The following is a 41,747-nucleotide window of genomic DNA, read 5'->3' as shown; positions in this document are numbered from 1 at the left end:
GGCACGCACCACTGGCCGGTCGACGAGGCCGGTCGCGTGCGCCCGCGCTGGCCGGCGCGTGGCGACACCGTCGCGCTGCGCCCGTACCTGTCGGTCGTGCAGGCCGCACGCGGCGTGCTGCGCGACGACGCGCTGCGCGAGCAGGTGCAGGGCCGCGCCATCGTGATCGGCGCGAGCGCGGTGCTGAGCGACCGCGTGCAGACGCCGCTCGGCCCGCGCTGGGGGCCGGCCGCGCTCGCGCAGGTGCAGTCGGCGCTGGCCACCGGCGCGCTGTTCGCGCCGCCGCGGCCGCAACTCGATGCGCTGTGGTGGTTGCTCGCGCTGCTGCCCGGCCTGGTCGCGCTGCGGCGCGGCATGCTGCACTCGCATGCCGACCTGGGCTGGAGCGCCGCCACGCTGCTCGCGCTGCTGATGCTCGATGCGGCCGGCGTGCTGTGGCGCTCGCAGCTGTCGAACCTGCTGCCGGTGCTGGTGGTGCCGGTCGGCTTCGCCGCGCTGTCGCACTGGCAGGGCCGGCGCGTGCTGCGCGCCGAGCGGCTGCAGCTGGAGCGCGAGCGCGCCGGTGCCGAGGCGGCGAGCCGCATGAAGAGCGAGTTCCTCGCGCACATGAGCCACGAGATCCGCACGCCGATGAACGCGCTGCTCGGCTCGGCCGAGCTGCTCGCGCAGACCAAGCTCGATGAGCGCCAGGGCCGCCATGTCGCGCTGTTCCAGTCGGCCGGCGCGAGCCTGATGGAGATCCTGAACGACCTGCTCGACCTGTCGAAGATCGAGGCCGGGCTGCTCGAGCTGCACCACCAGCCGTTCTCGCTGGTCGAGCTGGTCGCGAGCCAGACGGTGCTGTTCGAGGCCCGCGCGTCGCAGAAGGGGCTGCGGCTGCTGACGCAGTTCGACCCCGAGCTGCCGGCGGTCGTCAACGGCGACGCGCCGCGCCTCGCGCAGGTGCTGCGCAACCTGCTGGGCAACGCCGTCAAGTTCACGCACCGCGGCAGCGTGACGCTCGCAGTGCACCGGGTGGCGGATGCGCCGGGGGTTCTGCGCTTCGACGTGCGCGACAGTGGCATCGGCATCCCGGCCGACCGGCAGCGCACGATCTTCGAGGCCTTCACGCAGGCCGACAGCGGTGTCGCGCGGGCCTATGGCGGCACTGGGCTGGGCCTGACCATCAGCAGCCGGCTGGTGGCGCTGATGGGCGGGCGCATCGGCGTCGACAGCCGCGAGGGCGAGGGCTCGTGCTTCCACGTCGAGCTGTCGCTGCCCGTCAGCACCGAGGCGCCGGTGACGTTGTGGGCACCCAGCACGCCCGAGCCGGCCGGCATGATGCAGACCTCGCTGCGCATCCTGCTGGCCGACGACAACCCGCAGAACGTGTTGCTGGTGCAGGCCTACCTCGAAGGCGAGGGCCACCGGCTGGACGTGGTGCACGACGGCGCGGCGGCGGTCGAGCGCTTTGCGGCGCAGCCCTATGACCTGGTGCTGATGGACGTGCAGATGCCCGGCATGGACGGCTACCAGGCGACGGCCGCGCTGCGTGCGCTGGAGCGGCGGCGCGGCAGCGCGCCGGTGCCGGTGGTGGCACTGACCGCGAACGCGCTGCCCGACGACGAGCGGCGCAGCCTGCAGGCGGGCTGCCACGCGCACCTGACCAAGCCGTTCTCGCGCGCGCAGCTGCGCCGCGTGATCGCCCGGCTGACCGGCTCGGCGGAGCAGCTCGTGCCGACCGCCCGCCCCGAGATCGCGGCCTTCGCCGACGCGCCGCCGCCGTTGCCGGCGCTGGCCGCCCTGCCCGGCTTCGACCTCGCGACGGCGCTCGCGCGCATGGAAGGCCAGACCGCCCTCTACCTGCGCGTGCTGCAGGCAGCGCGTGATGCGCTCGCGGCGTGGAACGGCCGCTTCGCCACGGCGCAGGCGGCCGGCGACGCGGGGCAGGTGCTGCGGTTGGCGCATGACCTGAAGTCGACGGCAGCGACCCTGGGTGCCGTGCCGTTGGCGACGGCCGCGGCGCAGATGGAAGGCTTGCTGCGCCAGAACGCGCCGGTGCCGCCGGAGGTGCTCGTCGAGATCAAGTCGCAGATGGAGCTGCTGCTGTCGGTGCTGACCGAGCTGTGAAGCACCTCGTTTGCTGAACAGCAAATTCATCGCTTTTGCATAAGTCATGCGTTTTGTGCTGATCTGACGGCGCAGCGCCGACATTCGGCGACACACGCACCCACAAGTACTTTACGAAGGCCCGCACAGCGAGCCGCCATGCGGGTTGGCGCGTGCCGGGGTGGAGATGGAGACGGTTGCTGACACCGATCCGTCATATCGGCTCCCTAGAGTCCGCCGCGCTCACCCACCACCCGGACCCTGCCATGCGAAGCATCATCACCGCACCAGCCTTCTCGACGTCCCGCACCGCCTCGTTGACCCTGCTCGCCGCCGCCGTGCTCGCGGCCTGCGGTGGCAGCGACAGCTCGTCGCCCGCCCCGGCACCTGCGCCCACGCCGACCGTCAGCGGCGTCGTCACCGCGACCAACTTCATCGCCGGCAGCGCCACCGACCCGACCGTCAAGGCCGCGTACTACCAGGGCGCCAAGGTCTGCGTCGACGCCAACGCGAACGGCCTCTGCGAGGCGAGCGAGAACCCGGTCACCACCGATGCCAACGGCAAGTTCACGATCCAGATGGCCACCCAGGCCGCGCTGATCGCCGACATCGGCACCGACGCCGTCAACACCGCGAGCGGCGCCCAGGTCGCCAGCCGCGACGTGCTGCGCGCCTCGCTCGACCAGGTCGTCGAGCAGGCCGGCGGCACGATCGTGATCAGCCCGCTGTCGTCCGAAGTGCTCCGCACGATGGAGGCCAACGGCAGCACCTACGCCGCCGAGAAGCAGAACCTGGCCGACCGCATCGGCGTGACCGCGGCCCACCTGCTGGCCGATGTCAACACCCTCAGTGGCAACAACAGCGGCACCGAGCAGGCCGCGATGCTCGCCGAAGCCAAGGTGCTGGACAACCGCTTCACCTTCGCGATCACCAAGCTCGACCGCGGCGACCTGTACCCCGATGCGCTGGCCGTCGCCGGCGGCGACCCGCGACTGACCGGCGCCGCGAACGTGACGCAGGCCACCGCGCCGACCGCGGCCGACACGCGCGCCAAGATCACCTTCGCGCAGGCCGAGCAGGCCGCGTTCAACCTCGAAGGCATCCCGCGCTACGACAACGTGTTCGTCGTGATGCTCGAGAACAAGGCCACCTCGTCGATCGCCGGCTCGGCCTTCGCACCCAAGATCAACGCGCTGCTGAAGGCCGGCAACCAGCTGACCTCGTACTACGCGACCGGCAACCCCAGCGAGCCGAACTACACCGCGCTCGGCGGCGCCGACGACTTCGGCATCACCGACGACAGCCAGTGGAACTGCGATGCCACCGGCGACAACGCCGTCAAGGACCTGCCGCTGCCGGACAAGACCCAGACCGGCCTGCAGAACTCGCCGTTCGCCGCCACCTGCACGCAGACTGTCGGCGTCAACCACAACATCACCGCGCCGAACCTGTTCAACGCGCTGAGCGCGGCCGGCCTGACCTGGCGCACCTACAACGAGTCGATGAACCCGGGCCAGGACTACCGCACCGACAGCGTGGCCGATGCCGCGGTGGTCGCCGCCGACCACGTGTACGCGCCGGGCACGCTGGCCGGCAACACCGCGCAGATCGGCACCACCAACCTGAGCCTGCCGATGCCGGCCGGCCTGTACAAGACCAAGCACCACCCGGGCATGGCCTACCAGAACGTGCGCAGCGCGCCGGAGTGGAAGTACAGCAACCGCACGATGGGCGGCGGCCAGTGGGATGCAGTGCTGAAGAGCGGCAGCGCCTACGCCGTGCCCGCGAACTACGACGCGGACCAGCTCGGCACCGACCTCGCGAGCGGCAACGTCGGCGCGCTGAACTTCCTGGTGCCCGACCAGTGCGACGACATGCACGGCATCACCGTCAAGGGCGACGTGGCCGGCGGCGCCGCCGGCGTCACCGCGAGCGACTGCGCCAGCGTGGCCAACAACGTGCCGGTGGCCACCGGCGGCAACATCATCGCGCGCGGCGACAACTACGTCGACGCGCTGGTCAAGCGCATCCAGGCCTCGCCGATCTGGAAGAACCCGAACCGCCGCGTGGCCATCGTGCTGATGTTCGACGAAGGCAATGCGACCAGCGGCTTCAACTCCTGCTGCGGCTGGAACGTGGCCAACAGCGCCGTGGCCAAGCCGCTGAAGCAGAACGCCGACGGCAGCTTCTCGCCGGATGCCACGATCAACAACTACACGCGCGGCAACCGCGGCCACGGCCAGAGCATCTTCGGCATCCTGAGCAACCAGGCGTCGGCGCCGAAGGGCGTGAGCGACAGCGACGCCTACAGCCACTTCTCGCTGGTGCGCACCTTCCAGGACATGTTCCAGCTCGCCGACCCGGCGGTGGACGGCTCGTACATGAACCGCTCGAAGTACACCGAGCACTTCATCGCGGCCAACATCATGAACCTGCCCGAGTTCGCCGGCAGCGCCGACACCCACTTCGACGCGGTGCGGCCGATCAACCACGCCTTCGTCGCGCCGGCCTCCTACACGGCCAAGCAATCGGCCGACGTGACGACCGCGGCGCAGGTCGGGCCGGACAGCCAGCAGACCGGCGTCTGGTCGTTGAAGTAATCGTTGTCGCAACGCAGTACTGCTGACGGCCACGGCAAACCCGTGGTCGTCGGCCGCTCCACCATGCACACCACCCTGCTCCACCGGGCCGCGGCACTGACCGCGGCCTTCGCATTGGCCACGACGCTGGCCGCCTGCGGCGGGCGCAACGCGCCGGCCGAGGCGACGGCCGCCGCCTCTGCGCCCTCACCCTCACTCACCGCCGCCACCAGCGCGCTCAGCCTGGCCGCCCAGGTCGGCGAGAAGATGTTCATCGACACCTCGCTGTCCGGCTCCGGTCAGATGGCCTGCGCCAGCTGCCATGACCCGAAGAACGCGCACGCTCCGACCAACGACCTCGCGGTGCAGGCCGGCGGCGCCGACCTGAAGGCCCACGGCACGCGCGCCGTGCCGTCGCTGCGCTACAAGGAGGTCACGCCGCCGTACGCCGACCTGCTCGACAACCCCGACGGCATCAGCGTGCCCGGCCCGGGCGGCGGTTTCGCGTGGGACGGTCGCGCGCCGACACTCGCCGCGCAGGCGCAGATGCCGCTGCTGGCCGCCAACGAGATGGCGAATGCCGATGCGGCCGCGGTGGTCGCGAAGCTGGAGGCCGGCCCCTATGCGGAGCTGTTCCGGCAGGCCTTCGGCGCCGGCGTCTTCGACGACACCACCGCCGCGTTCACGAAGGCCGGGCTCGCACTGCAGGCCTACCAGCTGGAGGACCGCAGCTTCCACCCGTACTCCAGCAAATACGACCTGTACGCCGCCAACAAGCTCGGCGGCACGCTGACGCCGGCCGAGGTGCGCGGCTTCAAGGTCTTCGCCGATCCGAAGGTGGGCAACTGCGCCTCGTGCCACTACCAGGGTGCCGGGCTGAACGGCAGCTCGGCGCTGTTCACCGACTTCTCGTACGAGGCGATCGGCGTGCCGCGCAACACGGCGATCCCGGAGAACGCCGACCCGGCCTACGCCGACATCGGCCTGTGCGGCCCGCTGCGCAGCGACCACCCACCGGCCGCAGGCAACACCTTCTGCGGCATGGTGAAGGCACCGACGCTGCGCAACGTGGCAACGCGCCACGCGTTCTTCCACAACGGCGTGATGCACTCGCTGGAGCAGGTGATCCGCTTCTACAACACACGCGACACCTGGCCGGAGATCTGGTACCCGACGGTCGGCGGCAAGCCCCGCGCCAAGCCCGATGCGAGCTTCCCGGGCTACGGCCTCGTCACGACGCAGTACGCTGGCGGCAAGGTGAAGAAATACGACGACCTGCCGCCGCAGTTCGTCGCCAACATCGACACCCAGATGCCGCTGGACGGCCGCCAGGCCCACAGCGCGCCGCCGATGAGCGAGCAGAACGTCGCCGACCTGATCTGCTTCCTGAACACGCTGACCGACGGCTACCAGCCGCCCGCCTCGGCCCCGACCACCGGACCCTGCACGCAATGAACACCCTCTCGCTTCGACTGCTCGCCCTGATGGGCGCCGTGCTCGCGATCGCCGGCTGCCACCCGGCCCCCGACCAGGCCACCTTCACGGCCGCGATGAACACCTACCTCGCCCGGCGCGGCGACCTGTGCCTGGGCAAGTCCGCCTGGCCGATCGACGTGACGCAGCACGAGATCGATGTCGGCGGCCGCAACGCACGGCAGATGCCGCCGCTGGAGCGGCTGGGCCTCGTCAGCGCCAGCGTCGCCGAGGTCGTGGTCGACGACGAGGGCACGAAGCACGCGATGAAGGTGCGCCGCTTCGAGCTCACCGAGGCCGGCAAGCGCTACCTGGTGCAGCGCGATGCGAAGACGCGCGATTTCTGCGCCGCGCACCTGGCGCTGGATCGCGTCGTCGGCTGGAAGCTCGACCGCGGCGAGCGCGGCCCCGACACCCATGCGCTCGTGACCTACACCTACCGCATCGCCGCCGCGCCGTGGACCGGCGACAGCGAGATCCAGCAGGTGTTCCCGGTGGTGGCCGGCATGGTGCGCGGGGCCGGCACGACCCAGCTGGAGGAGAACTTCGTGCGCACCGAGCGGGGCTGGGTCGCGGTGGACCTGTTGGGCACATGAGCAGCGCAGCCCTGCAACTGCGCTTCGCGCCAGCGCTCGGCGACTGGGTCGCGCAGCACCTGGCGCAAGGGCAGCCGCCGGCCGCGCTGGTCGACGCGATGTCCGAACGCCAGGTGGCACCGGACGCGGCCCGGGCCATCGTCGACGCGTTCGTGCGGGCGCGCGAGCGCGGCATGCCTTTGCCGATTGACACGATCGATGCGGTGGCGCCGCGTGCGCGGCTGGCCGACGGACCGGTGATCGCGGCAGGCGACCGCCGCATTCGCGTCGCGATGCGCACCGATGCGCCGGCGCTCGCGGTGCTGCAGGGCGTGCTGGACGCCGACGAGTGCGAGGCGTTGATCGCACTCGCCCGGCCGCGCCTGAAGCCGTCGACCCTGGTCGACCCGATGAGCGGGCGCGATGTGCAAAGCGGCCTTCGCGCCAGCCTGGGCATGTTCTTCCGGCCCGCCGAGACGCCGTTGATCGAGCGGCTGGACAGCAGGCTCGCGGCGCTGATGGGGCTGCCCGCGTCGCACGGCGAAGGCCTGCAGCTGCTGCACTACCCGGCCGGCACCGGCAGCGCGCCGCACTTCGACTTCCTGCAGCCGGTCAACGAGGCCAACCGCGCGTCGATCGCGCGCAGCGGCCAGCGCATCAGCACGCTGGTGTGCTACCTGAACGACGTGGCCGGCGGCGGCGAGACCGACTTTCCGCAGCGCGGCCTGCAGGTGACACCGCAGCGCGGCCACGCGGTGTACTTTGAGTACGACGGGCGGGACGAGCGCTCGCTGCATGCGAGCTGGCCGGTGCTGGCCGGCGAGAAGTGGGTGGCGACGAAGTGGATGCGCGAGCGGCCGTTCATCTCCCAATAGCGGTCAGCCCCTAGCGATCAGCCAGTGACCGGCTCGGCCTGCGGCAGCATCGCGCCGCGAAACACCTCGAAGATCAGCATCAGCGGCCCCTCGGGCGTGACGATGCGGTAGGCCCGGCTCGCCCGCGGATCCGGCAGGCCGACCACCTTCCAGAGCCCCGCTTCGAGCGCCGGTTCGCTCTCGATCGCCTGGCGCTGCACGAACAGGCGCGCCAGCAGGTGGCCGATCGGCGCGGCGCCTTCGTCGAGGCCGCGCAGGAACCAGTCCGGCACCGCATCGAGCCGCGTGTACGACAGGTTGTCCATCAGCACGCGGCCGCCGGCCACCAGGCTCGTCACGCGCTCCAGCCAGGCCGTGCCGCCCAGCTGCTCGGCCACGCTGCGCGGCACCTCGGCCGTGCGGTGCTGGTGGTGCAGCATGATCTGCACCGGCAGGCCGCACATCGCCGAGCAGGTGCGCGTGGTGGAGCCGTCCTGCGCCAGCAGCAGCCGGCGCAGCGGCTCGTGCCGTGCCGCCGGGGGGAAGATTTGCCGCTCTACACTCATGCGCCCTGTGTCCTGTGCGTGTACTGCGTGGCCGATTCGAAGTCGACGATCCTACCCCTGACGCTCTCCGGCCGGCCACAGGATCTGTGCGCCCGGCTGCTCGCCGCCGGCCCGGCCGCGCTGCTGGAAAGCAGCAAGGCCATGCCCGGGCTGTCCGGCTGGTCCTACCTGGCCGGCCCGCCGGCCGCGCTGCTGGAGACCGATGCGCACGGCACCTGGCTGCGCGATGCGCAGGGGCAGGTGCTGCAGCGGTGGGCCGATCCGTTCGATGCGCTGCGCGAGCTGCTGACCCGCACTGCAGCGCCGGCCACCGGGCGCCCCGCCGGGCTGGACTTCGCCGGCGGCTGGCTCGGCTGGCTCGGCTACGACCTCGCGCGCCACGTGGAACGGCTGCCGGTGCACGCCGCCGCCGACCCGGACCTGCCCGCGTTGCGGCTGCAGCTGTGCGACCAGGTGCTCGCCTACGAACACGCGACGCAGCGCTGGTACGACGCCCGCCTGCAGCTGCCCGGCCTGCTGCCGCCGCGCGACGAGGTGCACGCCGCCACGCTCGCCCGCGCCGCCGGGCCGATGCCCGCGGCCACGCAGTTCCGTGCCGGCGAGATGCACTCGCGCACGCCGGCCCCGCGCTACCTGCAGCAGGTGCGCGAGGTGCTCGCGCTGATCGCGCAGGGTGACATCTTCCAGGCCAACCTGTCGCACCGCCTCGAAGGCGATTTCGAGGGCGACCCGTTCGCGCTGTACCGCCGGCTGACCGCGCTGAACCCGGCGCCGTTCTCGGCCTACCTGCCGCTGCCGGACGGCGCGATCGCGAGCGTCTCGCCCGAGCGCTTCCTGCGGCTCGACGGCCGCGAGGTGAGCGCGCGCCCGATCAAGGGCACGCGCGGGCGCGGCGCCGATGCGCAGGCCGATGCGCAACAGCGTGCCGCGCTGGCCGCGAGCCCCAAGGACCGCGCCGAGAACCTGATGATCGTCGACCTGATGCGCAACGACCTGGGCCGCGTCGCGCAGGTCGGCAGCGTGCGCGTCGACGGCCTGTTCGAGATCGAGGCGCACCCGAGCGTGTTCCAGATGGTCTCGACGGTGCGCGCGCGGCTGCGCGACGGCGCCGGCACCGCCGAGCTGCTGCGCGCCTGCTGGCCGCCCGGCTCGATGACCGGCGCACCCAAGGTGCGCGCGATGGAGATCATCGAGGCGATCGAGCCGCTGCGGCGCGGGCCGTACGCCGGCGCGATCGGCTACTTCGATGCGGCCGGCGGGATGGACCTGTCGGTCGTGATCCGCACCGCGGTCGTGCACGGCCGGCGGGTGATGGTGCAGGTGGGCGGCGCCGTGGTCGCCGACTCCGACCCGCGCGAGGAACTCGACGAGACGCTGGCCAAGGGCCGGCTGCTGTTGCACGCCCTGCGCGAGGGATCGACACTCCCGCTGCAATGAACGAGGCGACCCCCTTGCTGACCGGCGTGCACCGCCGCCGCCTGCGCGAGGTCTGGCGTTCGGCCGGCTGGCCGTGCCAGGACCTGGTCGAGGTCGAGCTGCTGTTCCTCGGCCTGCTCGAGCGGGTGCGGCAGGTGTCGGGCCACGAGACGCTGCGCGTCACCGAGGCCGGCATCGCGGTGCTGGCCGAGACGCTGCAGCGCAACCGCGCGCGCCGCGATGCGCACGAGCAGTTGGTCGAGCGCGTCGCGCGCGAGATGACGCGCGCCGGCCGCCTCGCCTGGCGCGGGCTGTCGCTGCGCGCGAAGGTCGACGAGGGCTGGGTGATGGCGATGCCCGACGTGTTCTCGATCCGCCACACCACCGTCGAGGCCTACCTGGAACCGATCGTCCACGAGGTCAAGGTGCATCGCAGCGACCTGTTGTCGGACCTGCGCCGCGCCGCCAAGCGAGCGGCCTACCTGCAGCTGAGCAGCGAGTGCTGGTACGTGCTGGCCGACGGCATCGCGCAGGCCGACGAGATCCCGCCCGAGTGCGGTGTGCTGGTGGCGCGCGGCGGCGCGCTCGAGGTCGAGCGGCCCGCGCCGCGGCGGCCGATGCGCATGCCCTTCCACCTGTGGATGGCGCTCGCGCGCGCCACGCCGCTGGAGGGCTGGCGCGACGAGGACGCGCAGGCGCAGCTGGGGGCTCCGCCTTTGCCGCCGGACGCTTCGTTGCCGGGCGAATAAGGTCGGCCGGATTTCGAGGATCACCCCTCGCGGAGGCGCCCCAGGATGCGCCACACTGTGCGTCTTGCGCCCGGGAGATGCCCATGAGAACCCACCTGCCCCTCGCGATCCTGACCCTGCTGGCCGTCCTGGCCGCCTGCTCGCGGCAGGAAGCGCCACCGCCGCCCGCCACTGCCACTGCCGCGGCCCCCGCCGTCAGCGCCGCGAGCGCGCCGCACGACGCCCCCGAGAAGCCCGGCATTGCCTGGCGCCAGGCCGCGAGCGACGCCGATGTCGACGCCGCCTTCGCCGACGCGAAGACCGCGAACAAGCCGGTCTTCGTCTACTGGGGCGCCAAGTGGTGCCCGCCGTGCAACCAGGTCAAGGCCACGCTGTTCAACCGGCAGGATTTCATCGAGCGCTCGCGCGCCTTCGTGCCGGTCTACATCGACGGCGACAGCCCCGGCGCGCAGAAGCTGGGCACCCGCTTCGCGGTACGCGGCTATCCGACGATGGTGCTGTTCAACCCGGCCGGCGCCGAAGTGACCCGCCTGCCCGGCGAGGTCGATGCCGCCCAGTACACGCAGGTGCTGACGCTGGGCATCAGCGCGCAGCGGCCGGTGAAGGCGGTGCTGGCCGATGCGCGCGCCGGCAGCAAGGGCCTGTCGGCCAACGACTGGAAGCTGCTCGCGTTCTACTCGTGGGAGACCGACGAGCAGCAGGTGCTGCCGAAGGCGCAATCGGTGGCGGTGCTGCGCCAGCTCGCGCAGGGCTGCCCCGCCGACCAGCCGGAGACGGCCCAGCGGCTGCTGCTGAAAGCCTTGATGGCCGGAGATGCCGCCGAGGTGAAGGCGACACCGGCCGACCGCGAGCGCGTGCTCGCGCTGCTGGCCGATCCGGCCGCCGCCCGCGCGCAGATGGACGTGCTGACCGTCAGCGCCGCCGACCTGGTGCGCGTGCTGTCGGCCGCGAAGACGCCGCAGCGCACGCAGCTGCTGACCGCCTTCGACGGGACGCTGAAGGGGCTGCAGGCCGATGCCACGCTGTCGCGCGCCGACCGGCTGACCGCGCTGATCGCACGCGTCGACCTGGCCCGCATCGACGCCCCGAAGGACGCGACGCCGGCGATGCCCGAGGCGCTGCTGGCCGAGGTGCGCGAGCTGGCCGCGCGCTCCGACCGCGAGATCACCGACGGCTACGAGCGCCAGGCCGTGATCACGAGCGCCGCCGACATGCTGGAGATGGCCGGGCTGCTGGACGAATCGGATGCGCTGCTGAAGGCCAACCTCGCGAAGAGCCATTCGCCGTACTACCTGATGCTGGGCCTCGCCGCCAACGCGAAGAAGCGCGGCGACAAGGCCGGTGCGCTGCACTGGTACGAGGAATCGTTCGACAAGAGCGAGGGCCCGGCCACGCGCCTGCAATGGGGGGCGCGCTACCTGGCGGCGCTGGTCGACCTGTCGCCGCAGGACGATGCGCGCATCGAGCGCGCCGCGCAGCAGCTCTTCAAGGAAGCGGAGCAACCGGGCGCCTTCTACGAGCGCAGCGCCCGCTCGCTGCAACGCGCCGGCGACAAGCTGCTGGCCTGGCAGCGCACGCCCGGCCACGGCCCGGCGTTCAAGCGGCTGCAGGCGCAGCTCGACGGCGTGTGCCAGCAGCTGCCGGCCGGCGACAGCCAGCGCACCACCTGCGATGCCCTGCTGAAGCCGGCGCCGAAGAAGACGGTCTGAATCGCGCCCGGCAAGACGCTACTTCTTGCGAGATCCGAGCTGCAGCTCGTAGCGAGCGCCCTTGTCGCGATCGGCGAACTGCAGCGTATCGCCTTGCCACGCATAGTCGGCACTGAACTCGTCGAGCTGCATGCCGCCCTGCTTCAGCACGACATCGAGCTGGCTGCTGTGCAGCTTCAGCTGGTAGACGATGTCGCTGAGCTGGACACGCACGCGCTGGCCGCTGCGCCAGTCGACCTGCGCCGGGCCGCAGCTGGGCGCGGCGTCCGACAGCGCCACGCACAGCTGCGCCTCGTAGCGGCCGGGCGCCGGGGCGGCCTGCGCGCTGATTGCGAACACGGCACACAACCCAGCGGCGGCCGCGGAACCGGCTTTGCCGGGCCGCTGGCGGCGCCCCCTTGAGGGGGAGAGGGCGCCAGCCCGAGGGGGCCCGCCGAAGGTGCTTCGGGGGTGGGTCACACCAAGCCTTCCGCCTTCAGGGCGTCCTGGACGGCGGGTCTCGCGCCAACCCGGGCCACGTACGCCGTCACATTCGCCAGCCCGCCGATCTCGACACCCACGCGCGGCGCCCAGCGGCTCACGGTGTAGAGGTAGGCGTCGGCGATGCTGAAGTGCTCGCCCATCAGGTAGGCCTTGCCGCTCAGCTGCCCGTCGATCCACGCGAAGCGGCCTTGCACCTTGCTGCGCATCACCGCCTTCGCCTCTTCCGGCATCGCCGGGTTGAACAGCACGCCGAAGCCCTTGTGCAGCTCGCTGGTGATGAAGTTCAGCCACTCCTGCACGCGGTAGCGCAGCATCGTGCCGTTGGCCGGCACCAGGTTCTTCGTCGGCACCTGGTCGGCGAGGTACTGCAGGATCGCCGGGCCCTCGGTCAGCCGCTCGCCGGTGTCGAGCTCGAGCAGCGGCACATAGCCCTTCGGGCTGATCGTGTAGTAGTCGGTGCCGTCGGCGAGCTGGTGCGTCTTGGTGCTGGCCAGCACCGGCTCGAACGCGAGGCCGGCCTCGCGCAGCACGATGTGGGGCGACAGAGAGCAGGCGCCGGGGCTGTAGTAGAGCTTCATGGTGAGCCTTCGTCGGGAGTGGCGGACCCGGTATTACACAGCGGGCGGGCCACCGGCGCCATCGGGGCCGAGGAGGTGCCCGTGTCGGCTAATCTCCCGCCTTTGCACCGAAGTGCACTGGAGCCTGCATGCCGCGCCAAGTCCTTGAAGAATTCCGATTGCACCCGGCGATCCGCGAGAAGGTCGCGACGCTGAACGCGGACATCGTCCACAACGTGCAGGCGGCCGCCGCCTCGAACCCGGTGCTGGTGGTCGGCATGGCGCAGAACCCGCACTGCCGCGGCGTGCGCCGGGCGCTCGAAGCCGCCGGCGTCGCACACCACTACCTGGAGTACGGCAGCTATTTCAGCCTGTGGCGGCGCCGCGCGGCGCTGAAGATGTGGACCGGCTGGCCGACCTTCCCGATGGTGTTCGTCAAGGGCACGCTGGTCGGCGGCCAGACCGACGTGCAGCGGCTGATCGACAGCGGCGAGCTGAAGCGGCTGCTGGGCGAATGACGCGCACGCTGCTTGTTGCGGTGCTGACCGCGGCGCTGGCTGCCCTGCTCGGCGTGGCGGCTGTGCCGGCCCGCGCCGCCGACGAGGCGACGACACCGTGCCGCGTGGCCGGCCTGCGCAACGAGGTGCGCTGCGGCCAGGTGCGGCGGCCGCTCGACCCGGCGCGCCCGGCCGGGCCGCAGATCGACGTGCACTACGTCGTCGTGCCGGCGATGGCCCGCCGCAAGCTGCCCGACCCGGTGTTCCTGCTGGCCGGCGGGCCGGGCCAGAGCGCGATCACGCTGGCTGGCAGCGTGATGCCGCTGTTCCAGCGCCTGAACAACCGGCGCGACATCGTGTTCGTCGACCAGCGCGGCACCGGACGCTCGGCACCGCTCGACTGCGAGGACGAGTCGAAGCGCGAGGCCGCACTCGCCGACGAGGCCGACCCGGCGCGGCAGTTCGCCCGCATGGCCGCGTGCCGCGACCGGCTCGCCACGCGCGCGCCCCTCACCGCGCCGGCCGACCTCGGCTTCTTCACGACCACGCTCGCGATGCAGGACCTCGATGCCGTGCGCGCGCAGCTGGGCGCTCCACGCATCAACCTGCTCGGCGCGTCGTACGGCACGCGCGCCGCGCTGGAGTACCAGCGGCAGTTTCCGGACCGGCTGCGGCGCAGCGTGCTCGACGGCGTCGCGCCGGCCGACATGGTGCTGCCGGTCAGCTTCTCGACCGACGGCCAGCAGGCCTTCGACGCACTGCTCGCCGCCTGCGAGGCCGAGGCCGGGTGCACACGCGCGCACCCGACGCTGCGCGCCGACTGGAAGGCGCTGCTCGCCGGCCTGCCGCGCGAGGTCAGCGCGGCCCACCCGCTCACCGGCCGCATCGAGCGTTTCACGCTGACGCGCGAGATGGTGCTGGGCGCGGTGCGCGGCACGCTGTATGCGCCGTGGATCGCCGCCGCGCTGCCGACGGCGCTGCACGAGGCGGCGCAGGGCCGCGTCGACGGCCTGGTCGGGCTCGGCGGGCTGCTGGGGGCGCGCAAGGGCATGGGCCTCGCGATGGGCATGCATTTCAGCGTCGTCTGCGCAGAGGATGTGCCGCGGATGGCGCAGGCCACCGACCCGCCCGGCGCCGACTTCGGCCGTACGCTGGGCACGCTGTACGAGCGCGTCTGCGCCACCTGGCCGCGCGGTGCGGTGCCCGAGGCGTTCTACCGCCTGTCGGCCAGCGCGACCCCGGTGCTGCTGCTCAGCGGCGGGCTCGACCCGATCACCCCGCCGCGCCATGCGGACCGCGTCGCGCGCGCGCTGGGCGCGCAGGCGCGCTCGGTGGTGGTGCCGAATGCCGGCCACGGCGTGATGGGCGTGGGCTGCGCGCGCGACCTGATCCAGCGCTTCATCGACGCGGCCGACGATGAAGTGGCGCTCGCGCTCGACACGACCTGCCTGGTCGCGGTGCCGCGCCCGCCGGCCTTCGTCCCCTTGCAGACCGGAGCGACGCCATGATCCACATCGACCACGTCGCGAAGCGCTTCACCGCCGCGCGCGGGCGCAGCGTGCAGGCCGTCGCCGACGTGCACCTGCACGCCCCCGACGGCTGCATCACCGGCCTGCTCGGGCCGAACGGCGCCGGCAAGACGACGACGCTGCGCATGCTGGCCGGGCTGATCACGCCGGACGCCGGCCGGCTCGCCGTCGACGGCCTGGACGTCGCGACGCAGCCGCAGGCGGCGCTGGCGCGCATGGGCGTGCTGGCCGATGCGCGCGGGCTGTCGCCACGCCTCAGCGCGCGCGAGAACATCGTCTACTACGGCCGGCTGCAGGGGCTCTCGCGCGACGCGGCCCAGGCGCGCGCCGAGGCGCTGGCCGAATCGCTGGACCTGAAGGCGCTGCTGGAACGCCGCACCGACGGCTTCAGCCAGGGAGAACGCATGAAGACCGCATTGGCCCGTGCGCTGGTGCACGACCCGGCGAACATCGTGCTCGACGAGCCGACCAACGGGCTGGACGTGCTCGCGACGCGCGCACTGCGCGAGGTGCTGCGCCACCTGCGCAGCCCGGCCGGCGGCGGCAAGTGCATCGTGTTCTCGACGCACATCATGCAAGAGGTGGAACGGCTGTGCGACAGCGTCTCGGTGGTGTCGCACGGGCGCACCGTCGCCAGCGGCACGGTGGGCGAGCTGCTCGCGCAGACCGGCGAGCAGGATTTCGAGGAGGCGTTCGTGAAGCTCGCTTTCGCTGACGAGCTCGCGGCATGAGCGGCCTGTCGTTGTTGCTGATCGTGCTGCGCAAGGAACTGGCCGATGCGCTGCGCGACCGCCGCACGCTGATCGTGGTGCTGATCTCGAGCGTGCTGCTCGGGCCGCTGGTGCTGGTCGCGCTGTCGGGCCTGATCGCGACGCTGGAGGCGCAGGCCGAGAAGCGCGAGGTGGTCGTGTCGGGCATCGAGCATGCACCGGCACTGCGCAACTTCATCGAGCGGCAGAGCTACGTCGTGACGCCGGCACCGGCCGACTACGAAGCGAAGCTGCGCGCGCAGAAGCTCGGCGATCCGGTGCTCGTGGTGCCGCCCGGCTTCGAGGCCGCGCTGCTGCGTGGCGAGCAGCCGGCGCTGCAGATCGTCTCCGACACCGGCAACAAGGCGGCCGAGGCCGGTGCCGGGCGCGTGCAGCGGCTGCTCGCGGCCTATGCCCGCGAGCGCGGCGCGCTGAGCCTGGCGCTGCGCGGCGTCTCACCCCAGCTGCTGGAGCCGATGCAGGTCGAGGAGCGCGATCTCGCGAGCGCCCAGGGCCGTGCTGCCCAGCTCACCGGCATGCTGCCATTCTTCGTGATCATGGCCGTGGTCTACGGCGCGCTGAACGCCGCGCTGGACACCACGGCCGGCGAACGCGAGCGGGGATCGCTGGAGCCCTTGCTGGCCAACCCGGCGCCGCGCTGGGCGCTGGTCGGCGGCAAGTGGGGGGCGGTGTTCGCGCTCGCGATGCTGATCGCGGTGCTGTGCTGCCTGAGTTTCCTGCCGGCGCAGTGGCTGCTGCGCAGCGACACGCTGCAGGCGATGTTCCAGTTCGGCTGGGTCGAGGCGATGCTGTTCATCGCGTTGCTGCTGCCGCTGGCGGCGGCGTTGTCGGCGCTGCTGATGGCGGTGGCGATCCGCTGCAAGACCTTCAAGGAGGCCCAGGCGAACAGCACGGTGGTGGTGCTCGCGGCCTCGCTGCTGCCGCTGATGACGCTCTTCAACCAGGGTGGCGAAGCCTGGTGGCACGCCTGGGTGCCCGGCCTCGCGCAGTTCACGCTGATGACGCGCGTGCTGAAGGGCGAGGCGCTGGCGATGCAGCCGGTGGCGGTCTCGCTGGCCGTCTGCACGGTGCTGACGGTGGTGAGCGTCGTCTTCGTGGCGCGCCACCTGCGCGCCGCGGCGGTTCGATAGCATGCGGGGATGAGCACTCCACCCCTGTCCCTCGACGCGCTGCAGTGGCGCTTCTGCCGCTTCGACGAACTCACGCTGCGCGAGCTGCACGACATCTACATGACGCGCCAGCAGGTCTTCTCGGTCGAACAGAACTGCGCCTACCTCGATGTCGACGGCCATGACGAGGCGGCCTGGCACCTCGCCGCGTGGCTGCCCTCGCAGCGCCAGCCGTTCGCGTATGCCCGCTTGCTGCCGCCCGGCGCGAAGTACCTGGAGCCGTCGATCGGCCGCGTGATCACCAGCGAGGCGGCGCGCGGCCTGGGTCTGGGCCGCGAACTGGTGCGGCGCGCGATCGCGCACGCGCGCGAAGTGCTGCCGGAGCACGGGATCCGCATCTCGGCGCAGTCGCGGCTGGAGGCCTTCTATGCGGGCTTCGGGTTCGTGGTGGTCGGCGAGCGCTACCTGGAAGACGGCATCCTGCACACCGAGATGGTGCTCGCCGCCGGCTGAATCGGGGGTGCGGCCCTCAGGCCGCAGGTCAGGCCGCGCGGTCCAGCGCCCGCTGCACCTCGTTCTGCCACGGCAGCGTGTGCACGATCTCGTTGAGCCGCATCGCCACTTCCATGCCGCTCAGCTTCTCGCCGCCGGCGCCGAGCAGCTGCAGGTTGGTGATCAGGCCGAGCGGATCGGCCATCGCGACGATGCCCTGCTCGAGCTGCACCCAGTCCCACGCCACGCCGGCCGCGCCTTCGGAGAGCGGCCCGCCCCACAGCGTCTGGCCGGTGCTCGGTCCGTCATCGTCACCAGGATTCAACACGCGTGTGCCCAAATGCACGAAGTGAAGATCAGGGGTGCTGTCTGCCTGCCACTTGACGGGCGGCCAGGCGTAGATGGTCCATGCAGGCGTCATAGCGGTTGATCGTGTTGATCCCTGAGTTTTGTGATTGGCCAATAATGTGGTCAAGTCACGGTCGCGCCTAGCTGTAAACCTTGCCAGCTGTAATCTCTGTCAGCTGTAAGACCTGTCAGGGTCGCTTGAGGTAGTGAGGCCGGAGCAAACGGTTGCGAGGTGAGAGGACCATGCTGCAAGGTGGGTACATGTCGGTGCTGCAAGCTGGAACCCGCGAGGAGTTCCAGGGCGAGATCGTTCGCTTTGCACAGCAACTCGGGTTCGAGAAAGTCAGCGCCATCACGGTCATCGACCATTTCCTGGGCGACCCGGAATTCATCGCTGTCGACAATGCGCCCTCGGCGTACCGGGATTCGTTCGAGGAGGTGGGCAATGGCCGCACCGACCCGGTGATGCAGCATTGCAAGCGACAAAGCGTTCCCATCATCTGGGACCAGAAGACGTACACCTCGGTGGGCCAGGGCGAGAAGTGGGAGCAGCAAGCCCGTTTCGGCTATTCGCACGGCATCGGGCTGACGTTGCATCTGCCTGACGGCAAGCACTTCATGTTCGGTGTCGAGCGGGACCAGCCGCTGCCGACGGATCGTCAGGAGCTGACGCGCATCGTCGCCGACCTGCAACTCTTCACCGTGCACGCCTACGAGACCGCATCGCGCATTCTCATCCCCACGGCCCAGGAGCCAGGGACGTCGCCACTCACGCCACGCGAGGTCGAAACCTTGCGTTGGACGATGGATGGCAAGACCGCGTGGGAGGTCGGCAACATCCTCGGTATCAGTGAGCGAACTGCTGTACTGCATGTGAACAATGCAATGCACAAGCTCGGCTGCGTCAACAAGCATCAGGCCGTCTTGAAGGCCTTGCGCATGGGTCTGATTCGTTGAGTTTTGCACTGCCTGAACTTGGCGTGCAGCGATACCTGTAAGAGCTGACAGTTACCGCAAACGAGGGGGGCTGCTGCAATAGAGCCAGTGCACGAGTTGGCGTGCACGCAGCAAGCCAGGAGCTCCTCATGCAACAAGCAATCGCACTGATCCCCTCGACGCAATCGAACGACAAGGCTCGTTTCGAAACCGATTCGAAGATCGTTCGCAATGAGCCCGTCGTTCTCGACAGCAAGTTGCTGCGTTTGATCAGCGGCGGCACCGACCAGCCGAACAAGACTTGGTGAGATTCCTGGACGCGAGTCCAGTCGTTAGTGTGTGACCGTAGTAAAAGTTGATCGAGCAGTGGTCGGGCGCTCCAGATTCCCGGGATCACTGCAACGAACTCAGCGGAGGAAGTAGTAAATCGAAGAGGAACCCGTGAGCGGCTGTCACCGCAGCGAGGTTCCCTCGAAGAGACAGGGGTGTCCCTGATCTCGTCAATGTCAGTCGTGCCAAGCCAGGTCTGTTGCGCTTTGAATTGTCGAAGTGACAACAGGCTTGGCCCGGCCGCCTCGGTTCCGAGGCCGGCCCTTCAAACCCCCACCAGATTCCGAGACGCCGCCATCGCAGTGGTATAGACCACCACCTGGTTCCGTCCATCGCGCTTCGCGGCGTAGCACGCCATGTCGGCGGCCTTGAGCACCGCCGCCGCATTCGCGAAGCTGGCGTCGACCTGCACGAGCCCGATGCTCGCGCCGACGCCGAGGCTGTGGCCCTCCCACTCCAGCCGATGGCCGTTGATCGCGGCCCGCAGGCTGTCCGCAATGGCCAGCGCGCGCTTGACCGGACAGTGCGGCAGCAGCACCGCGAACTCATCGCCGCCGAGCCGCGCCACCGTGTCCGATGGGCGCACCCGCTCCTGCAGTTGCGAGGCGACGTCACGCAGCAGTGCGTCTCCCGCCGCATGCCCCGCCGTGTCGTTGACGGCCTTGAAGCGATCCAGGTCGATGAACAGCGCGCAGAACGGCTGCTCGCCGGCCCGCTGGGTCGCCTCGTCGAGGACCTTGTCGAATTGCACCCTGTTGGCCAGGCGCGTCATCGCGTCATGGGTGGCCGACCACGACAGGCGCGCGTTGCGTTCATGCGCCTCGGTCACGTCCTCGACGATCCAGATGATGCCGGCGCGGCGGTCGCTGCCGGGCAACAGGCTGCCGCGGATGTGCCCGCGGAACGTGCTGCCGTCGCGCCGTGCCAGCGGGCATTCCGCCTCGTAGGCACCGTCGGCGTCGAGCGCATCGAGTGACTGCTGGCTCAGCTGCTGGTGCTGCAACTCGTTCGTGAAGATCAACCGCGTGTCATGCCCGAGCAACTCGGCCTTGTCGCGTCCGAACAGCTCGCAGAAATGCCGGCTCACCAGTTCGAAGCGCCCTTCGCGCGTGAGCGCGATGCCGGCATGCGCCGCATCGAGAACCGCCTGCAACTGCCCCAGCAGCCGGTGCGTCTCGCGACCCCGCAGCATCCGCTGTTCGACGACGTGCTGGAACGCGCGCGACAGCGCACCGATCTCCCCCGCTCCGCGCGGCCAGTCGCCGCGGAGGGCGGCCTCGTCATCGAGCAGGCTCATCGCCCTCGCATGCAGTTGCGAGATGGGCCGCGTGATGAACCAGGCCAGCAAGCCCGCGAGCAACGCCGCCGCCATCCCCACGATCGCACCGACGCGCCACGCCGTGTCGCGTGCCGCGGCCAGCGACTGCATCGCGTCCGCCTCCGGCGTGACGTGGATCAGCATCCATTCCGCAGCGGGCACGCCGGCCAGCGCGACCAGGTAGCCATGGCCCAACGAGGCCGCACCCTCCACGTGGATCGTGCCGCCGTCGAGGGTCCAGCGTTCGAACTCCGCGCTCAGCCCGACCTCGTCGCGCGCATGGCCCATGATCCGCTTCGGATCGGCATGCGCGAGGATCTGCCCGCTGCGATCGATGACGAGATCGCGCGAGTTGTCGCGGCCGGACGAGTCGCGCAGGAACGACAGCAGCCCGGTCTTGTCCAGGCGCAACGCGCCACCGACGACGGCCGTGACCTGGCCGTCGACCTGCCGCACCGGCACCGCGAAGATCAGGACGGCCGCATGGCTGATCGCGCTGACCAGCGGCCGGGAGACCACCGGCAGCTTCTCGCGCATCACGCGCTGGAAGTACTCGCGGTCGGCCAGGTTCGGAAACTGGGTGCCCGGCACGCCCTTCTCGAGGCGCACCAGCAGATCCCCGTTCGGGGCCAGGATGAAGACGGAATCGAACAGCAGGCCAGCCGACGGCTTGTCGACCAGGAACTGCGTCAGCCCCGGCCGGTCGTGCAGCATCTCCGGCCGCACCTGGCTCGCCACGCCCTGCAATGCCGTCTGCAGCAGCTCGAGCTTGCTCGACAGCAGGTTGGCCGTGCGCTCGACATCGTTGGCGCTCTGCAGCAGCAGCTGCTGCCGCGAGCGGCTTTGCGTGGTCGACAGGACGAAGTGCGTCGTGACCGCCGTGGCGGCGACCGCGGTGAGCACGCCGGCGGCAACGATCTTGAATTTGACCGATGAGGCAACCCGACGCAGCAGCTGAAGTACGTTCACGACCATGGACAGCGGATCCAACCCACGGTCTCGGCAGCAACCCAGCGCCGCCCGGCGGACCGTGCTACGCATGCTCCCACGGGCCCGCGGCCGGCAAACCGCCGGGAAACGGGCCGATCGCGCTCCAGTTCCGCCCTTGCCAGATCAGTCCGGCTTGATGCGCGCCCGCGTGATCACCGGTTTCCAGCGCGCCTGCTCCTGCGCGATGAACTGCGCGAACTGCGCCGGCGTGTTGCCGATCGCCTCGGCCGCATCGCCCTCCAGGCGCTCCTTGGCGGCCTGCGAGCGTATCGCCTTCGCCGCCTCCACCGCGAGGCGGTCCGCATACGTTTGCGCAAGGCTGGACGGGGCCATCAACCCGTACCACTGCGTCATCTCGAAGTCCGGGAAGCCCTGCTCGGCCACGGTCGGCACGTCGGGCAGTTGCGCGAGGCGCTGCTTCGAGCCCGTCGCCAGGCAGCGCAGCTTGCCGGCCTTGATGAACTGCAGGATGGCCGGCGCACCGACCGAGGCCGCATCGAGTCGGCCGGCCAGCAGGTCCGTCAGCTGGGGTCCGGTGCCGCGATAGGGAACGTGGACGATGAACAGGTTGGCGACGGCCTTCAGGTACTCCATCGCCAGGTGCCCCGCGCTGCCGTTGCCGGCCGAGCCGAAGTTCATTTGTCCCGGCTTGCTGCGCACCAGCGCAACGAACTCCTTCAGGGTCTTCGCCGGGACATCCGGATGGACGACGTAGAGGCTGGGCACTTTGGCGAGCAGGGTGATCGGACGGAAATCCTTGACCGGGTCGTACGGCAGCTTGTCGTACATGAACGGGTTCACGGCCAGCGTGCCGATGTGCCCCAGGATCAACGTGTGCTGGTCGTCGGCGTGGGCCACGTCGGCCATCGCGATGTTGCCGCTGCCGCCCGGCTTGTTCTCGACGTAGACGGTCTGGCCGAGCCCCTTGCTGAGTTCGACGGCCGTCGACCGGGCGACGATCTCCGAGCTGCCGCCCGGCGCGAACGGCACGACGAAGCGGATCGACCTGGTCGGCCAGGCCGCGCCCTGCCCCCAGCCGATGGACGGAATGCTGCAGGTTGCGGCGGCAGCCAGCCACTCGCGGCGGGAGATGGAAGGGAATCGCATGTCGGCGCTCCGTGCAGTGGGGATGGACGAGTCTAGAGAGCCGTGCCCGCCGGGGCATTGGGGGTAGCCGCAGCGTCGACGCCACCGGGACGGGTCTGTCGCTCGAGTTGGCTCAGCCAGTGGATGGCCTGCGAAGCATCCGCCCCGCACATGTCGGTGCTGGGCTGCAACGAGCCGCAGACCGCAGGCCGATCGGGGTGCCCGAAGATCTTGCAGCGCAGATCCGCATCGAGCTGCACGCAGGGCACGCCCGCCGGCTTGCCACTCGGCATGCCGGGAATCGGCGTGCTGATCGACGGCGCGATGCAGCACGCCCCACACCTCGGCCGGCACTTCAAACCCCTGCTCATCGGTTGTTCCACGTGAAACCAAGGTGACGGAAAGCCGCCCCCCGCCTAAAATCCGACCTTCGCCGGCGTCCCTCACGCCCTGCGTCTGCAGCACCCGACACCGCTGCCGTGACCCCAACCGGAGCCCCCATGTTGTTCCCCCATGATTTCGACGTGATTGTCGTCGGCGGCGGCCATGCCGGCACCGAGGCCGCACTCGCCGCCGCGCGCATGGGTTGCAGCACCTTGCTGCTGACGCACAACATCGAGACGCTCGGGCAGATGAGCTGCAACCCGTCGATCGGCGGCATCGGCAAGGGGCACCTGGTCAAGGAAGTCGATGCGCTCGGCGGCGCGATGGCGGTCGCGACCGACGAAGCCGGCATCCAGTTCCGCATCCTCAATGGCTCGAAGGGCCCCGCGGTTCGCGCGACCCGCGCGCAGGCGGATCGCATTCTCTACAAGGCGGCCATCCGCCGCCGGCTGGAGAACCAGCCGAACCTGACGCTGTTCCAGCAGGCCGTCGACGACCTGATCGTCGAGGGCGATCGCGTGGTCGGCGCCGTCACCCAGGTCGGCATCCGGTTCCGCGCCCGCACCGTCGTGCTGACCGCGGGCACGTTCCTGGACGGGCGCATCCATGTCGGCTTGCAGAACCATGCCGGCGGCCGCGCCGGAGATCCGCCGGCCATCTCGCTGTCGGCCCGGCTGAAAGAGCTGAAGTTGCCGCAGGGGCGCCTGAAGACCGGCACGCCGCCGCGGCTGGACGGCCGCACGATCGATTTCTCGAAGCTGACCGAGCAACCCGGCGACCTGGATCCGGTGCCGGTGTTCAGCTTCATGGGCCATGCCTCGCAGCACCCGCAACAGCTGCCCTGCTGGATCACGCACACCAACGAACAAACGCACGAGATCATCCGCAGCGGTTTTGACCGCAGCCCGATGTTCACCGGCGTGATTGAAGGTGTGGGGCCCCGCTACTGCCCGAGCATCGAAGACAAGGTCAATCGCTTCGCCGACAAGGACTCGCACCAGATCTTCCTGGAGCCCGAAGGCCTGACGACCCACGAGTTCTACCCGAACGGCATCAGCACCAGCCTGCCCTTCGACATCCAGCTCGCCGCGGTGCGTTCGATGCAAGGGCTGGAAAACGCCCACATCCTGCGACCGGGCTATGCGATCGAGTACGACTACTTCGATCCGCGCGGCCTGAAGGCCAGCTTCGAGACGAAGGCCATCGGCGGCCTGTTCTTCGCGGGCCAGATCAACGGGACGACCGGCTACGAGGAAGCGGCAGCCCAGGGCCTGTTCGCCGGCATCAACGCCGCCCGCCAGGTGCGGGGGCTGGACGCCTGGACACCTCGCCGCGACCAGGCCTACCTCGGCGTGCTGGTCGACGACCTGATCACGAAGGGCGTCACCGAGCCCTACCGCATGTTCACCAGCCGCGCCGAGTTCCGGCTGCAGCTGCGCGAGGACAACGCCGACCTCCGGCTCACCGAAGCCGGCCGCGACATGGGCCTGGTGGACGACGCGCGCTGGGAGGCATTCAACCGCAAGCGCGATGCTGTTTCACGTGAAACCGAACGCCTGCGCTCGACCTGGGTGCACCCCAACCTGCTGCCGGCTGCGGATGCCGAGCGACTGTTGGGCAAAGCCATCGAGCATGAATACAGCCTGGCCGATCTGCTGCGCCGCCCCGGGGTGGATTTCGATGCGGTCGCCGCCATCGCCGCCATCGCAAAGCCGGAGGCTGGCGTTTCGCGCCCAGCGCTTCACGCCGAATTGGGCCAGACGCTCGCCGACACCGTGATCGAGCAGGCCGAGATCAGCATCAAGTACGCCGGCTACATCACCAAGCAGAACGATGAAGTCGAGCGGACTGTTCACTTCGAGAGCCTGCGCCTGCCCGCCGAGTTGGACTACGCCCAGGTCACCGCGCTCAGTTTCGAGGCCCGCCAAAAGCTGGCGAAGCATCGGCCGGAGACCCTGGGGCAGGCCTCTCGCATTTCCGGCATCACCCCGGCCGCGATCTCGCTGCTGCTGATCCACCTCAAGAAGGGTCGCTTCAAGGGGTTCATGGCCGCCGATCGCGCCGGCAACGACAGCACGCCGACCGATGCAGCCGCCTGAGGCCCACACCCTCGCCAGCGGACTGGACCGGCTCGGGCTGGCGCTCGATGCCGACCAGCAGGCCCGGCTGCTGGCTTACCAGGCACTGATCGCGAAGTGGAACCGGGTCTACAACCTGACCGCCGTCCGTGACCCGTCCGAGATGCTGACCCACCACCTGCTCGACAGCCTGTCGGTCGTCGGGCCGTTGCGCCGGCATGCCGCGGGGCGGCCGTTGCGGATGCTCGATGTCGGAAGCGGCGCCGGCCTGCCGGGTGTCGTGCTCGCCATCGCCGAGCCGTCGTGGCACATCACCTGCGTCGACACCGTCGGCAAGAAGGCCAGCTTCATCCAGCAGGCCGCTGCCGAGCTGGGCTTGCGGCAACTGCGTTCCGAGCACGCGCGGGTCGAGGAGATGCCACCCGCCCGCGCCGACGTGATCACCTCCCGCGCCTTCGCCTCGCTGAGCGACTTCACCCGGTTGACCGAAAAGCACCTGGCCCCGGGTGGCCTCTGGATGGCGATGAAGGGCAAGTCACCGACCACCGAGATCGCCGAGTTGCCGGTCACGCTCGATGTGTTTCACGTGGAACCATTGACCGTTCCGGACCTGGATGCCGAGCGCTGCCTGGTCTGGATCCGCCCGAAGGCTGCCGGATGAGTGTGCTCGGCATCTCCGACTACGGCTCGTTCTGCCTGGCCATCGTGCTGTTCCTCGCCCTGCCCGGCCCGGGCACGCTGGCCCTGCTGACCTCGACCGCCAAGGGCGGCTTCCGCGCCGGTGCCGCCGCCACCTTCGGCGTGATCGCCGGCGACCAGGTGCTGCTGTGGCTGGCCGTGGGCGGCGTCGCGGCCTTGCTCGCCTCGCACCCCACGGCGTTTCGGTGGGTGCAGTACGGCGGTGCCGCCTACCTGGCCTGGATCGGCCTGCGGCTGCTGCTGGCCCGGCCCGGCGACGCCTCGCCCATCCGCATCGAGCCGCGCGACTATGCGCGCCAGGCCTTCCTGATCACCTTGCTGAACCCGAAGGCCATCGTGTTCTACATGGCCTTCTTCCCGCTCTTCATCGACCCCGCCACGCAGCGCGGCGCGGTCACCTTTGCCGCGATGGCCGCGACGATCGCACTGATCACCCTCGCCTACTGCCTGGCGCTGTGCGCCTTTGCGCAGTCGGTGTCGAACAAAGTTCGCCAGCACCGCCGATGGACGGCGTGGTTGCAGAAGGCGGCTGGTATCTTCCTGATCGGCTTCGGCATCCGCCTCGGCAGCAACTGATCCCTCTTCCAGCAGCGCCCTCCTCCATGACCCGCATCTTCTGCATCGCGAACCAAAAAGGCGGCGTCGGCAAGACGACGACCACCGTCAACCTGGCCGCTGGCCTGGCGCTGATCGGCCAGCGCGTGCTCGTCGTCGACCTGGATCCGCAGGGCAACGCGACGATGGGCTCGGGCATCGACAAGCGCGCGCTGTCGCTGAGCGTCTACGACGTGCTGCTGGAGTCGGCCACGATCGCCGAGGCCCGGCAGCGCAGCGAGAAAGTCGGCTACGACGTGCTGGGCGCGAACCGCGAGCTGGCGGGCGCCGAGGTCGAGCTGGTCAAGCTGGAGCGGCGTGACAAGCGGCTGAAGGCGGCGCTCGAGGCGGTGTCCACTGACTACGACTTCGTGCTGATCGACTGCCCGCCGTCGCTGAGCCTGCTGACCTTGAACGGCCTGTGCAGCGCCCATGGCGTCGTGGTGCCGATGCAGTGCGAGTACTTCGCGCTCGAGGGCCTGTCGGACCTGGTCAACACCATCAAGCAGGTGCACGCCAACCTGAACCCCGAGCTGCAGCTGATCGGCCTGCTGCGCGTGATGTTCGATCCGCGCATCACGCTGCAGCAGCAGGTCAGCGATCAGTTGAAGACCCACTTCGGCGACAAGGTGTTCAACAGCGTGATCCCGCGCAACGTGCGCCTGGCCGAAGCGCCCAGCTACGGCCTGCCCGGCGTGGTGTTCGACCCGGCCTCGCGGGGCGCGCAGGCCTTCGTCGAATTCGCGGCCGAGATGGTCGCGCGGGCCCAGGAGACCGTGGCCGCCTGAGCCCCAGCCCGCCGCCTTACAGCCCCATGCCTTCGTCCAGCCCGAGGTGCACGTTCATCGTCTGCACCGCCGCGCCGCTGGCGCCCTTGCCGAGGTTGTCCAGCCGCGACATCAGCAGCACCTGGCTCTCGTTCGCGAACACGAACAGGTCGACGCGGTTGCTGTCATTGCAGGCCTGCACATCGAAGAAGCCCTCTTCGAGCGTCGCCGCATCGCGCAACGGCATCACGCGGATGAAGCGCTCGCCCTCGTAGCGCTGCGTCAGCGCTGCATGCAGCGACTCCGGGCTGGCACCCGCCGACAGGCTCGCCAAATGCAAGGGCACACTCACCGCCAAGCCCTTGTAGAACTTGCCTACGATTGGCATGAAGACCGGCTTCGTCGTGAGCCCGGTGTGGGCCATCATCTCGGGAATGTGCTTGTGCGCGAGCGTCAGGCCATAGGGCCGCGGCGCATCGAGCCGTGCGTCGCCGCCCGCCTCGTACTGCTCGATCATCTTCTTGCCGCCGCCGGAGTAGCCGGTGATCGACGTGGCGCTGACGCCGAGCGACGCCGACACGAGGCCGGCATCCACCAGCGGACGCATCAGCAGGATGAAGGCGCTGGCATGGCAACCGGGGTTCGCGAGGCGCTTGCTGCCGCGGATCTTCGCGCGCTGGTCGGCCGCCAGTTCGGGCAGGCCGAACACCCAGCCCGGCACCGTGCGGTGGGCCGTGCTGGCGTCGATCAGGCAGGTGTTCGGGTTCGTCACCAGCGCCGCGGCTTCGCGCGACGCCGCATCGGGCAGGCACAGGAAGGCCACGTCGGCGGCATTCAGCAGGCGGGCGCGTTCGGCGGCATCCTTGCGCCGGTCGGCATCGATGCGCAACACTTCGACGTCGCTGCGCGCCGCCAGGTACTCGTTGATGCGCAGACCGGTCGTGCCTTCCTGGCCGTCGACAAACACGCGATGCTTCATTGAATCGTCCACCCACCTGAAAAGAACTCGGACCGCGAGGATAAGCCACCTGCATGACAAACGCTGATCCGCAAGCCCTGCACGACGTGCGGGTGCTCCTGCTCCCCGGCTGGGAGAACTCCGACCCCGGTCACTGGCAAAGCCTCTGGGAACGTGAACACGGCGACCTCCGCGTCGAGCAGGCCGACTGGCTGTGGCCGAAACGCGGCGACTGGATGGCCCGGCTCGAGGACGTGCTGCTGCAGGACGAGCGGCCGGTGCTGCTCGCGGCGCACAGCCTCGGCTGCCAGCTGGTCGCCGCGTGGGCCGCGCACTCGCGGCACACGGCCCGCGTGCGCGGCGCGCTGCTGGTGGCGCCGCCCGACATCGAACGCCCCGACATGCCGCCGCAGCTGACGCCCTGGCGCCCGATCGCGCGCCAGGCCCTGCCCTTCGCGAGCATCGCCGTCGTCAGCAGCGACGATCCGTTCTGCGCCGCCGAACGCGCCGCGCAGATGACCCACGCCTGGGGCAGCCGGCAGGTCGACATCGGCCCGCGCGGCCACGTCAACAGCCAATCCGGGCTCGGCGCCTGGCCCGAAGGACGCGTGCTGCTGCAATCGCTTCGATCGCCCGCAGCCCGCGCCGGTTGATCAGGGAAAATGCCCCGATGGCAACCAAGAAACCCAAAGGCCTCGGTCTCGGCCTCGAAGCACTGCTCGGCCCCACGGTCAGCGACTCCCCCGTTCCGGCCGACGACGGCACGCCGCGCACGCTGAAGCTGACCCAGCTGCAGCCCGGCAAGTACCAGCCGCGCACGCGCATGGACGAGGGCTCGCTGTACGAGCTCGCCGAGAGCATCAAGGCGCAGGGCATCATGCAGCCGGTGCTGGTGCGACCGGTCGGCCCGAACCGCTACGAGATCATCGCCGGCGAACGCCGCACGCGGGCCGCGAAGCTGGCCGGCCTCGACGAGGTGCCGGTGCTGGTGCGCGAGGTGCCCGACGAGTCGGCCGCCGCGATGGCGCTGATCGAGAACATCCAGCGCGAAGACCTGAACCCGCTCGAAGAGGCGCACGGCATCGCGCGGCTCGTCAACGAATTCCACCTGACGCACGAGCAGGCGGCCCAGGCCGTCGGCCGCTCGCGCAGCGCCGCCAGCAACCTGCTGCGCCTGCTGAACCTCGCCGAGCCGGTGCAGCAGATGCTGATGGCCGGCGACCTCGACATGGGGCACGCGCGCGCGCTGCTGCCGCTCGATGGGGCGCACCAGATCCTCGGCGCGGGCGAGATCGTCGCGAAGAAGCTCAGCGTGCGCGAGGCCGAGAAGCTCGTGACCCGGCTCGGCTCGTCGCGCCAGCAGCCGCTGCTGCGCGTGCCGAAAGAGAAGCCGCGCGACATCGCACGCATCGAGGAAGAGCTCTCCGATGCGTTGACGGCACAGGTCGAGATCCGCATCAAGAAGCGCACCAAGCGCGGCGAACAAGGCGAAGTCGCCATTGCCTTCGGCTCGCTGGAGGAGTTGAATGGGCTCCTCGACAAGCTCGGACTCACCAGCACCTGACATGCCGATCGACAACCGGTTGACCGCACATCTTCGCGCACAACCCCTGAGCCCCGCATCCGGAACTTCCCCGGCCGCCAACGGCTCATTGCATGCATCATCCACTCAGGCGGGTGACACGCTGCAACAGACAGGGGCACACTATTTGCTGTACACCTTCACATCACCGAAGCGTTGAACAGCGGGCTTATTACTCCACATCTCCACGCACAAGACACCCCGAAATGACGCAAGCTTGAATCACGAGATCAGCTGACCGCACAGGAAAGCTCTGATGGAGCCCTCACCCGGGACTTCATCAGAACTTCCCCAGACGGCAGCGAAGGTGGCCCCTTCGCTGTCGCCCACCCGATGTCTCAGGAGGTCAGCATGGACGTGATCAGCCATTTCGCCGCACGCTTCGAGCGCACGCGTGAGGAGGAACTCTCGCTGGAAGAGTACCTCGCCGAATGCAAGCGCAACCCCGTGGCCTACGCCACAGCCGCAGAGCGCATGCTCAAGGCGATCGGGGATCCACAGACCATCGACACGCGCAACGACCCGCGGCTGTCCCGTCTGTTCGCCAACAAGGTCATCAAGATCTACCCCGCCTTCGCCGAGTTCTACGGCATGGAAGACTCCATCGAGCAGGTGGTGTCGTATTTCCGGCATGCCGCGCAGGGGCTGGAGGAAAAGAAGCAGATCCTCTACCTGCTCGGCCCGGTGGGCGGCGGCAAGTCGTCGATCGCCGAGCGGCTGAAGGCGCTGATGCAGGAGGTGCCGTTCTACGCGATCAAGGGCTCGCCGGTGAACGAATCGCCGCTCGGCCTGTTCGACGCGATTGAAGACGGCCCCATCCTCGAGAAGGAATACGGCATCCCGCGCCGCTACCTGCAGCGCATCCTGTCGCCATGGGCCGTCAAGCGCCTGGATGAGTTCGGCGGCGACATCCGCAAGTTCCGCATCGTCAAGCGCTTCCCGTCGGTGCTCAAGCAGATCGGCATCGCGAAGACCGAACCGGGCGACGAGAACAACCAGGACATCTCGTCGCTGGTCGGCAAGGTCGACATCCGCAAGCTCGAGACCTACGCGCAGGACGACCCCGATGCGTACAGCTACTCCGGCGGGCTGTGCCTGGCCAACCAGGGCCTGCTCGAGTTCGTCGAGATGTTCAAGGCGCCGATCAAGGTGCTGCACCCGCTGCTGACCGCCACGCAGGAAGGCAACTACAAGGGCACCGAAGGGTTCGGCGCGATCCCGTTCGACGGCATCGTGCTCGCGCACAGCAACGAGAGCGAGTGGAAGKCGTTCCGCAACAACAAGAACAACGAGGCCTTCCTCGACCGCATCTACATCGTCAAGGTGCCGTACTGCCTGCGCGTCAGCGAAGAGGTGAAGATCTACGAGAAGCTGTTGCGCGGCTCGTCGCTGGCCCAGGCCACCTGCGCGCCGGGCACGCTGAAGATGATGTCGCAGTTCGCGACCCTGACCCGGCTGAAGGAGCCCGAGAACAGCAGCCTCTACTCCAAGATGCTGGTGTACGACGGCGAGAACCTGAAGGACACCGACCCGCGCGCGAAGAGCTTCCAGGAGTACCGCGACTACGCCGGCGTCGATGAAGGCATGAGCGGCGTCTCGACGCGCTTCGCGTTCAAGATCCTGTCGAAGGTCTTCAACTTCGACAGCACCGAGGTCGCCGCGAACCCGGTGCACCTGATGTACGTGCTCGAGCAGCAGATCGAGCGCGAGCAGTTCGCGGCCGAGGTCGAGCAGAAGTACCTCGCGTTCATCAAGGAGCACCTGGCGGTGCGCTATGCCGAGTTCATCGGCAAGGAGATCCAGACCGCCTACCTCGAGAGCTACAGCGAGTACGGCCAGAACATCTTCGACCGCTATGTCACGTATGCCGACTACTGGATCCAGGACCACGAGTACCGCGACACCGACACCGGCGAGGTGTTCGACCGCGGCTCGCTGAACGCCGAGCTCGAGAAGATCGAGAAGCCGGCCGGCATCGCGAACCCGAAGGATTTCCGCAACGAGATCGTCAACTTCGTGCTGCGCGCGCGCGCCAACAACGCCGGCAACAACCCGGTGTGGACGAGCTACGAGAAGCTGCGCACGGTGATCGAGAAGAAGATGTTCTCGAACACCGAGGAGCTGCTGCCGGTGATCAGCTTCAACGCGAAGGCGAGCGCCGACGAGGCGAAGAAGCATGAGGACTTCGTCACGCGGATGGTCGCCAAGGGCTACACGTCGAAGCAGGTGCGCCTGCTGTGCGAGTGGTACCTGCGCGTGCGCAAGAGCTCCTGATCCGCCGGGCAACTCCTCAGCAGAAAGGCCGACATGCTCCAGCAGATCATCGACCGGCGGCTGGCGGGCAAGAACAAGTCCATCGGCAACCGCGAGCGCTTCCTGCGTCGCCACAAGGACCAGATCCGCGAGGCGGTCAAGCGCGCGGTCGATGGGCGCGGCATCCGTGACATCGCGCAGGGCGAGGACATCCACATCCCGAAGCGCGACATCGCCGAGCCGGTGTTCGGCCATGGCCAGGGCGGCAAGCGCGAGATGGTCCACCCGGGCAACCAGGACTACGTGCGCGGCGACCGCATCGAGCGGCCGAAGGGCGGCGGCGGCGGGGGTGGCGGGGGGCAGGCGAGCGATTCCGGCGAGGGGGACGACGACTTCGTCTTCCACCTCAGCAAGGAAGAGTTCATGCAGGTCTTCTTCGACGACCTGGCGCTGCCCAACCTCGCGCGCACGACGCTCGCCGACACGCCCGAGTTCAAGACCCATCGCGCCGGCTACAGCAGCGACGGCACGCCGAACAACCTGCACGTGGTGCGCTCGATGCGCGGCGCGATCGGCCGGCGCATCGCGCTCGGCGCCGAATCGCGGCATGAGCTGAGCGAGCTCGAAGACCAGCTGGTGCAACTCAAGCGCCACCCGCACCCGAACCCGTTCGCGCACGAGATCCCGCCGCTCGAGCTGAAGATCGAGGCGCTGCGTGCACGCCTGAAGCGCATCCCCTACCTCGACCCGATCGACCTGCGCTACCGCAGCCGCGTGCGCGTGCCGGTGCCCACCTCGAAGGCGGTGATGTTCTGCCTGATGGACGTCTCCGGCTCGATGGACGAGGCGCGCAAGGATCTCGCGAAGCGCTTCTTCATCCTGCTGTACCTGTTCCTGACGCGGCACTACGAGAAGATCGACATCGTCTTCATCCGCCACCACACGCAGGCGCAGGAGGTCGACGAGCAGAACTTCTTCCACTCGACCGAGACCGGCGGCACCGTGGTGTCGAGCGCGCTCGTGCTGATGGAGGAGATCGCCCGGGCCCGCTACCCGACCAGCGAATGGAACATCTACGGCGCGCAGGCGAGCGACGGCGACAACTGGCACCACGACAGCGGCCGCTGCCGCGAGCTGCTGGCCAACAACATCCTGCCGCTGTGCCGCTACTTCGCCTACGTGCAGGTGGCCGAGGAAGAGCAGAACCTGTGGGACGAGTACTCGGCGCTGGCCGCCGACGCGAAGGCCTTCGCGATCCGCAAGGTGACCGAGGCCTCGCAGATCTACCCGGTGTTCCGCGAGCTGTTCAAGAAGGAGGGTGCACCGACATGAACCTCCACGCCACTCCACCCTGGGGCGCCGAGCGGCGCAAGAAACAGATGCTGACCGCCTTTCCGAAACGCCGTGCCTCCGACATGGCCGCACCGAAGCGTGCGCACGAACCGCTGCCCTCGCCCACCGACTGGTCGTTCGAGCTGGTCGAGCGCTACCACGAGGTGATCAAGGCGACCGCCGAGCGCTTCGGGCTGGACACCTACCCGAACCAGCTCGAGATCATCACCGCCGAGCAGATGATGGACGCCTACGCGTCGGTCGGCATGCCGGTGAACTACCGCCACTGGAGCTACGGCAAGGAGTTCATCTCGACCGAGAAGAACTACCGCCGCGGCCACATGGGCCTCGCCTACGAGATCGTCATCAACTCCGACCCCTGCATCAGCTACCTGATGGAGGAGAACACGATGGCGATGCAGGCGCTCGTCATCGCGCACGCGGCCTACGGGCACAACAGCTTCTTCAAGGGCAACTACCTGTTCCGCATGTGGACCGATGCGTCGTCGATCATCGACTACCTGGTCTATGCGAAGAACTACGTCACCGAGTGCGAGGAGCGGCACGGCCTGGACGCGGTCGAGAACTTCCTCGACAGCTGCCATGCGCTGATGAACCACGGCGTCGACCGCTACCGCCGGCCGAGCCGCAAGTCGCTCGCGCAGGAGCTGGCCGACGCGAAGGACCGCGAGGCCTATGCGCAGCGGCAGATCAACGAGATGTGGCGCACGCTGCCGCGCAAGGCCGACAAGGCCGGGCAGGAAGAAGCCGAGTTGCGGCGTTTTCCGGAGGAACCGCAGGAGAATCTGCTGTACTTCATCGAGAAGCACGCGCCGCTGCTGGAGCCATGGCAGCGCGAGATCGTGCGCATCGTGCGCAAGGTGGCGCAGTACTTCTACCCGCAGCGCCAGACCCAGGTGATGAACGAGGGCTGGGCCACGTTCTGGCACCACTCGCTGCTGAACACCATGTACGACGACGGCTACCTGAGCGACGGCATGATGATCGAGTGGCTGAAGTCGCACACCAACGTGGTGTACCAGCCGCGCGTCGGCGACCGCGGCTACAACGGCATCAACCCGTACGCGCTCGGCTTCGCGATGTACACCGACATCAAGCGCATCTGCCAGAACCCGACCGACGAAGACCGCCACTGGTTCCCGCAGCTGGCCGGCAGCGACTGGCTGGAGTCGATCGACCATGCGATGCGCAACTTCAAGGACGAGAGCTTCATCGGCCAGTACCTGTCGCCGAACATGATGCGCGAGTTCCGGCTGTTCGCGATCGTCGACGACGAGAAGGACAAGGAGCTGGAGGTCTCGGCCATCCACGACGAGAGCGGCTACCGGCGCGTGCGCGAGGCCTTGTCGCACCAGTACGACCTGGGCAGCCGCGAACCCAACATCCAGGTGTGGAGCGTGAACCTGCGCGGCGACCGCTCGCTGACGCTGCGCCACGCCCAGCACAACGACCGGCCGCTGCACGACAGCGCACAGGAGGTGCTGAAGCACGCCGCCCGGCTGTGGGGCTTCGGCGTGCACCTGGAGAGCATCAACTCGGCGGGCGAGGTGCAGAAGCGCTGGTCGGTTCCGGCGCCGAGCTGACTACAGCAGCAACTCGTCCGGCGGAATGAACGCGCGGACCGTGCTGATGAGCTTGTCGACGTAGGCCTCTTTCTCCCCCACCGGCGCCACGTAGTGCAGCGCCTTGACCGTCGCATCGACCCCGGCGCGCCGCAGCATCGCCCAGGTGGCAAGGTACTGCGAGGCCAGGCAGCCTCCAGCCGTCGCGATCGGGCCGCGTGCATGGAACGGCGCGTCGACCACCCGCACGCCCGCCTCGACCACCCACGGCTTGGTGGTCAGGTCGGTGCAGGCCGGGATGTCGGCCAGCAGCCCGAGCCGCGCCAGCAACAGCGTGCCCGAGCACTGCGCGCCGATCAGCTGGCGCACCGGGTCGAGTTGCAACCGGTCGAGCAACGCGCTGTTCTCGGCGATCGCCCGCGTATAGATGCCGCTGCCGAACAGCACGATGTCGGCCTCGTTGGCGAACTCCAGCGGCTGCTGCGTCTCGATCGTCACGCCGTTCATCGATGTGAGCCGCTGGCTCGGGCCGGCGATCTCGACCGTCCAGCCGGCCGGCCGCAGGCGGCTCAGCAGGCCGAGCGCGATGAACGAATCGAGCTCGTTGAAACCGTCGAAGGTGACGATCGCGACGCGCACCGGGGTGGGCCCGTTCATCGGGCAGGCCCTCTCACTCTTCGAGCAGGCTGCGCAGCATCCACGCAGTCTGCTCGTGCACCGTCAGGCGCTGGGTCAACAGGTCGGCGGTCGGTTCGTCGCCGGCCTTGTCGGCCAGCGGGAACAGGCTGCGCGCAGTGCGGGCGACGGCTTCATGGCCCTGCACCAGGATGCGCACCATCTCGAGTGCCTTCGGCGGCACGGCCGGTGCGTCCTGGATGGAGGCCAGCGCGCCGAACTGCCCGTACGAGCCCGGCGCCGGATGGCCCAGCGAGCGGATGCGCTCGGCGATCGGGTCGACCGCGGCCCACAGCTCGGTGTACTGCGTCATGAACATCAGGTGCAGCGTGTTGAACATCGGCCCGGTGACGTTCCAGTGGAAGTTGTGCGTCGTCAGGTACAGCGTGTAGGTGTCGGCCAGCAGCTTGCTCAGGCCGCCGGCGATCGCCGCGCGGTCCTTGTCGCTGATGCCGATGTGGATGCCGAGGCTGCCGCCGCCCGGGGCGGACGCGGCGGCGGGAGCGGTTGCGGTCTTGGTCTTCTTCGCCATCTGGAAATCTCCGGGAAACAAGGTGGATCGGGTTCGAGTCTAGTCAGGGATCAAAGGCCCCTCACGACACTTTGCTGACGCCCTCGAGCGGGCAGGCATAGATCGCGTTGCGCAACGCGGCGATCGCCTCGTAGCGCGTGAAGGTGCGCCGCCACGCCAGCACGACGCGCCGCGTGGGCACGGGCGGCGCGAACGGCACGTAGCGCACGTGCGGCTGCTGGTCCTTGGGCACGCTGAGCTGCGGCACCACGGTGACGCCCATGCCGGACGCCACCATGTACTTGATGGTCTCGAGCGACGAGCCCTCGAAGCTCTTGCGGATGCCCTCGGCATCGCTCGAGAAGCGGGCGTACTCGGGGCAGACCTCGAGCACGTGGTCGCGGAAGCAGTGGCCGGTGCCGAGCAGCAGCATCGTCTCCTGCTTGAGCTCCTCGGCGGTGATGCGCTTGCGCTTGGCGAGCGGGTGGTCCTTGGGCACCGCGACGGCGAAGGGCTCGTCGTACAGCGGCGCGACCGCAAGGCCGGTGTCGGGGAAGGGCTCGGCCATGATCGCGCAGTCGAGCTCGCCGGTGCGCAGCATGTCGAGCAGCCGGGCGGTGAAGTTCTCCTGCAGCACCAGCGGCATCTGCGGCACGCGCTCGATCGCCTGCTTCACCAGGTCGGGCAGCAGGTAGGGGCCGATCGTGTAGATCACGCCGACGCGCAGCGGCCCCGACACCGGGTCCTTGCCGCGCTTGGCGATCTCCTTGATTCCGGCCGCCTGGTCGATCACCGATTGCGCCTGGCGCACGATCTCTTCGCCGAGCGGGGTCGCACTCACCTCGTTGGAGCCGCGCTCGAACAGCTTGACGTCGAGCTCCTCCTCGAGCTTCTTGATCGCGACGCTGAGGGTCGGCTGCGAGACGAAGCAGGCCTCGGCCGCACGCCCGAAGTGCTTCTCGCGGGCGACCGCAACGATGTATCTCAACTCGGTCAGTGTCATGGCATCCCGCTCTAACCCCGGCACGGAGGAAGCGGAAGAATATCCGACACCCGGGCGCGCGTCATGCGCCTGCCGGCATCGCCTTGCGATACCTCGGGCTGTGGCGCTTGCGACGGATGAACCGCCAGCGGATTCTCCGGCCCGCGGCATCCGCCGCGCACTGGAAGACCCCGCATGAGCAAGCCCCCTTCACGACTCCTGAGCGCCGCCTCGCTGCTGGCCGTGGCCTCGCTGTCAGCCGCCCTCAGCGCCTGCTACGTCGTGCCGATCGACCCGCGCACCGGCCAGGGCTACCCGATCCAGCGGGCCGACGGCCGCGGCGACGGCCCGGCCCCGGCCAGCGTCACCGTCGTGACCCCGCCCGCCCCCGCGGCGCCGCCCGCGCCCACCGTGCTGAACGCGCGGCTGTACCCGCTGAACACGCAGGCCAACAAGGGCGGGCTGCTGACGGCCGTCGTCGTCGACAACAACACCGGCCGCGGCAGCTTCACGCTGTCCTACCTGGGCGACACGATGCAGGGCGAGAGCACCCGCGTCGACGCCAGCTACGCCGCCTTCGGGCGGATCTACAACGAGGTGCTGGGGCTGAACCAGCGCAGCTTCAGCGGCCGCCGCGGCATCGCGAACGCATATGGAGGCAAGGGCGTGAATGCCCAGTGCGAGTACCTGATCACCGGCCCGGGCATCGGCACCGGCGCCTGCCAGTTCTCCGACGGTGCCCGCTACCAGATCCACTTCGGCAGTTGACCGGCCTCAGGCCTTGGCGGGGCGCTTGATGCCTTCGAGCTTGTCCAGGCCGACGGCAGCGAGCGCCTTCTTCAGCGCCGCCAGGTCCACCTGCTGCCCCTTGGCCTCGACGATCACGCCATTGGTCAGCAGCACCGTCACCTCGCCCTGGCTGCCGTCCTTGCGGTACTCCTCGCGCACGGTGCGCTCGCCCTGCTTGTAGACCTTCTCGACCTGCTCGGCCGTCTCCTTGTCCATCGTCATGCCGGACCAGGCGGCCAGTGCCGCGAGGCCGGCCGTGCCGCCCAGGTCGGTGATCGTCAGCTGCAGGTGCTTGTCGCCGGCGGCATACGCTGCCTTGGCCATCGAGCTGGCGATGCCGATCGCCTGGCCGCCCTGCGATTCGATGGATTCGCGCTTCAGCTCGCCGAGCGCCTCGGGCAGCGCGGCCTTCAGGTCAGCCGGCGCGATCGGCTGGCCGTTGCCGCCGGTCAGCGCGCCCATCATCTCGCCCATCGCCTTGCCGGTGGCGGCCGGATCGCCGGACTTCTGGGCCTCTTCCATGCGCTTGCCGGCCTCCTCCATCTTCTTCGCGAGGTCGTCCATCTTCGCGGTGTCGATCTTGACCTCGCCACCCGGCGTCTTGATCGTCACCGCGCTGCCGGGCGATCCAGCCCACCCGCCCCACGAGCCCATGCGCATCGGCCCGCCCATCGCCGTCAGCGCGCCCAGCACGATGTAGATCACGATGGCGCAGACGATCACCACCGCCGTGTAGGCACCGGCCTTGTCCTGCGGGCATTTCATCAGCACCGGCAGGCCGAGGTAGATCAGGTAGATGCCGTACAGCGACGCGATGATGCCCAGGATCCACAGCCCCGGCACCAGGTGGAACACGCCGCCGACCCAGCCGGCGGTGCTCGCATACGCCACCAGCTTCAGCGCGCTGACCTGCCCCTTGGTGCCGCCGAAGCTGGGCGCGAGCGCGTCGACGATCAGCGTCAGCACGAAGACGTTCACGAGCGCCAGCACATAGCCGAGCACCAGCGTCGAGAGCCCCCAGAACCCCAGGCCGACATAGAAGACCAGGCCGAGGAACGCCGCGACCGGCGGGATCGCCGCCAGGATCAGCACGTAGCCCTTGTAGATCGAGGCCTGGGTCGCCGGCTCGGCATCGATCACCGGCCAGGTCTGCTTCGGCTTCAGCAGGATGTCTTGAACACGCTGGATCAGGTTCATGGGCAGGCCCTCCGCGGTTGATGGTGCCGCCGGGATGCTATCCCGCGCCTCCCGCCGTGAGGGCTCGAGAAACTAGGGGGATGCCCGCGAGCGCGCGGGTGTCCAGGTCGTCAGGCCTTCAGGTACTCCGCCTTGCCGCCCAGCCAGCGTGCCACGTGCTGCTCGGCGATGCGCGGGTGCTGCGCCAGCAGCGTCGTCGCGACGGCGCGCGCGCGGTGCACCAGCGCCTCGTCGAGCGCGAGGTCGGCGAAGCGCAGCAGCGGCGCGCCCGACTGCCGCGCGCCGAGGAACTCGCCCGGCCCGCGGATCTCCAGGTCGCGCCGCGCGATCTCGAAGCCGTCGTTGGTCTCGGCCATTGCGCGCAGCCTGTCCTTGCCGGTGGGCGACAGCGGCGCCGTGTAGACCAGCACGCACACGCTCGCGACCGAGCCGCGCCCGACCCGCCCGCGCAGCTGGTGCAGCTGGCTGAGCCCGAAGCGCTCCGCATGCTCGATCACCATCAGCGACGCGTTCGGCACGTCGACGCCGACCTCGATCACCGTCGTGCTGACCAGCACCTTCATCTCGCCCGCGGTGAACAGCGCCATCACCGCCGCCTTCTCCGCCGCCGGCATGCGGCCGTGCAGCAGGCCGACCATCTCGTCGGGCAGCGCCTCGCACAGCTGCTGGTGCGTGGCGGTCGCGTTCTGCAGGTCCAGCGTCTCCGATTCCTCGATCAACGGGCACACCCAGTACACCTGCCGGCCGCGCGCCACCTCGTCGGCGATCGTCAGGATCACGTTGCCGCGCCGCGCGTCGCTGAAGACCTTGGTGACGATCGGCGTGCGCCCGGGCGGCAGCTCGTCGATGGTGCTCACGTCGAGATCGGCGAACACCGTCATCGCGAGCGTGCGCGGGATCGGCGTCGCGCTCATCATCAGCAGGTGCGGCTCCAGCGCACCCTGCTGCAGCTTGGCGCGCAGTGCGAGCCGCTGCGCGACGCCGAAGCGGTGCTGCTCGTCGATGATGGCGAGGCCGAGCCGCGCGAACTCGACCTCGCCCTGGATCACCGCGTGCGTGCCGACCACCAGCCCCGCCTCGCCCGAGGCCACGCGCGCCAGCATCTCGCGCCGTGCCTTGCCCTTGCGGCTGCCGGTCAGCCAGGCCACCTGCACACCCAGCGGTTCGAGCCAGCCGACCAGCTTGCGGAAATGCTGCTCGGCGAGGATCTCGGTCGGCGCCATCAGCGCGCACTGCCAGCCCTCGTTCATCGCGATCGCGGCCGACAGCGCGGCCACCACCGTCTTGCCCGAACCGACGTCGCCCTGCAGCAGCCGGTGCATCGGCACCGGACGCTGCAGGTCGAGCGCGATCTCCTCGACGACGCGGCGCTGCGCCGGCGTCAGCGAGAACGGCAGCGCCGCGAGCAGCCGCTCCTGCAGGCCGCCCGCGCGCACCGTGAAGGCCGGCGCCTGCTGCAGCGCCCGCTCCTGCTTGGCCTGCAGCTGCGACAGCTGCTGCGCGAGCAGCTCCTCGAACTTCAGCCGCTGCCAGGCCGGGTGGCTGTGGTCTTCGAGCGTGGCGAGGCTCACGTCGGGCGCCGGGTGGTGCAGGAAGCGCAGCGCCTCGCGCAGGCTCATCAGCCCGCTCGGCAGCAGCGCCGCCGGCACGATCTCCGACAGGTCGGCGCGCTGCAGGCCCGAGGCCACCGCCTTGCGCAGGTAGGCCTGCGGCAGCGTCGCGCTGGTCGGGTAGACGGGCGTCAGCGCCTGCGCGAGCGGCGTGTCGTCGTCGACGCCCTTGAAGTTCGGGTGCACCATCTCGCGCCCGAAGAAGCCGCCGCGCGCCTCGCCGCGCACGCGCACCCGCTTGCCGACGCCGAGTGTCTTCTGGTGATTCGGATAGAAGTTCAGGAAGCGCAGCCAGAGTTCCTCGCTGCCGTCGTCGATCTTCACGACCAGCTGGCGGCGCGGGCGGAACTGGATCTCGCACTCGCGCACGATGCCTTCGACCTGCGCGTTGTCGCCGTCGCGCAGCGAGGCGATCGGCGTGATGCGGGTCTCGTCCTCGTAGCGCAGCGGCAGGTGCAGCGCGAGGTCGATGTCGCGCACCAGGCCCAGCTTCTCCATCGCCTTCTGCGGCGCGGATTTCTCGCGTGCGGGCGCCAGCGCAGGGGGTTCGACGGGAGACTCGCTGGGAGAAGAGGCGGCGCGACCGGGCATGCGCGGATTCTGCCGCGTCGAGCGTCCATGGAAGAATCCGTCCCCTGCAGATCTTCGTCAGGCCGGTCCAGCCTGCATGCCATGTCGTCCGATTCCTCTCCCTCCCCCGCCCCTCGCCTCTTCACGCGTCCTTTCACACTCAGCGACTTCGATTTCGCGTTGCCGCCCGAGCTGATCGCGCAGCACCCGGCCGCCGAGCGCAGCGCGTCGCGGCTGCTGGATGGCCGCGGTGCGGCGCCCGTCGACCGCATCTTCCGCGAGCTGCCGGCGCTGCTTCAGCCGGGCGACCTGCTCGTCTTCAACGACACGCGCGTCATCAAGGCCCGGCTGTACGGCGCCAAGGCCAGCGGCGGCGCGGTCGAGGCGCTGGTCGAGCGGCTGCTGCCGGGCCACGAGCTGCTGATGCACCTGCGCGCCAGCAAGTCTCCGAAGCCGGGCCAGACGGTGCGCTTCGCCGACGCGTTCGATGCCGAGGTGCTGGGCCGCGGCGGGCCGGACGGCAGCCTGTTCCACCTGCGCTTCCCGTCCGATCCGCTGGTGTTGCTGGAGCAGCACGGCCATGTGCCGCTGCCGCCGTACATCACGCATGCCGACGAGGCCGACGATGAGCGGCGCTACCAGACCGTGTTCGCCGCGCGGCCGGGCGCCGCCGCCGCGCCGACCGCCGCGCTGCATTTCGACGAAGGCGTGCTGGCCGCGCTGCGCGAG

The 41,747-nt window shown here is 69.5% G+C and carries 39 protein-coding genes; 26 read left to right on the top strand and 13 right to left on the bottom strand.

What is annotated here, in order from left to right; all coding sequences use genetic code 11:
- From AC1DXV_RS05810 to AC1DXV_RS05790, 5 genes are all read left to right on the top strand, one after another.
- A partial coding sequence (locus tag AC1DXV_RS05810; RefSeq protein ID WP_477932821.1) for an ATP-binding protein occupies positions 1 to 2,109 on the top strand: 2,109 nt, incomplete at its 5' end.
- Between the two features lie 245 nt (positions 2,110 to 2,354).
- On the top strand, positions 2,355 to 4,688 hold the full coding sequence (locus AC1DXV_RS05805) for a phosphoesterase (RefSeq protein WP_477864288.1): 2,334 nt from the start codon (positions 2,355 to 2,357) through the stop codon (positions 4,686 to 4,688).
- Between the two features lie 63 nt (positions 4,689 to 4,751).
- Positions 4,752 to 6,122, top strand: a complete 1,371-nt coding sequence (locus AC1DXV_RS05800) for a cytochrome-c peroxidase (RefSeq protein ID WP_477864287.1) — start codon at positions 4,752 to 4,754, stop codon at positions 6,120 to 6,122.
- Complete coding sequence (locus tag AC1DXV_RS05795) at positions 6,119 to 6,736, top strand: hypothetical protein (RefSeq protein ID WP_477864286.1); 618 nt, start codon at positions 6,119 to 6,121, stop codon at positions 6,734 to 6,736. Before AC1DXV_RS05800 ends, AC1DXV_RS05795 begins: the two co-directional genes overlap by 4 nt.
- Complete coding sequence (locus AC1DXV_RS05790) at positions 6,733 to 7,590, top strand: 2OG-Fe(II) oxygenase (protein ID WP_477864285.1); 858 nt, start codon at positions 6,733 to 6,735, stop codon at positions 7,588 to 7,590. The genes AC1DXV_RS05795 and AC1DXV_RS05790 overlap by 4 nt, the downstream gene beginning before the upstream one ends.
- A 17-nt stretch (positions 7,591 to 7,607) precedes the next feature.
- Here AC1DXV_RS05790 and AC1DXV_RS05785 read toward each other — a convergent pair whose 3' ends face one another.
- Positions 7,608 to 8,135: a chorismate--pyruvate lyase family protein gene (locus AC1DXV_RS05785; protein WP_477864284.1), complete on the bottom strand. Its 528-nt coding sequence runs from the start codon at positions 8,133 to 8,135 to the stop codon at positions 7,608 to 7,610.
- Positions 8,136 to 8,162: 27 nt separating this feature from the next.
- Between AC1DXV_RS05785 and pabB the strand changes: the two genes are divergently transcribed.
- From pabB to AC1DXV_RS05770, 3 genes are all read left to right on the top strand, one after another.
- Positions 8,163 to 9,572, top strand: a complete 1,410-nt coding sequence (pabB, locus tag AC1DXV_RS05780) for an aminodeoxychorismate synthase component I (protein WP_477864283.1) — start codon at positions 8,163 to 8,165, stop codon at positions 9,570 to 9,572.
- On the top strand, positions 9,569 to 10,300 hold the full coding sequence (locus AC1DXV_RS05775; protein ID WP_477864282.1) for a hypothetical protein: 732 nt from the start codon (positions 9,569 to 9,571) through the stop codon (positions 10,298 to 10,300). The genes pabB and AC1DXV_RS05775 overlap by 4 nt, the downstream gene beginning before the upstream one ends.
- A gap of 83 nt (positions 10,301 to 10,383) precedes the next feature.
- On the top strand, positions 10,384 to 12,009 hold the full coding sequence (locus tag AC1DXV_RS05770) for a thioredoxin family protein (protein ID WP_477864281.1): 1,626 nt from the start codon (positions 10,384 to 10,386) through the stop codon (positions 12,007 to 12,009).
- An 18-nt stretch (positions 12,010 to 12,027) separates the two neighbouring features.
- Here the strand turns inward: AC1DXV_RS05770 and AC1DXV_RS05765 are convergent, their stop codons facing one another.
- Both AC1DXV_RS05765 and gstA read right to left on the bottom strand, forming a co-directional pair.
- Positions 12,028 to 12,348, bottom strand: a complete 321-nt coding sequence (locus AC1DXV_RS05765) for a hypothetical protein (protein ID WP_477864280.1) — start codon at positions 12,346 to 12,348, stop codon at positions 12,028 to 12,030.
- 116 nt (positions 12,349 to 12,464) lie between these two features.
- Positions 12,465 to 13,070, bottom strand: coding sequence for a glutathione transferase GstA (gene gstA / locus AC1DXV_RS05760; RefSeq protein ID WP_477932819.1), 606 nt, complete (start codon positions 13,068 to 13,070; stop codon positions 12,465 to 12,467).
- A 128-nt stretch (positions 13,071 to 13,198) separates the two neighbouring features.
- Between gstA and AC1DXV_RS05755 the strand changes: the two genes are divergently transcribed.
- Genes AC1DXV_RS05755 through AC1DXV_RS05735 form a run of 5 tightly spaced genes read left to right on the top strand, consistent with a single transcriptional unit; the run spans position 13,199 to position 17,467 of the window.
- Positions 13,199 to 13,567, top strand: a complete 369-nt coding sequence (locus tag AC1DXV_RS05755) for a glutaredoxin domain-containing protein (protein ID WP_477864278.1) — start codon at positions 13,199 to 13,201, stop codon at positions 13,565 to 13,567.
- Entirely contained in the window at positions 13,564 to 15,054 is a 1,491-nt protein-coding gene (locus AC1DXV_RS05750; RefSeq protein WP_477864277.1) for an alpha/beta hydrolase, read from the top strand. The genes AC1DXV_RS05755 and AC1DXV_RS05750 overlap by 4 nt, the downstream gene beginning before the upstream one ends.
- Entirely contained in the window at positions 15,051 to 15,806 is a 756-nt protein-coding gene (locus tag AC1DXV_RS05745) for an ABC transporter ATP-binding protein (RefSeq protein ID WP_477864276.1), read from the top strand. The genes AC1DXV_RS05750 and AC1DXV_RS05745 overlap by 4 nt, the downstream gene beginning before the upstream one ends.
- Positions 15,803 to 16,975, top strand: a complete 1,173-nt coding sequence (locus AC1DXV_RS05740) for an ABC transporter permease (protein WP_477864275.1) — start codon at positions 15,803 to 15,805, stop codon at positions 16,973 to 16,975. The genes AC1DXV_RS05745 and AC1DXV_RS05740 overlap by 4 nt, the downstream gene beginning before the upstream one ends.
- A gap of 9 nt (positions 16,976 to 16,984) precedes the next feature.
- Positions 16,985 to 17,467 (top strand): GNAT family N-acetyltransferase, encoded by a 483-nt coding sequence (locus AC1DXV_RS05735; protein ID WP_477864274.1) that lies wholly within the window; start codon positions 16,985 to 16,987, stop codon positions 17,465 to 17,467.
- A gap of 28 nt (positions 17,468 to 17,495) precedes the next feature.
- Here AC1DXV_RS05735 and AC1DXV_RS05730 read toward each other — a convergent pair whose 3' ends face one another.
- Positions 17,496 to 17,867, bottom strand: a complete 372-nt coding sequence (locus AC1DXV_RS05730) for a DUF4902 domain-containing protein (RefSeq protein ID WP_047503652.1) — start codon at positions 17,865 to 17,867, stop codon at positions 17,496 to 17,498.
- Positions 17,868 to 18,055: 188 nt separating this feature from the next.
- On the opposite strand from AC1DXV_RS05730, the gene AC1DXV_RS05725 reads away from it, so the two are divergent.
- Positions 18,056 to 18,751 (top strand): helix-turn-helix transcriptional regulator, encoded by a 696-nt coding sequence (locus AC1DXV_RS05725; protein WP_047503655.1) that lies wholly within the window; start codon positions 18,056 to 18,058, stop codon positions 18,749 to 18,751.
- A gap of 128 nt (positions 18,752 to 18,879) precedes the next feature.
- On the top strand, positions 18,880 to 19,038 hold the full coding sequence (locus tag AC1DXV_RS05720; protein WP_477864273.1) for a hypothetical protein: 159 nt from the start codon (positions 18,880 to 18,882) through the stop codon (positions 19,036 to 19,038).
- 287 nt (positions 19,039 to 19,325) lie between these two features.
- Here AC1DXV_RS05720 and AC1DXV_RS05715 read toward each other — a convergent pair whose 3' ends face one another.
- The 3 genes from AC1DXV_RS05715 to AC1DXV_RS05705 form a co-directional block, all read right to left on the bottom strand.
- The gene (locus AC1DXV_RS05715; RefSeq protein WP_477864272.1) at positions 19,326 to 21,353 is read right to left on the bottom strand and encodes a diguanylate cyclase; all 2,028 of its coding nucleotides are present in this window, start codon (positions 21,351 to 21,353) and stop codon (positions 19,326 to 19,328) included.
- A gap of 138 nt (positions 21,354 to 21,491) precedes the next feature.
- Positions 21,492 to 22,475, bottom strand: a complete 984-nt coding sequence (locus AC1DXV_RS05710) for a Bug family tripartite tricarboxylate transporter substrate binding protein (protein ID WP_477864271.1) — start codon at positions 22,473 to 22,475, stop codon at positions 21,492 to 21,494.
- A 32-nt stretch (positions 22,476 to 22,507) separates the two neighbouring features.
- On the bottom strand, positions 22,508 to 22,825 hold the full coding sequence (locus AC1DXV_RS05705) for a YkgJ family cysteine cluster protein (protein WP_477864270.1): 318 nt from the start codon (positions 22,823 to 22,825) through the stop codon (positions 22,508 to 22,510).
- 129 nt (positions 22,826 to 22,954) lie between these two features.
- Between AC1DXV_RS05705 and mnmG the strand changes: the two genes are divergently transcribed.
- From mnmG to AC1DXV_RS05685, 4 genes are read left to right on the top strand one after another with little or no spacing between them, the layout of a single operon-like run.
- Complete coding sequence (gene mnmG, locus AC1DXV_RS05700; protein ID WP_477864269.1) at positions 22,955 to 24,937, top strand: tRNA uridine-5-carboxymethylaminomethyl(34) synthesis enzyme MnmG; 1,983 nt, start codon at positions 22,955 to 22,957, stop codon at positions 24,935 to 24,937.
- On the top strand, positions 24,924 to 25,577 hold the full coding sequence (gene rsmG, locus AC1DXV_RS05695; RefSeq protein WP_477932816.1) for a 16S rRNA (guanine(527)-N(7))-methyltransferase RsmG: 654 nt from the start codon (positions 24,924 to 24,926) through the stop codon (positions 25,575 to 25,577). The genes mnmG and rsmG overlap by 14 nt, the downstream gene beginning before the upstream one ends.
- A gap of 2 nt (positions 25,578 to 25,579) precedes the next feature.
- Complete coding sequence (locus AC1DXV_RS05690) at positions 25,580 to 26,191, top strand: LysE family transporter (RefSeq protein WP_477864290.1); 612 nt, start codon at positions 25,580 to 25,582, stop codon at positions 26,189 to 26,191.
- Positions 26,192 to 26,217: 26 nt separating this feature from the next.
- Entirely contained in the window at positions 26,218 to 26,997 is a 780-nt protein-coding gene (locus AC1DXV_RS05685; RefSeq protein WP_477932815.1) for a ParA family protein, read from the top strand.
- Positions 26,998 to 27,013: 16 nt separating this feature from the next.
- On the opposite strand, the gene argC is transcribed toward AC1DXV_RS05685, so the two are convergent.
- The gene (gene argC / locus AC1DXV_RS05680; protein WP_477864266.1) at positions 27,014 to 27,955 is read right to left on the bottom strand and encodes an N-acetyl-gamma-glutamyl-phosphate reductase; all 942 of its coding nucleotides are present in this window, start codon (positions 27,953 to 27,955) and stop codon (positions 27,014 to 27,016) included.
- A gap of 53 nt (positions 27,956 to 28,008) precedes the next feature.
- Between argC and AC1DXV_RS05675 the strand changes: the two genes are divergently transcribed.
- From AC1DXV_RS05675 to AC1DXV_RS05655, 5 genes are all read left to right on the top strand, one after another.
- Positions 28,009 to 28,587: an RBBP9/YdeN family alpha/beta hydrolase gene (locus AC1DXV_RS05675; RefSeq protein WP_477932813.1), complete on the top strand. Its 579-nt coding sequence runs from the start codon at positions 28,009 to 28,011 to the stop codon at positions 28,585 to 28,587.
- A gap of 17 nt (positions 28,588 to 28,604) precedes the next feature.
- Positions 28,605 to 29,498 carry a ParB/RepB/Spo0J family partition protein gene (locus AC1DXV_RS05670; RefSeq protein WP_477865275.1) on the top strand — a complete coding sequence of 298 codons (894 nt, stop codon included), beginning with the start codon at positions 28,605 to 28,607 and terminating at the stop codon, positions 29,496 to 29,498.
- A gap of 369 nt (positions 29,499 to 29,867) precedes the next feature.
- Positions 29,868 to 31,790, top strand: coding sequence for a PrkA family serine protein kinase (locus AC1DXV_RS05665; protein WP_477932811.1), 1,923 nt, complete (start codon positions 29,868 to 29,870; stop codon positions 31,788 to 31,790).
- Positions 31,791 to 31,823: 33 nt separating this feature from the next.
- Positions 31,824 to 33,101: a YeaH/YhbH family protein gene (locus tag AC1DXV_RS05660; RefSeq protein WP_477865273.1), complete on the top strand. Its 1,278-nt coding sequence runs from the start codon at positions 31,824 to 31,826 to the stop codon at positions 33,099 to 33,101.
- Between the two features lie 47 nt (positions 33,102 to 33,148).
- Positions 33,149 to 34,705: a SpoVR family protein gene (locus tag AC1DXV_RS05655; RefSeq protein WP_477865278.1), complete on the top strand. Its 1,557-nt coding sequence runs from the start codon at positions 33,149 to 33,151 to the stop codon at positions 34,703 to 34,705.
- Here the strand turns inward: AC1DXV_RS05655 and AC1DXV_RS05650 are convergent, their stop codons facing one another.
- The 3 genes from AC1DXV_RS05650 to AC1DXV_RS05640 form a co-directional block, all read right to left on the bottom strand.
- A complete protein-coding gene (locus tag AC1DXV_RS05650; RefSeq protein ID WP_477865277.1) occupies positions 34,706 to 35,323 on the bottom strand; it encodes a DJ-1/PfpI family protein in 618 nt (205 codons plus the stop codon).
- A 31-nt stretch (positions 35,324 to 35,354) separates the two neighbouring features.
- Entirely contained in the window at positions 35,355 to 35,891 is a 537-nt protein-coding gene (locus tag AC1DXV_RS05645; protein WP_477865272.1) for a Dps family protein, read from the bottom strand.
- A 61-nt stretch (positions 35,892 to 35,952) separates the two neighbouring features.
- Positions 35,953 to 36,873 (bottom strand): LysR substrate-binding domain-containing protein, encoded by a 921-nt coding sequence (locus tag AC1DXV_RS05640; protein WP_047595382.1) that lies wholly within the window; start codon positions 36,871 to 36,873, stop codon positions 35,953 to 35,955.
- A 174-nt stretch (positions 36,874 to 37,047) separates the two neighbouring features.
- Here AC1DXV_RS05640 and AC1DXV_RS05635 point away from each other — a divergent pair, with 174 nt between their 5' ends.
- Positions 37,048 to 37,620, top strand: coding sequence for a hypothetical protein (locus AC1DXV_RS05635; protein ID WP_477865271.1), 573 nt, complete (start codon positions 37,048 to 37,050; stop codon positions 37,618 to 37,620).
- A gap of 6 nt (positions 37,621 to 37,626) precedes the next feature.
- Here the strand turns inward: AC1DXV_RS05635 and AC1DXV_RS05630 are convergent, their stop codons facing one another.
- The gene (locus AC1DXV_RS05630; protein ID WP_477865270.1) at positions 37,627 to 38,838 is read right to left on the bottom strand and encodes a Yip1 family protein; all 1,212 of its coding nucleotides are present in this window, start codon (positions 38,836 to 38,838) and stop codon (positions 37,627 to 37,629) included.
- Positions 38,839 to 38,948: 110 nt separating this feature from the next.
- Positions 38,949 to 41,039 (bottom strand): ATP-dependent DNA helicase RecG, encoded by a 2,091-nt coding sequence (recG, locus tag AC1DXV_RS05625; RefSeq protein ID WP_477932809.1) that lies wholly within the window; start codon positions 41,037 to 41,039, stop codon positions 38,949 to 38,951.
- Positions 41,040 to 41,120: 81 nt separating this feature from the next.
- On the opposite strand from recG, the gene AC1DXV_RS05620 reads away from it, so the two are divergent.
- Positions 41,121 to 41,747: S-adenosylmethionine:tRNA ribosyltransferase-isomerase (locus AC1DXV_RS05620; protein WP_477932807.1), on the top strand; the 627-nt coding region annotated here is incomplete at its 3' end.

This window comes from Rhizobacter sp. P3_C12, from assembly GCF_056402735.1.
Note: the sequence above shows the minus strand (reverse complement) of the source record. Positions and strands in the feature narration are given on the sequence as shown.

Excerpts from the sequence above, each read along its gene's own strand:
- AC1DXV_RS05805 (WP_477864288.1), top strand. The coding sequence starts at position 2,355 with ATGCGAAGCATCATCACCGCACCAGCCTTCTCGACGTCCCGCACCGCC.
- AC1DXV_RS05800 (WP_477864287.1), top strand. The coding sequence starts at position 4,752 with ATGCACACCACCCTGCTCCACCGGGCCGCGGCACTGACCGCGGCCTTC.
- AC1DXV_RS05795 (WP_477864286.1), top strand. The coding sequence starts at position 6,119 with ATGAACACCCTCTCGCTTCGACTGCTCGCCCTGATGGGCGCCGTGCTC.
- AC1DXV_RS05790 (WP_477864285.1), top strand. The coding sequence starts at position 6,733 with ATGAGCAGCGCAGCCCTGCAACTGCGCTTCGCGCCAGCGCTCGGCGAC.
- AC1DXV_RS05785 (WP_477864284.1), bottom strand. The coding sequence starts at position 8,135 with ATGAGTGTAGAGCGGCAAATCTTCCCCCCGGCGGCACGGCACGAGCCG.
- AC1DXV_RS05775 (WP_477864282.1), top strand. The coding sequence starts at position 9,569 with ATGAACGAGGCGACCCCCTTGCTGACCGGCGTGCACCGCCGCCGCCTG.
- AC1DXV_RS05770 (WP_477864281.1), top strand. The coding sequence starts at position 10,384 with ATGAGAACCCACCTGCCCCTCGCGATCCTGACCCTGCTGGCCGTCCTG.
- gstA (WP_477932819.1), bottom strand. The coding sequence starts at position 13,070 with ATGAAGCTCTACTACAGCCCCGGCGCCTGCTCTCTGTCGCCCCACATC.
- AC1DXV_RS05755 (WP_477864278.1), top strand. The coding sequence starts at position 13,199 with ATGCCGCGCCAAGTCCTTGAAGAATTCCGATTGCACCCGGCGATCCGC.
- AC1DXV_RS05750 (WP_477864277.1), top strand. The coding sequence starts at position 13,564 with ATGACGCGCACGCTGCTTGTTGCGGTGCTGACCGCGGCGCTGGCTGCC.
- AC1DXV_RS05745 (WP_477864276.1), top strand. The coding sequence starts at position 15,051 with ATGATCCACATCGACCACGTCGCGAAGCGCTTCACCGCCGCGCGCGGG.
- AC1DXV_RS05740 (WP_477864275.1), top strand. The coding sequence starts at position 15,803 with ATGAGCGGCCTGTCGTTGTTGCTGATCGTGCTGCGCAAGGAACTGGCC.
- AC1DXV_RS05735 (WP_477864274.1), top strand. The coding sequence starts at position 16,985 with ATGAGCACTCCACCCCTGTCCCTCGACGCGCTGCAGTGGCGCTTCTGC.
- AC1DXV_RS05730 (WP_047503652.1), bottom strand. The coding sequence starts at position 17,867 with ATGACGCCTGCATGGACCATCTACGCCTGGCCGCCCGTCAAGTGGCAG.
- AC1DXV_RS05725 (WP_047503655.1), top strand. The coding sequence starts at position 18,056 with ATGTCGGTGCTGCAAGCTGGAACCCGCGAGGAGTTCCAGGGCGAGATC.
- AC1DXV_RS05720 (WP_477864273.1), top strand. The coding sequence starts at position 18,880 with ATGCAACAAGCAATCGCACTGATCCCCTCGACGCAATCGAACGACAAG.
- AC1DXV_RS05715 (WP_477864272.1), bottom strand. The coding sequence starts at position 21,353 with ATGGTCGTGAACGTACTTCAGCTGCTGCGTCGGGTTGCCTCATCGGTC.
- AC1DXV_RS05710 (WP_477864271.1), bottom strand. The coding sequence starts at position 22,475 with ATGCGATTCCCTTCCATCTCCCGCCGCGAGTGGCTGGCTGCCGCCGCA.
- AC1DXV_RS05705 (WP_477864270.1), bottom strand. The coding sequence starts at position 22,825 with ATGAGCAGGGGTTTGAAGTGCCGGCCGAGGTGTGGGGCGTGCTGCATC.
- mnmG (WP_477864269.1), top strand. The coding sequence starts at position 22,955 with ATGTTGTTCCCCCATGATTTCGACGTGATTGTCGTCGGCGGCGGCCAT.
- rsmG (WP_477932816.1), top strand. The coding sequence starts at position 24,924 with ATGCAGCCGCCTGAGGCCCACACCCTCGCCAGCGGACTGGACCGGCTC.
- AC1DXV_RS05685 (WP_477932815.1), top strand. The coding sequence starts at position 26,218 with ATGACCCGCATCTTCTGCATCGCGAACCAAAAAGGCGGCGTCGGCAAG.
- argC (WP_477864266.1), bottom strand. The coding sequence starts at position 27,955 with ATGAAGCATCGCGTGTTTGTCGACGGCCAGGAAGGCACGACCGGTCTG.
- AC1DXV_RS05675 (WP_477932813.1), top strand. The coding sequence starts at position 28,009 with ATGACAAACGCTGATCCGCAAGCCCTGCACGACGTGCGGGTGCTCCTG.
- AC1DXV_RS05670 (WP_477865275.1), top strand. The coding sequence starts at position 28,605 with ATGGCAACCAAGAAACCCAAAGGCCTCGGTCTCGGCCTCGAAGCACTG.
- AC1DXV_RS05660 (WP_477865273.1), top strand. The coding sequence starts at position 31,824 with ATGCTCCAGCAGATCATCGACCGGCGGCTGGCGGGCAAGAACAAGTCC.
- AC1DXV_RS05655 (WP_477865278.1), top strand. The coding sequence starts at position 33,149 with ATGCTGACCGCCTTTCCGAAACGCCGTGCCTCCGACATGGCCGCACCG.
- AC1DXV_RS05645 (WP_477865272.1), bottom strand. The coding sequence starts at position 35,891 with ATGGCGAAGAAGACCAAGACCGCAACCGCTCCCGCCGCCGCGTCCGCC.
- AC1DXV_RS05640 (WP_047595382.1), bottom strand. The coding sequence starts at position 36,873 with ATGACACTGACCGAGTTGAGATACATCGTTGCGGTCGCCCGCGAGAAG.
- AC1DXV_RS05635 (WP_477865271.1), top strand. The coding sequence starts at position 37,048 with ATGAGCAAGCCCCCTTCACGACTCCTGAGCGCCGCCTCGCTGCTGGCC.
- AC1DXV_RS05630 (WP_477865270.1), bottom strand. The coding sequence starts at position 38,838 with ATGAACCTGATCCAGCGTGTTCAAGACATCCTGCTGAAGCCGAAGCAG.
- recG (WP_477932809.1), bottom strand. The coding sequence starts at position 41,039 with ATGCCCGGTCGCGCCGCCTCTTCTCCCAGCGAGTCTCCCGTCGAACCC.